General features: G+C 47.9%; 64 protein-coding genes and 2 tRNA genes (2 of these 66 running past the window's edge). 11 read left to right on the forward strand and 55 right to left on the reverse strand.

Annotated features, from left to right (window positions below; translation table 11 throughout):
* The 11 genes from J4760_RS04170 to J4760_RS04220 all read right to left on the reverse strand — a co-directional run.
* Positions 1 to 534, reverse strand: the 5' portion of a protein-coding gene (locus J4760_RS04170) for an NUMOD4 domain-containing protein (protein ID WP_237604879.1). It extends 60 nt beyond the left edge of the window; the window shows 534 of its 594 coding nt (coding positions 1-534); it begins with the start codon at positions 532 to 534; its stop codon lies off the left edge, out of view.
* Positions 535 to 573: 39 nt separating this feature from the next.
* Positions 574 to 1,086 carry a single-stranded DNA-binding protein gene (gene ssb / locus J4760_RS04175; protein WP_237604880.1) on the reverse strand — a complete coding sequence of 171 codons (513 nt, stop codon included), beginning with the start codon at positions 1,084 to 1,086 and terminating at the stop codon, positions 574 to 576.
* Complete coding sequence (locus J4760_RS04180; RefSeq protein ID WP_237604881.1) at positions 1,079 to 1,519, reverse strand: hypothetical protein; 441 nt, start codon at positions 1,517 to 1,519, stop codon at positions 1,079 to 1,081. Before J4760_RS04180 ends, ssb begins: the two co-directional genes overlap by 8 nt.
* A 28-nt stretch (positions 1,520 to 1,547) precedes the next feature.
* Positions 1,548 to 2,372 (reverse strand): recombination protein RecT, encoded by an 825-nt coding sequence (gene recT, locus J4760_RS04185; protein WP_237604882.1) that lies wholly within the window; start codon positions 2,370 to 2,372, stop codon positions 1,548 to 1,550.
* Positions 2,373 to 2,374: 2 nt separating this feature from the next.
* On the reverse strand, positions 2,375 to 3,322 hold the full coding sequence (locus J4760_RS04190; RefSeq protein WP_237604883.1) for a YqaJ viral recombinase family nuclease: 948 nt from the start codon (positions 3,320 to 3,322) through the stop codon (positions 2,375 to 2,377).
* 70 nt (positions 3,323 to 3,392) lie between these two features.
* On the reverse strand, positions 3,393 to 3,536 hold the full coding sequence (locus tag J4760_RS04195; protein WP_237604884.1) for a hypothetical protein: 144 nt from the start codon (positions 3,534 to 3,536) through the stop codon (positions 3,393 to 3,395).
* Between the two features lie 15 nt (positions 3,537 to 3,551).
* Positions 3,552 to 3,752, reverse strand: coding sequence for a hypothetical protein (locus J4760_RS04200; protein ID WP_237604885.1), 201 nt, complete (start codon positions 3,750 to 3,752; stop codon positions 3,552 to 3,554).
* Between the two features lie 121 nt (positions 3,753 to 3,873).
* Positions 3,874 to 4,041, reverse strand: a complete 168-nt coding sequence (locus J4760_RS04205; RefSeq protein ID WP_237604886.1) for a hypothetical protein — start codon at positions 4,039 to 4,041, stop codon at positions 3,874 to 3,876.
* A 4-nt stretch (positions 4,042 to 4,045) separates the two neighbouring features.
* A complete protein-coding gene (locus J4760_RS04210) occupies positions 4,046 to 4,324 on the reverse strand; it encodes a hypothetical protein (RefSeq protein WP_237604887.1) in 279 nt (92 codons plus the stop codon).
* A gap of 1 nt (position 4,325) precedes the next feature.
* Positions 4,326 to 4,832, reverse strand: a complete 507-nt coding sequence (locus tag J4760_RS04215) for a hypothetical protein (RefSeq protein ID WP_237604888.1) — start codon at positions 4,830 to 4,832, stop codon at positions 4,326 to 4,328.
* 159 nt (positions 4,833 to 4,991) lie between these two features.
* Positions 4,992 to 5,726 (reverse strand): BRO family protein, encoded by a 735-nt coding sequence (locus J4760_RS04220; protein WP_237604889.1) that lies wholly within the window; start codon positions 5,724 to 5,726, stop codon positions 4,992 to 4,994.
* 50 nt (positions 5,727 to 5,776) lie between these two features.
* Here J4760_RS04220 and J4760_RS04225 point away from each other — a divergent pair, with 50 nt between their 5' ends.
* Entirely contained in the window at positions 5,777 to 5,995 is a 219-nt protein-coding gene (locus J4760_RS04225; RefSeq protein ID WP_237604890.1) for a hypothetical protein, read from the forward strand.
* Positions 5,996 to 6,134: 139 nt separating this feature from the next.
* On the opposite strand, the gene J4760_RS13245 is transcribed toward J4760_RS04225, so the two are convergent.
* Together J4760_RS13245 and J4760_RS04230 are read right to left on the reverse strand one after the other, a co-directional pair.
* Positions 6,135 to 6,263, reverse strand: coding sequence for a hypothetical protein (locus J4760_RS13245; RefSeq protein WP_255695259.1), 129 nt, complete (start codon positions 6,261 to 6,263; stop codon positions 6,135 to 6,137).
* A gap of 15 nt (positions 6,264 to 6,278) precedes the next feature.
* The gene (locus tag J4760_RS04230; RefSeq protein WP_237604891.1) at positions 6,279 to 6,506 is read right to left on the reverse strand and encodes a helix-turn-helix transcriptional regulator; all 228 of its coding nucleotides are present in this window, start codon (positions 6,504 to 6,506) and stop codon (positions 6,279 to 6,281) included.
* A 145-nt stretch (positions 6,507 to 6,651) separates the two neighbouring features.
* Here J4760_RS04230 and J4760_RS04235 point away from each other — a divergent pair, with 145 nt between their 5' ends.
* From J4760_RS04235 to J4760_RS04260, 6 genes are all read left to right on the forward strand, one after another.
* Positions 6,652 to 6,996: a helix-turn-helix domain-containing protein gene (locus tag J4760_RS04235; protein ID WP_237604892.1), complete on the forward strand. Its 345-nt coding sequence runs from the start codon at positions 6,652 to 6,654 to the stop codon at positions 6,994 to 6,996.
* Between the two features lie 64 nt (positions 6,997 to 7,060).
* Positions 7,061 to 7,726, forward strand: a complete 666-nt coding sequence (locus tag J4760_RS04240) for a hypothetical protein (protein ID WP_237604893.1) — start codon at positions 7,061 to 7,063, stop codon at positions 7,724 to 7,726.
* A 129-nt stretch (positions 7,727 to 7,855) separates the two neighbouring features.
* Positions 7,856 to 8,230 carry a hypothetical protein gene (locus tag J4760_RS04245; RefSeq protein WP_237604894.1) on the forward strand — a complete coding sequence of 125 codons (375 nt, stop codon included), beginning with the start codon at positions 7,856 to 7,858 and terminating at the stop codon, positions 8,228 to 8,230.
* Positions 8,231 to 8,378: 148 nt separating this feature from the next.
* The gene (locus J4760_RS04250) at positions 8,379 to 9,338 is read left to right on the forward strand and encodes an Abi family protein (protein ID WP_237604895.1); all 960 of its coding nucleotides are present in this window, start codon (positions 8,379 to 8,381) and stop codon (positions 9,336 to 9,338) included.
* A 75-nt stretch (positions 9,339 to 9,413) separates the two neighbouring features.
* Entirely contained in the window at positions 9,414 to 9,860 is a 447-nt protein-coding gene (locus J4760_RS04255; protein ID WP_237604896.1) for an ImmA/IrrE family metallo-endopeptidase, read from the forward strand.
* Between the two features lie 12 nt (positions 9,861 to 9,872).
* Complete coding sequence (locus J4760_RS04260; protein WP_237604897.1) at positions 9,873 to 10,889, forward strand: tyrosine-type recombinase/integrase; 1,017 nt, start codon at positions 9,873 to 9,875, stop codon at positions 10,887 to 10,889.
* A gap of 124 nt (positions 10,890 to 11,013) precedes the next feature.
* Here J4760_RS04260 and J4760_RS04265 read toward each other — a convergent pair.
* From J4760_RS04265 to J4760_RS04280, 4 genes are all read right to left on the reverse strand, one after another.
* Positions 11,014 to 11,087 (reverse strand) — tRNA-Arg (locus J4760_RS04265).
* 49 nt (positions 11,088 to 11,136) lie between these two features.
* Positions 11,137 to 11,210 (reverse strand) — tRNA-Arg (locus J4760_RS04270).
* A gap of 106 nt (positions 11,211 to 11,316) precedes the next feature.
* Positions 11,317 to 11,859: a GNAT family N-acetyltransferase gene (locus J4760_RS04275; protein ID WP_145286654.1), complete on the reverse strand. Its 543-nt coding sequence runs from the start codon at positions 11,857 to 11,859 to the stop codon at positions 11,317 to 11,319.
* Positions 11,860 to 11,899: 40 nt separating this feature from the next.
* A complete protein-coding gene (locus J4760_RS04280) occupies positions 11,900 to 12,271 on the reverse strand; it encodes a thiol-disulfide oxidoreductase DCC family protein (protein WP_145286656.1) in 372 nt (123 codons plus the stop codon).
* A gap of 47 nt (positions 12,272 to 12,318) precedes the next feature.
* Between J4760_RS04280 and J4760_RS04285 the strand changes: the two genes are divergently transcribed.
* Positions 12,319 to 12,552: a hypothetical protein gene (locus J4760_RS04285; protein WP_145286659.1), complete on the forward strand. Its 234-nt coding sequence runs from the start codon at positions 12,319 to 12,321 to the stop codon at positions 12,550 to 12,552.
* 17 nt (positions 12,553 to 12,569) lie between these two features.
* Here the strand turns inward: J4760_RS04285 and J4760_RS04290 are convergent, their stop codons facing one another.
* The 13 genes from J4760_RS04290 to zapA all read right to left on the reverse strand — a co-directional run bounded on the left by J4760_RS04290 (position 12,570) and on the right by zapA (position 25,467).
* The gene (locus J4760_RS04290) at positions 12,570 to 13,058 is read right to left on the reverse strand and encodes a YfcE family phosphodiesterase (RefSeq protein WP_145286662.1); all 489 of its coding nucleotides are present in this window, start codon (positions 13,056 to 13,058) and stop codon (positions 12,570 to 12,572) included.
* A gap of 5 nt (positions 13,059 to 13,063) precedes the next feature.
* Positions 13,064 to 13,666, reverse strand: a complete 603-nt coding sequence (gene rdgB, locus J4760_RS04295) for an RdgB/HAM1 family non-canonical purine NTP pyrophosphatase (protein ID WP_237604898.1) — start codon at positions 13,664 to 13,666, stop codon at positions 13,064 to 13,066.
* Positions 13,638 to 14,474, reverse strand: coding sequence for a glutamate racemase (gene racE, locus J4760_RS04300; protein ID WP_237605044.1), 837 nt, complete (start codon positions 14,472 to 14,474; stop codon positions 13,638 to 13,640). The genes rdgB and racE overlap by 29 nt, the downstream gene beginning before the upstream one ends.
* Positions 14,467 to 14,910 carry a MarR family winged helix-turn-helix transcriptional regulator gene (locus tag J4760_RS04305; RefSeq protein WP_145286667.1) on the reverse strand — a complete coding sequence of 148 codons (444 nt, stop codon included), beginning with the start codon at positions 14,908 to 14,910 and terminating at the stop codon, positions 14,467 to 14,469. The genes racE and J4760_RS04305 overlap by 8 nt, the downstream gene beginning before the upstream one ends.
* 87 nt (positions 14,911 to 14,997) lie before the next feature.
* Positions 14,998 to 15,762, reverse strand: coding sequence for a succinate dehydrogenase iron-sulfur subunit (gene sdhB, locus J4760_RS04310; protein WP_237604899.1), 765 nt, complete (start codon positions 15,760 to 15,762; stop codon positions 14,998 to 15,000).
* Complete coding sequence (gene sdhA, locus J4760_RS04315; RefSeq protein ID WP_237604900.1) at positions 15,763 to 17,532, reverse strand: succinate dehydrogenase flavoprotein subunit; 1,770 nt, start codon at positions 17,530 to 17,532, stop codon at positions 15,763 to 15,765.
* Between the two features lie 15 nt (positions 17,533 to 17,547).
* A complete protein-coding gene (locus J4760_RS04320) occupies positions 17,548 to 18,159 on the reverse strand; it encodes a succinate dehydrogenase cytochrome b558 subunit (RefSeq protein WP_145286676.1) in 612 nt (203 codons plus the stop codon).
* A gap of 129 nt (positions 18,160 to 18,288) precedes the next feature.
* Entirely contained in the window at positions 18,289 to 20,058 is a 1,770-nt protein-coding gene (uvrC, locus tag J4760_RS04325) for an excinuclease ABC subunit UvrC (RefSeq protein ID WP_145286679.1), read from the reverse strand.
* Positions 20,059 to 20,115: 57 nt separating this feature from the next.
* Positions 20,116 to 20,430, reverse strand: a complete 315-nt coding sequence (gene trxA / locus J4760_RS04330; protein ID WP_145286681.1) for a thioredoxin — start codon at positions 20,428 to 20,430, stop codon at positions 20,116 to 20,118.
* Between the two features lie 180 nt (positions 20,431 to 20,610).
* Positions 20,611 to 22,938: an endonuclease MutS2 gene (locus J4760_RS04335; RefSeq protein ID WP_237604901.1), complete on the reverse strand. Its 2,328-nt coding sequence runs from the start codon at positions 22,936 to 22,938 to the stop codon at positions 20,611 to 20,613.
* Between the two features lie 10 nt (positions 22,939 to 22,948).
* A complete protein-coding gene (gene polX, locus J4760_RS04340; RefSeq protein ID WP_237604902.1) occupies positions 22,949 to 24,643 on the reverse strand; it encodes a DNA polymerase/3'-5' exonuclease PolX in 1,695 nt (564 codons plus the stop codon).
* Between the two features lie 28 nt (positions 24,644 to 24,671).
* Positions 24,672 to 25,205: a CvpA family protein gene (locus J4760_RS04345; RefSeq protein WP_145286689.1), complete on the reverse strand. Its 534-nt coding sequence runs from the start codon at positions 25,203 to 25,205 to the stop codon at positions 24,672 to 24,674.
* A gap of 4 nt (positions 25,206 to 25,209) precedes the next feature.
* Positions 25,210 to 25,467, reverse strand: coding sequence for a cell division protein ZapA (gene zapA, locus J4760_RS04350; protein WP_145286692.1), 258 nt, complete (start codon positions 25,465 to 25,467; stop codon positions 25,210 to 25,212).
* Here zapA and rnhC point away from each other — a divergent pair.
* A complete protein-coding gene (gene rnhC, locus J4760_RS04355; protein ID WP_145286695.1) occupies positions 25,387 to 26,277 on the forward strand; it encodes a ribonuclease HIII in 891 nt (296 codons plus the stop codon). The two genes, zapA and rnhC, sit on opposite strands and share 81 nt — an antisense overlap.
* Positions 26,278 to 26,347: 70 nt before the next feature.
* Positions 26,348 to 26,812, forward strand: a complete 465-nt coding sequence (locus J4760_RS04360) for an S-ribosylhomocysteine lyase (RefSeq protein ID WP_145286698.1) — start codon at positions 26,348 to 26,350, stop codon at positions 26,810 to 26,812.
* A 644-nt stretch (positions 26,813 to 27,456) separates the two neighbouring features.
* Here J4760_RS04360 and pheT read toward each other — a convergent pair.
* The 4 genes from pheT to J4760_RS04380 all read right to left on the reverse strand — a co-directional run bounded on the left by pheT (position 27,457) and on the right by J4760_RS04380 (position 33,004).
* On the reverse strand, positions 27,457 to 29,853 hold the full coding sequence (gene pheT, locus J4760_RS04365; protein WP_237604903.1) for a phenylalanine--tRNA ligase subunit beta: 2,397 nt from the start codon (positions 29,851 to 29,853) through the stop codon (positions 27,457 to 27,459).
* Positions 29,840 to 30,889 carry a phenylalanine--tRNA ligase subunit alpha gene (pheS, locus tag J4760_RS04370; RefSeq protein ID WP_237605045.1) on the reverse strand — a complete coding sequence of 350 codons (1,050 nt, stop codon included), beginning with the start codon at positions 30,887 to 30,889 and terminating at the stop codon, positions 29,840 to 29,842. The genes pheT and pheS overlap by 14 nt, the downstream gene beginning before the upstream one ends.
* Positions 30,890 to 31,193: 304 nt before the next feature.
* The gene (locus J4760_RS04375) at positions 31,194 to 31,937 is read right to left on the reverse strand and encodes a TrmH family RNA methyltransferase (RefSeq protein WP_237604904.1); all 744 of its coding nucleotides are present in this window, start codon (positions 31,935 to 31,937) and stop codon (positions 31,194 to 31,196) included.
* Positions 31,931 to 33,004 (reverse strand): M42 family metallopeptidase, encoded by a 1,074-nt coding sequence (locus tag J4760_RS04380; protein ID WP_237604905.1) that lies wholly within the window; start codon positions 33,002 to 33,004, stop codon positions 31,931 to 31,933. Before J4760_RS04380 ends, J4760_RS04375 begins: the two co-directional genes overlap by 7 nt.
* A 153-nt stretch (positions 33,005 to 33,157) precedes the next feature.
* Here J4760_RS04380 and J4760_RS04385 point away from each other — a divergent pair, with 153 nt between their 5' ends.
* Positions 33,158 to 33,433, forward strand: coding sequence for a hypothetical protein (locus J4760_RS04385; protein WP_237604906.1), 276 nt, complete (start codon positions 33,158 to 33,160; stop codon positions 33,431 to 33,433).
* 49 nt (positions 33,434 to 33,482) lie between these two features.
* Here J4760_RS04385 and rplT read toward each other — a convergent pair whose 3' ends face one another.
* From rplT to J4760_RS04490, 21 genes are all read right to left on the reverse strand, one after another.
* A complete protein-coding gene (gene rplT, locus J4760_RS04390) occupies positions 33,483 to 33,842 on the reverse strand; it encodes a 50S ribosomal protein L20 (protein WP_145286714.1) in 360 nt (119 codons plus the stop codon).
* A 24-nt stretch (positions 33,843 to 33,866) separates the two neighbouring features.
* The gene (gene rpmI / locus J4760_RS04395; RefSeq protein ID WP_145286717.1) at positions 33,867 to 34,067 is read right to left on the reverse strand and encodes a 50S ribosomal protein L35; all 201 of its coding nucleotides are present in this window, start codon (positions 34,065 to 34,067) and stop codon (positions 33,867 to 33,869) included.
* 21 nt (positions 34,068 to 34,088) lie between these two features.
* The gene (infC, locus tag J4760_RS04400; RefSeq protein WP_186365466.1) at positions 34,089 to 34,619 is read right to left on the reverse strand and encodes a translation initiation factor IF-3; all 531 of its coding nucleotides are present in this window, start codon (positions 34,617 to 34,619) and stop codon (positions 34,089 to 34,091) included.
* 221 nt (positions 34,620 to 34,840) lie between these two features.
* Positions 34,841 to 36,769: a threonine--tRNA ligase gene (thrS, locus tag J4760_RS04405; RefSeq protein WP_237604907.1), complete on the reverse strand. Its 1,929-nt coding sequence runs from the start codon at positions 36,767 to 36,769 to the stop codon at positions 34,841 to 34,843.
* 314 nt (positions 36,770 to 37,083) lie between these two features.
* Positions 37,084 to 38,013 carry a primosomal protein DnaI gene (dnaI, locus tag J4760_RS04410; RefSeq protein WP_237604908.1) on the reverse strand — a complete coding sequence of 310 codons (930 nt, stop codon included), beginning with the start codon at positions 38,011 to 38,013 and terminating at the stop codon, positions 37,084 to 37,086.
* Between the two features lie 5 nt (positions 38,014 to 38,018).
* Positions 38,019 to 39,356, reverse strand: coding sequence for a replication initiation and membrane attachment family protein (locus J4760_RS04415; RefSeq protein ID WP_237604909.1), 1,338 nt, complete (start codon positions 39,354 to 39,356; stop codon positions 38,019 to 38,021).
* Complete coding sequence (gene nrdR / locus J4760_RS04420) at positions 39,343 to 39,816, reverse strand: transcriptional regulator NrdR (protein ID WP_237604910.1); 474 nt, start codon at positions 39,814 to 39,816, stop codon at positions 39,343 to 39,345. The genes J4760_RS04415 and nrdR overlap by 14 nt, the downstream gene beginning before the upstream one ends.
* Positions 39,817 to 39,908: 92 nt before the next feature.
* The gene (locus J4760_RS04425; RefSeq protein WP_186365467.1) at positions 39,909 to 40,913 is read right to left on the reverse strand and encodes a glyceraldehyde-3-phosphate dehydrogenase; all 1,005 of its coding nucleotides are present in this window, start codon (positions 40,911 to 40,913) and stop codon (positions 39,909 to 39,911) included.
* A gap of 84 nt (positions 40,914 to 40,997) precedes the next feature.
* Positions 40,998 to 41,588 carry a dephospho-CoA kinase gene (gene coaE, locus J4760_RS04430; protein WP_145286733.1) on the reverse strand — a complete coding sequence of 197 codons (591 nt, stop codon included), beginning with the start codon at positions 41,586 to 41,588 and terminating at the stop codon, positions 40,998 to 41,000.
* Positions 41,589 to 41,592: 4 nt separating this feature from the next.
* Positions 41,593 to 42,462 carry a bifunctional DNA-formamidopyrimidine glycosylase/DNA-(apurinic or apyrimidinic site) lyase gene (mutM, locus tag J4760_RS04435; protein WP_237604911.1) on the reverse strand — a complete coding sequence of 290 codons (870 nt, stop codon included), beginning with the start codon at positions 42,460 to 42,462 and terminating at the stop codon, positions 41,593 to 41,595.
* A gap of 8 nt (positions 42,463 to 42,470) precedes the next feature.
* Positions 42,471 to 45,071: a DNA polymerase I gene (gene polA, locus J4760_RS04440; RefSeq protein WP_237604912.1), complete on the reverse strand. Its 2,601-nt coding sequence runs from the start codon at positions 45,069 to 45,071 to the stop codon at positions 42,471 to 42,473.
* 126 nt (positions 45,072 to 45,197) lie between these two features.
* Entirely contained in the window at positions 45,198 to 46,775 is a 1,578-nt protein-coding gene (locus tag J4760_RS04445; RefSeq protein WP_237604913.1) for an AbgT family transporter, read from the reverse strand.
* A gap of 104 nt (positions 46,776 to 46,879) precedes the next feature.
* A complete protein-coding gene (gene mdh / locus J4760_RS04450; RefSeq protein ID WP_237604914.1) occupies positions 46,880 to 47,812 on the reverse strand; it encodes a malate dehydrogenase in 933 nt (310 codons plus the stop codon).
* A 30-nt stretch (positions 47,813 to 47,842) separates the two neighbouring features.
* Entirely contained in the window at positions 47,843 to 49,108 is a 1,266-nt protein-coding gene (gene icd, locus J4760_RS04455; RefSeq protein WP_145286750.1) for an NADP-dependent isocitrate dehydrogenase, read from the reverse strand.
* Between the two features lie 34 nt (positions 49,109 to 49,142).
* A complete protein-coding gene (locus J4760_RS04460) occupies positions 49,143 to 50,258 on the reverse strand; it encodes a citrate synthase (protein ID WP_237604915.1) in 1,116 nt (371 codons plus the stop codon).
* A gap of 229 nt (positions 50,259 to 50,487) precedes the next feature.
* A complete protein-coding gene (locus tag J4760_RS04465) occupies positions 50,488 to 52,035 on the reverse strand; it encodes a solute symporter family protein (protein ID WP_145286757.1) in 1,548 nt (515 codons plus the stop codon).
* Positions 52,032 to 52,343 carry a DUF485 domain-containing protein gene (locus J4760_RS04470; protein ID WP_145286779.1) on the reverse strand — a complete coding sequence of 104 codons (312 nt, stop codon included), beginning with the start codon at positions 52,341 to 52,343 and terminating at the stop codon, positions 52,032 to 52,034. Before J4760_RS04470 ends, J4760_RS04465 begins: the two co-directional genes overlap by 4 nt.
* A 145-nt stretch (positions 52,344 to 52,488) precedes the next feature.
* A complete protein-coding gene (locus J4760_RS04475; RefSeq protein ID WP_145286782.1) occupies positions 52,489 to 53,241 on the reverse strand; it encodes a hypothetical protein in 753 nt (250 codons plus the stop codon).
* An 88-nt stretch (positions 53,242 to 53,329) separates the two neighbouring features.
* The gene (pyk, locus tag J4760_RS04480; protein ID WP_145286785.1) at positions 53,330 to 55,090 is read right to left on the reverse strand and encodes a pyruvate kinase; all 1,761 of its coding nucleotides are present in this window, start codon (positions 55,088 to 55,090) and stop codon (positions 53,330 to 53,332) included.
* Positions 55,091 to 55,103: 13 nt separating this feature from the next.
* Entirely contained in the window at positions 55,104 to 56,063 is a 960-nt protein-coding gene (pfkA, locus tag J4760_RS04485; protein ID WP_145286788.1) for a 6-phosphofructokinase, read from the reverse strand.
* 112 nt (positions 56,064 to 56,175) lie between these two features.
* Positions 56,176 to 56,540, reverse strand: partial view of an acetyl-CoA carboxylase carboxyltransferase subunit alpha gene (locus J4760_RS04490; RefSeq protein WP_237604916.1) — the end only. It continues 589 nt past the right edge of the window; the window shows 365 of its 954 coding nt (coding positions 590-954); its start codon lies off the right edge, out of view — the gene reads right to left on this strand; it ends in the stop codon at positions 56,176 to 56,178.

The raw sequence follows: 56,540 nt of genomic DNA on the forward strand, positions 1-56,540 counted from the left end.
TATTACAGCAAAAAGTATCCGATAATCATCCACTTCTTTTTCGCCTCGTTTTAAAAGGGCGCTGATGTATCCAGCATTCTTTCCTAAAAACTTTCCAGCCCTTGCCATGGATCTAAAATACTTTGCTTCTCCCGTCTCTTTATGGACCAGAAATATTTCTCTTCCTGTCTTTATCAAGCCAGTATCAAAAGCATGATTATTATTGTGTTTATAGTCACACCATTCGAGATTACTTACATGATTATTCCTAGGGTTACCGTCAATGTGATTGATGCTATCTTTTCCGCGCGTTCTCGGGATGAATGCGTCTGCAACCAATCTATGAACCAAATGAGATTTCTCCACCTTATCCTTCCAAAGAGAAACGCGTACATCTCTACCTTTTGGATCTTTTTCTTTCAAAACTCTTTGTCTCCACTTTCTGACTCCATGTCTATTTGAATGAGTAGTTTTATTTATATGAGTTCTGACCCTTCCATGAGTGCTGACTTCGTAAATACCTTCATATCCCACAACGTCCTTCCAGATTTCCATACTTATCACCTCTACGAAGATCAATTTTCTAGGGGCGCTCTACGCCCCTAGTTCAAAAGGGAGATCGTCATCACTGATATCCACTGGCCCATCACCTTGGAACGGATTCGGTTCTCGTTGTTGGCTTTTTCCGCTGTTTGATTGATTCTGACCTCTCGTCTCGTTGCCATAGCTGCTGCCTGAAGCACTTCTTTGATTCTGTGGAGCTGATTGTCTGCTCGAGTCATTCGAGCCTTTAGGCTCCAGGAATTGAACGCTGTCAGCGACCACTTCGGTAACATAGACGCGCTGCCCTTCCTTGTTCTCATAGGAGCGACTCTGCAGACGACCATCGACCCCAGCCAGGCTCCCCTTCTTCAGGTACTGGTTCACGTTTTCAGCCTGCTTGCGGAAAGTGACGATATTGATAAAGTCGGCACCACGCTCCCCATTAGAGTCTGTAAATGGACGATTGACTGCCAGTGTGAAGTTAACGACAGATATATTGGATTGACTGACTTTAAGCTCCGGATCTTTAGTGAGGCGGCCGACAAGTACGACACGGTTAAGCATTGGAATCGACCTCCAGCACGCCTTCTGTTGGGATGCCATATTCGGCTGACCAGAGTAGCGTCAAGATCCCTTTTTCGTTTACGTGGTATATAGTCAAATCCTTATCTACATGGTCTCCGGCAGGTAAATCAAGAACACCTCTTATGCTTTTGCGGGTGTAGCTATCATAAATTTTCCCGCCTTTGCCTTCTTTTTGCTGTATAACATCCAGCAACTCTTCCAAGACCGTGTCCTCCGTCACTTCTTCCTCGACTTCGACGGTGAATAGAGAATTATGACTAATAAAACTGTCATCAGTCATGAACTTTCCCGAACAATTAAAAACTACTTCACCATTGAAATTGTTTACGAACCGGTTTGGATAGTCCTCTTTCTCCCACACATACTTAATCAACTCATCCAACCTCATCTGCTTCGCTGTTTTAATCTTCATGACTTCTCCTCCTAATTGGAGAGGGAGATTACTCCCCCTCGGTTTCCTCTGATTCAGTTGGCGCTTCAAGTAGCTCAGGCATATCAACGAAATTCTCTTCATCTGGCGTTATATCTTTGATGTTTCTACCTGTACCTTCATCTGCAGATACTTGCTGTTGAATTTCTACAGAGATCGGCAGGTACTTCCACATATGACGGATGACTGTCTTCTTAGCCATTTCCTCGTAATCTGTAGCCCATGGAGAGTAAGGATTGTTGCCGGACTTACTACGCGCTTTCCGTTTGTCGATTTCAGACTTCGGCATATACTCAAATTGATAGCCACCATCCTTGAAGTGAGCGACAGTATAAGCGCCTTTGAATTCACCGCGATTATCCTCTGTTGGTTTGTGTTTTAGGTCTGCATGCAATCCCAACTCATACTCAAAGTCATCGTTTTCATACACTGCATGGGCATAGATGGTTGAAATGTGACCGGAACGTCTGGCAAGATCAATCATCCCCTTATAGCCAATGATAAATTGAACCTCTGTGATGCCTTTTTTATTATTTTTGAATGGTAGTAGATAGCACTGTCCAAGGGGTCCTGGTTCTAAACCAAGTTGTGCAGACTGCATCACGGCACCGAGCAGACTTGCGACATCTGCATTCTTTAGCTGCGGCGTCGTTCTGATGGTTGTAAGTGCCATGCGTGTCAGACGATCAATGTCCATATGTTTCGGAAGCGCCTGCGCCATGGCTGGTGCCATCTGGTCGATATAGTCATTGATGGTCATTGGCTTCTTGCCGTCCGCCACCTCGTTCTTCTGCTTCGTTGCCACCTGGTTTCTCAGACTCTCATTCGTTGCCATAATTATTCTTCCTCCTTGATTTCTTTAATGGTCAGCTTGCGATACGTCGTTTCCTTGTGAAATGGATCGATGACGTCCTTGCCATACTTCTCCTCGAGTGCTTTCTTATCAATAGAACGTCTGGTCTGAGGCTTCCAGGTGACAAGGAAGTTTGATGTCTTCCCTGCTACGTTGTGACCGAGCTGGTCCTTCAGCTGATTCTCATACTTAGACTGAAGATCCTTCGTCTCTTTGATGTCACGCTTGCAGGCTTCGATGGCCTTCAGCAGCGTATCAGCATCTTCACTGAGTGCCACTTCTTCATTGTCAATGTCTTTGTACATATTATTGATAAAGTCGCTTGTCGCTTGGCTGCCATCAATCTCAGGAATGACACCGGCCTGCACATTGTTCTCCCAGAAGTCTTTTTCAGCCTGGATGATGATGTCGATCAGCTCTTCGTCACGCTTGATTTCTTTCCAGATAAACGTGTTACCGCCGAGAAGTACGGCAATGTATGCTTTCTCGTAGCCTGTAACCGCCATGTAGTGCTGCACCTGGCAAAGATACTGTGCCGGTATTTCGTCGCCTTCCCACTGGTCCTTATTGAACTGAGAAGTCGTCTTGCACTCGAGCAGTGCCTTCTCTCCGACGACTACACGGTCCAGGTTGGCAAGCATGAAATCGTGCTCCGGATGTCTCAGCATCCTGTTGTCTCTTCTGACGCGCTTTCCTGTACGTCTTGCGAACTCTTCAGCAACAATGTTTTCCAAGGTGTTGCCCCAGTAGATATACTCGTTGTCGATTTCCTGTATCATTTCCGGATCCACTTTCTCAAAGAACAGCTGTGTTTTGGACTTCCACTTGTTGACGCCAAGGATGGTGCCAGCGTCACTGCCTCCAAGTCCCTTCTGACGTTCCTTGAGCCATTCTTGACGTGTTAGTTGTTTGATATTGATGGGTTGTACCATGATAGACCTCCTCGTGTTATAATTAGATTGGTTATTTTTCTGACGCACACTTTGCAGAGTGTGTGTTTTTTTATTGCTCTTCATAAAATTCTTTGCAATCTTCGCAAGTTCTTGGATAACCTGGTTCTTCTTCACCTGCAACAATGTCATCAAATACTACGCCGCACCCTTCGCACAATGTACCATCGAGCATCATGTCTGCTATTTCACCCATTTATCTCACCTCCCCTCAATAGTCCTCAAGCTTCAAATCTACAAGCTCGGTTGTTTCGTAATTCGCTTTGGCAACAGCATCCTCGACCTGACGTCTGACATAATCTTCATTGACAGTGTCTTCGTAATCATCAAAATACCTGACGTCTACTGTGGCGTTGATTGTGACTTCGATTGACTTTAGCTGCGGTACTGGCAGTATTGGGTTTGCATGCATATAATCACTTCCTACCTGTATATTTGATGATCTTTTTATCCACTTCATCGATAACAACAAGGACTGCGAGTGATCCGAGTATCCATGTGACGACAAAACAGCAGATAATCAGTTGCGCCATCTAACTGGTCCTCCTCTTCTTTGCGATCCATTCAGCGATGACTGGTGAGACGATGGTCAATACGACGATTAAGATAAACGACAGCATCAGGATCTGCTCTGTACTGATGATCTGTAGTACCGACAAGCTGCAGATGATACCGAACAGGAATACTCCAATCCACTTCATTCGCTCACCTCCGATAGTCGTCCATGATTTTCTCGAGCGCCCTCCGCCCTTCATGTCGCTTAATGTAGATCTTGCGGTCAATCTGAGATACATACTGTTTAAATCGATCGTCGTATAGGATATGCGTGCGAAGAAACGTCTCACTGATGCCGGTATCTTTGGCGAAGTCTTTGACCGACAGATACATACGCTCGTCCTTCTCTTCTTTTGGTTGCAGTTGCATCGCTACCTTTCTGAATACTTCCAGCAGCTGCTCTTCGTTCTCAGCTACGAACATTGGCATTTTAGATTCTCCTTTCCATTTTCAGTCGGACATCCCGATTCTTTCTGACAGTCTGCGGTGTGATGAAGTCATAGTCTTTGACCAGCTTCATCAGGAAACCGGTGGCTTCAAAAATGACGTCCTGGACCTCTGCAACAATGTGATGGATTTCTTCCTTATCTTCTTGAGTCAGGAATTCTGGATGCTTGTCTAAATTGTGTTCGGCCATGACCGATTTCAGATCCTTCATTTCTCGAACTACCCGCATACTGAAAGCTAGTCGGTGATCGTCGTACACTCGGTTCGACGGTGAGGGTGATGTGTATCCTTGTGTTAGTTCGTAAGCCAGGTCATTCAGCAGATGACTGTCGGGCGCATTGGCGAAGCCTGCTTCAAGCATTGAGACAGTGACATTGCGTCTCCCCTTCTCGATATTGCAGATGTTGGACTTGTCGGTGAAGAAGATGTCTGCAATGTCCTGCTGTGTGATTCCGCTGCGTTTGCGATAGTTGACAATTGACTGTTGCATGATGTTGTCCTCCTGTATATTTTTCTCTATTGATAGTTGTCATACCTTGCGGTTACTATTGAGTTAGAGTTAATCAGTCGCATAATTGATAACTCATTTGAGATAGTTGGTCGCTATCTCATCGATGCCAGTGAGTTGGTCGCTCATTGGCATCATCTTCTATACATTTGCTTGGCCGTCCACTTGGTCATCAGCAAATTCCAATGACAGCTGCTGCACCTTTAAACGTGTTGCGGTTGAGGGTACCCACTCATTAATAAAATCGATAACCAGGTTGAAGTGTTTCTGTCTGAGCTGTGTGCGTGTCTTAACGCCAGCGACTTCATTGATGCCTCGATTAATATCTTTAAATAAAGCCGCTTTAACACTTTTCGTATTTGCATAAGCAAATGCTCTGATGGTTTCCATCACTGTTTTGGCAACATGACGATTGATATAGCCATATTCACCGGCTTCAAGCTTTACTTCATCTTTGAGGTACGTGACGTCTTTCTCAATAGTTGCAACTTTCTTATTCGTCTGGTCCATTGCCTCGAATTGAAGCCTCATAATCTCCATTGGATCCTTTGGCGCTTCGTACTTCCCTGTTTGCCGTATTTGGGGAAGAACTTCTGATGTGACCCACTTCCGAAACTTTCTTGCTTCTTCTTTTCGACTGGAAAATATTAATGCATACAAACCACTCTCATTTATTACATGCATCAACTTGTCTCCGTAATGTGTCGGTACTACCGACGTAGCTTTTTCATCGTCTTCTAATCTACTAACTGCATCTCGTGAATTCTTGATTTCCAGAACAGCACATACATCGGATGCCACAAAATAAGGCTGATCGTTAATAACAGTTGTTCGTACGTCATTATCTTCAAAACTGAATATTTGCAATTCTTCCATGTTATTCCTTCTTTCTTTGGTATACTCTCCCTAGGAGGGAGGTGATAAATATGGCCCGAATAAATGCCGAAAAATTTGCTCAAGCATATATCCAGACGCTTCCACACACTAAAAGTCCTAGTGAGTTCGAAAATGATGATGAGTATGATGCGTACATGGACACACGTTTTCGTGATTATCTAAGTGAATACGTCCACGTAATCGAGCGAATTGAGGAAATGGGTACGCCTGTTAGTCAGTTAAATGACCTACCAGATGAAGAGGTATAACCTTTTATCTTTCGGCTGTCTATCGTGACCATTGAACGGTCTTCAGTTATTCCGCTCGCAGTCCTCTGATAACAGCTGCAACTGCGATTGAGAGGGCTGCTCCTAATAATAGTTTCTTCATGTGATACAGCTCCTTGTTTTAAAAATTGATTTTGTAATCCGTAATGGCTTTAATTAGATTCGCAGTTGCTTCAACCAATTGCGGATCTTTACCTTCTTTAATCTCTTCCAGTAGTGCTTTAAGTGCTGCGTCCATTAGTTTTTCCATGTTATCCCTCCTTAATTACCTTTGTGGTAACTTATCATCTAAAAAAATTTCTTCTAGCTCTAAATCGAGTATTTGAGAAATTTTTAATACATCGGTTGTACTAAACCTTCGTTGGCCTTCTTCTTTTCTGTAATAAGCAACGTAGCTGTGATATCCCAATGCTTCAGAAACCTGTAATACTGACATCCCCTTGTCTAATCGTGCTTGTTTAATTCTTTTGATATCAATTTTTTCTCCTGCCATTTTTAATCACCTCACTTTCCGATTTGGTAACTTCATAATATCATTACCAAAAAGGTAAGTCAAAAAATAAAGTTACCGAAAAGGAAATTAATTTAGCATTACCGATATGGTAAAGTTTAGATATAGCATAATAGGAGGTAAGAGAATGAGTAATATAGGTAATCGCATCAAACATTACCGGACATTGCGTGGTTACTCTCAAAAAGAACTGGCAGAAAAAATCGGCGTTTCTAACGTAGTGTTATCCAGGTATGAAAGTTCTCATAGAACACCTGATAACGATACACAGATTAAAATTGCAGATATTCTAGAAATTTCTTTGGATGATTTGAACGGTAGGAAAGTCAAAAAGCAGAACGAGGAACCCGATGCTCTCATGTTTCGAGATAAAGCAGGCTTTGATGAGCTATCTCCAGAAGAACAACAAGAGATCATGGACTTGGTTAACGACCAGCTGGACTTTCTGATTGAGAGAAAGAAGAAGAAATAACTAGGGCTATGCCCTTTTATTGATACATTATCATACACAAATGGTATTGAACGGGGGCTACAAAATGAAAAAGTATATAATAAGCAGTGGGCTTGTATCAATTTTATTACTGACGGGTTGTGTGAGGTATTCTGACGGTGAACCAGTGGGAGAAGCCGCCGAAGAAATTGATGAAAAGAGCATTGAAGAAGCTGAACAAGCACAAGCCGAAGAAACCAAAGCCCGCAGACAAGCAGAATATGATGAGAAGCAAAAGAAAGAAGCTGAGAAAAAAGCCGAAGAGGAAGTCGTTTACGCTGAGCAAACTGCGGCACTGAACGACACCATTACGGGCGATATCGAGCGTTTCGATATGATTTGGGATGATGGATGGCGCTCGACGATGGAAAATGCCGATACTATCGATCCTTATACCGCTTATGAAAACCTAGACACACTCCGAAATCAGTATGGCTCTTTGAAAGTTAGCATGATAGATTATGATCTTCAATTTCTCAACGATGAAGACAAAGATGCTATCAATGAGTTTATAAGTGATATGCGTTTGGCGATGGATTACAGACAAGAGGCAGCTAAGAAAGGGATGGAAATGTTTGATACAGGAAATGCTCCCCCTTCTCTAATTAGCGAGATAGAAAGCGAAATAGAAGGCGGAGATGGTTACCTAATGGATGCTCTTGCTAATCTTGCGGAATTCCAAGTGCGAAACGATTTGGAAACAAGTGAGTAGTTATCACCGACTGACCATCGGTTTTCTGGTGACCAGTATATACAATTAATAAAGTTACAAAGGTGATCGTTCTTCTTATCCTGCACTAAATGATTTTGAGATTATCAGTAAAGATAGGAGTTGTTAAAAGTGAGCGAGAAAAAGTTTGGTGTTGCAGCTATAGTTGATGAGCAAACCATCATAATAAATTATGGTAAAAGAGATGGAGCTGAAGTTGGCCAAGGAATCAAAATATTATCCAACCACAGTCTACCGATAAAAGACCCTTTTACTGAAGAAAATTTGGGGAAAATTTATCACATTAAAGCAGAACTTACATTAAGTAAAATAGATAATAAGTTTTCTTACTGCACTTCAAAAAAGCAAATGAACTTCGGTATCGGACTGGGCTCAGGTTCTTTTTATCAAAGTCAAGCCCTTAGGATAGATTCAAAATTTCTTACTAGAGAAGTGACTGATGAACCTATCCAGGTAGGAGATCCTATCGAAATCAGCTACTCTTGAATATTAAACAAAATATGTTATAATTAATGTAAAGGAAGAGCCCTCACTCATAGTTGGCTAGAGAATTAGTGAGCTACTACGTAGCCGCCCCTCGTTTACATTAATGTAAACGGGGGGTTTTCTCTTTGATGGGAAGGGATGAAGAAAAATGATTTTTTATACTTATGAGCAGTTAAAAGATAAGCTAAATGATGATAATAAAATTAAAATTATCAACGATGATTTTGCTATACACTCTTTCAAAATATATGGCTATTTTGATTTAGTAAATAACTACAAAAGCGATGTAAAGCAAGTTCAAGAAAACCAAGAACTTACTATCGATGATTTGTTAGCCATCCGTGAAATAGACAACGATTTGCAAAGTTTAATCTTTAAATATCTTATTCAGATCGAAAATACTTTTAAATCCCACCTCTCTTACTTAATGGGTCAAGAATTCGGTGTCAACAAAGCTGACTATACCAATCCCGACAACTATGAAACTAAGATTTCTTCAGAGCGAGTGTTTAGTAAAATAGAAGAAAAAGATCATATTGATTTTACTAGAGACCCTGCAAAGCATTATCTTGATAAATACAGTGATATCCCCCCATGGGTATTTCTGAAACACATACCTTTGGGAGATACTAAAAATATATATAAAGAATTAAAGAACGATCATAAAAATTACATTGTTAATGAGATGGTACCTTTTTTAAAAAGTGTATCTGAAAATGATAAATTGCAGTGTTTTAAAGAGCATATGGACTTTATACATGAATTCAGGAATACAATTGCACATGGTGGTAGATTGTTAAACTACAAAACCGTAACAAAAGTACAACCAAAGAATTATACAAATTTATTTTCAAAAACTGTGATACCTATAAATAAGATATATAAATATGAAAGAAGAATTTACCAACTTCTACTATCAATCATTCTACTTATAAATGATTCTTATTTAAGAGGAAAGTTTATAGCAGAAGTTGAGTCACTATATAAATTCTTCACACAATCCAGGGGAAACCACTTTTCTGATATTTTTTTAGAAGTAAGTGGCTTGCCGAATGATTTTATCTACAAACTTAAACAATCTGTAAGAGACTTAAGTACAACCAGCTGACCACTGGCACTTTTGGTGGTCAGTACTTTTTTAAACTTAAAACCGAACACACGTTCTAATTCAAGGGGGATTTTGATGAGAATCGAAGAGAAAGTCAACGAGATTGTGGACATATGTGTGGTAGATCGCCTGGATCTATCCATCGAGCACCTGGCTTATATGTTTGATGTCCACATAATGTATAACCATAAACGAGATTTCTATGTACACAAGAAAGGCATAGACATCATTGGTTTACGGTTCGACAAAAGATTCGAGATGTACAAATCATTCTGCCATGAGTTGGGACACATGTTGCTGCACTGTACAGACCAGAGAATAATGCCAGATGATTTTAACGCAATGCAGGAAGCTGAAGCCGAGAAGTTCGCCCTACTCCTCATGATGCCTGAGAAGCTCATTATGAAGCATGAACTGTATGATGCCCAACAGGTTGCCAATTACTTCGGCATGCCGTTTGAGATGGCGTTGCAGCGTATAGAAATGCTGATTGAGCAAACACGCATAACAACGTTTAATTAGGAGTGATCATTAATGAAAGCTATAAAAATCAATGGGAAGTATGGATATGATTTCAGATACAACGGAAAACGGTATAGGAGACAAGGATTCAGTAGGAAAGTCGATGCCGAAGCACAAATCAGGCGGATCGTTAATGAAGCCTCCAGAGGCGTTGATGCAACCTCAAATGTGCTGCTGGTTGATTATTATGAACGGTGGATGATTGCCAAGAAGGAAGGCCGAGTGGTCCAGAAAACGTGGAATAACTATAAGAATGTTCTAAACCTCATGGAAGATCATTTCGGACCTACAAAGCGCCTGAAAGATCTCAATGGAATAGAATATCAGGAATTCATCAATAAGTATGCTCAGAGACATACGAGAGAGACTGTAAGGAAAGTCCATAATGCCGTAAACAAATGCTTGGAGCATGCAGTCAAAGACGGCCTAATTTATCAAAACCCGACCTGGGATGCAGATATCTACGGGAAGGTCCCTCCACGCCCAGAAGATGAAAAGTACATGGAGGTAGACGAATATAAAGCACTGAAACACCATATTAAAAATTACTCCAGTAAAAGTGCTCTTTTCATTTTCATACTCATCTGCACTGGTGCAAGGTTCGGGGAGGTCAACCAGTTAAAGTACAAAGATCTCAATAAGAACCAAATTCATTTACCAGGCACTAAGACAGAGACATCCGATCGCAATGTAGATATTGCTGAAAAGGATATGGCTCACATTAAGCTGGTGCTTTCACAACACACCATCAATCTACATGATTATATATTTAATCTTTCTCACAGAGCCGTTGAGAAGACATTTAAGCACGCTCTGAGACACTTAAACATTTCTGAGGATAAAACCCTTCATTCGCTCAGACATACACACTGCAGTTACCTCCTGGCCAATGATGTGTCCATATATTATATCAGCCAGCGACTCGGCCATAAGAATATTAGTATCACTACGAAGGTCTACAGCCATTTATTAAAGGATCATTATGTTGAAGATAATCATAAAACACTTATACTCCTAGGGGGTATGTGATATATCGTCCAAATATTGACCAAACTAATTACCTTTAATCCCCCTTATACAACGAAGAAAAAAATAAAAACCCTGTAACCATGCGGTTTACAGAGTTTTATAAAGAATTACTTTTGAAATAGTACGTCCCAGGAGGGAGTCGAACCCCCGACCTACAGCTTAGGAGGCTGTCGCTCTATCCTGCTGAGCTACTGGGACATGATATGATGATAAAAAAATGAACCCCGTATATGGGGTTCTTTATAAACGTCCTGGGAGGGATTCGAACCCCCGACCGATAGCTTAGAAGGCTATTGCTCTATCCGGCTGAGCTACCAGGACCAATCGAACAAATACAATTATAATCAATTTTGAGGGTAAAAGTCAAACGTCTATTGAAAATTAATGATGTTTTATTACACCTGGGAGGTATAAGATTTTAAAACCTTCATCCTTTATATTCCCTTTTGAGCTGACGATACATGATGCAGTCGTGGAAATGGTCATACAGGAACTCGTAATCGGCGAGTATGCCTTCTTCCACGAACCCCAATTTCTCGGGCAGTGCACGGCTTCTATAGTTGTATACGCCGCATATGATTTCAATGCGATTGAGTTTCAGGGTATCGAAACCATAGGACACGAGATGGCTGATTGAACGACTGGCAATGCCCTTCCCCTGGGCACTCTTGGTGAGCCAGTATCCGATCTGACCCCGGCTGCTCAGTGAAACAATTTCATTGTAACCGCACATGCCGACGAATTCGCCTTTATGGAATATGCCGAGCTGCAGGCCTGTCCCATTATCGATGATCTCCTGCCAAGCCTTGATGATTTCAATGTAATCCTCAGCGCTTTTCATGTAGTCGACCCATGGCAGCCATTTTCTGAGATGACTGCGGTTCTGATCCACTGCATCATAGACGATTTCATAATCTTTCTGCTGTATTGCTTTCAGTTCAATTTCTGCATCGACTTTAATGATCACCATAACACTTTCCTTTTATATGATTGTTGTTGAACTCGAATACTCATGATGGGCTGTTGGAACTGATGATTTTCTTTCTGACTTCATTGTCGATGGTGCACGACATCTTTTCGTTCAGGCGATATCGATTTCTGGCAACGAAACGGTACAGTGCGTTGCGCCAGCATACCGGAATGACCTTCAGCCCCCGAATGGCTCTGACTCTTGTGGTATCTGCCAGAACTTCGATGATGGCATCGGAATGCAGATACATATCATCCGAGTAGTAGACGACAGAATCGATATGCGCAGGGATGATGCCGTCGAGTGATTTTATGGATGCGAAACGCAGTATGCCCTTACGGTCGAGCCGGGTGATGATTTTTGCGAATCGGTTGCAGATGATGCAATCGTCATCGAAATAAAGTATATTCATAATTGATCCTCCTGGATTATGGCCTGCACGAAAGGAGCAGCATACATATGAAAAGCCCTGTCAAAGTTTATTTGGCGACCTATTTCACCATTCTCTCCATACTCTACCTGAGCATCCGGTACACGACATTCGAAATGCGGCCTGCCATATTCATCGTTGCATCCATCCTGCTGATCGGCTCGACTGCGGCTGTCATGCGATCCCGGGATGGGCGCGGCATGATGGCGTGGACCATCCTGTGCCTTACAGCCGTCATGCTGCTGACTTTTCTAATAAAATAGACCAGGTGCACCCTGGTCTACAGTGTATCCAAATCGACTTCCCGCAGTACTTTATGATCCCGACCGAGGAAAGTGACAACATTGCTTGAAGTGTCGAGCACTGCATAGGACTCCACCAGTTCACCTTTGGAGTTGGAGATGCTGCCTGGGTTGATGCAGTAGATGTCCCCGACCTTCTCGGCCTTGGCCACATGGGAATGGCCATAGAATGCATACTTGGCATTGTACTCGCGGGCACGGTCGGCAAGTACTTCACGGTTGTTCTTGATGTCATAGTAATGGCCATGTGTATAGAAAGCCTGTGCTTCCTCACTATAGCCTTCAACCGGATAGCGGCTGTCATTGTCGACGTTGCCTGTCACACGTTCGAAATGTGCCATTTCAGTGTCGTCATAGCTGAGCTCACTATCACCGAGGTGGATGTTCAGATCCCCGGCATTCCTGCCGAACGCTTCATAGCCTATGCCATGTTCGCCGTGGTTGTCGCTCACAATCAGTATCTTCATTTCTGTCACCCCTCATTATATCGTATGAGTACGTTAAAGACTTCCTTATCCTCCATCAGACGATCGAGTGCATTTCTTCTATGACTTATTTCCCCTTTTTCTTCGGTACTAATCATGCCGAGCAGCTTGCCATCTTCTGTTCTGAATAGAGGATCGTAGCCAAAACCATGTTCGCCCTCGGGTGACTCGAGTACTTCGCCATGCAGTTCACCGATATATGTTCTTGTCTCCATACCCGGGATGGCGAGTGCGATGGCACTTGTAAAATGGGCACGGCGGTCACTCACTCCCTCAAGTGCAGAGAGCAGTTTTCTGTTATTATCTTCATCTGTCGCATCCGCTCCTGCATATCGGGCAGAGTAGACGCCGGGCGCACCATCCAGTGCATCGACGGATAGACCGGAATCATCGCTCACAACCGGCATATCGAGTGCTTCGGCAGCGGCTTCGGCTTTCAGCCTCGCATTGCCGGCAAACATGTCTTCCGTCTCTTCGACTGAAAAGTCAGGCAGAATCTCCTTGATGCCGATAATATCATGATTCGGGAAGATTGCTTTGAAATCATTGATCTTTCCTCTATTACCGCTGGCGACTACGATTTTCACCATACTGTTCCTCCTTCAGTTCAACTTGCTCCAGACTGTATTCGATGAAAGGCATCCAGTCTTTCAGTATATATTCGAACCGGCTGGTTTCTCCATTCACTATCATCAGATGCTCTGGTTTCGACTGGGGAGATGCATGCTGCCTGAGCATTGTCAGCATCGCACTGACCTCACGTGCAGTCTCATATCCGGAGTCGATCACTTTTTTCCTGCCATAGAAATAGTCTCTGATCTCATCAGCCAGCAGCGGATAGTGAGTACATCCGAGGATGACTGTATCGGCCTTCGTATCTGCAAGATGCTTCAGCGTCTGGTGCAGTACAACACGTACCACCACCTTGTCCTTGTATCTCAGCTCTTCTACAAGCGGAACGAACTTGGGACATGCGGTACTCTGTATTTTGAACCGGTGGTTGATCTGATGGATCGCTTTCGGATAGGCATTGGAAGCGACCGTACCTTCAGTAGCCAGCACGATGACATCCTGGTTCGAACTGCTCTGTATGGCACTACGTGCGCCAGGATTGATGACACCGATGACGGGTATATCATATCTCTTCTCAAGAATATGCAGTGCGGCTGCTGTTGCCGTATTGCAGGCGACCACCAGCATCTTGATGCCCCGGCTGACAAGATGGTCGGCAACCTGCAGCGTAAAGCGTGTGACTTCCTCCATGGAGCGGCTGCCGTAGGGACACCGGTCGAGATCTCCGAAATAGACGATCGATTCATCCGGCAACTGCCGCATGATCTCCTTGGCAACCGTCAGTCCACCGACGCCTGAATCCATGACACCGATCGGCCTATTCATCGCTTCTTTTTTCACTTTCATGCAGTATCGATTCCAGAATGCCGGGCAGCATGTCACGCTCTTTTGGGGACAGATGGTCCGTTATTTCAGATATGTATGAAACACGCTTTGCGATGACTTCCTTGATGATCTGAAGCCCCTTGTCCTTCATCAGTACAAGCACGATACGCTTGTCCTTCTCGTACTTCTGTCTTTCTACAAAACCGCCGTTCTCCAGCTTATCGACAATATCCGTCGTCGTGGAGTGCGCCAGATCGAGCCTGTTCGACAGCTCGCCGATTGTAATGCCGACCTTGTCATCCACCCACTGCAGGGCCACGAACTGCAAAGGGGACAGTTCGTATTTCTTAAGGATCTCCCGGCCATGACTTTTTACATGTGCCGATATGTACCGTATTGATTTTTCTATGGATATGATGGATTCTCTATCGCTCATTGACCCCAGTCCTTCTCGATTATTTCCTCTATTATAACTTAATTGAAAACAAAAAAATAGGAAGAGCAGCGCTCTTCCCATTACAGTCTATTCCACTTCGTGGTCGCTTCCGAAGAAGGACTTGAACATATGGAAACTTGTTTCCCTCTGCATTGCAGCAATGGAAGTTGTCAAAGGGATGCCTTTCGGGCACGCTTTGACACAGTTCTGAGCCATACCGCATTCGGCGACACCACCTTCGCCCATCAATGCATCCAGTCTTTCATTCTTGTTCATGCTGCCTGTCGGATGCAGGTTGAACAGTCTGACCTGACTGATCGGTGCTGCACCCATGAACTTGGAACTGTCGTTGACGTTCGGACACACTTCAAGGCATACACCGCACGTCATGCATTTTGACAGTTCGTATGCTGTCTGGCGCTTCTTCTCAGGCATGCGCGGTCCAGGACCCAGGTCATACGTACCATCGATCGGCACCCATGCCTTCACACGCTTCAGGCTGTCGAACATGAATGAACGGTCGACCTGAAGGTCTTTCACAATCGGGAAAGTGGACATCGGTTCGAGCTTCACCGGCTGGTCAAGCTGGTCGATCAGTGCAGTACACGACTGGCGTGCACTGCCGTTGATGACCATGGAACAGGCACCACAGACCTCCTCGAGACAGTTCATGTCCCAGGTTACAGGTGTCGTCTTCTCACCTTTTGTGTTGACAGGGTTCCTCTGGATCTCCATCAATGCACTGATGACATTCATATTCTCACGGTAAGGGACTTCGAATTCTTCCCAGTACGGCTTTGCATCTGTATTTTCCTGACGCTTTATGTTGAACTTTATCATTTTCTCACTCATCTATTTCTTAGCACTCCCTTCAGCCTTTTTCGAGTAATCTCTTTTACGAGGCGGGATGAGGCTTATATCGACATCTTCGTATTCGAAACGCGGTGCTTCGAGTGGACCTTCAAAATATGCTTTTGTCGTCTTGAGCCATTCTTCATCATTCCGTTCAGGAAAGTCTGGCTTGAAGTGTGCACCACGCGATTCGTTCCTGTTGTAGGCACCGATCGTGATGACGCGCGCAAGCACAAGCATGTTCCATAGCTGGCGTGTAAAGAATGCAGCCTGGTTGCTCCACTTTTTAGTATCATTGATGTTTATCCGCTTGTAGCGGTCCATGAGTTCGACAATGCGCTTGTCTGTTTCGAGCAGCTTGTCATTGTGGCGGACTACTGTAACATTGTCCGTCATCAGTTCACCAAGCTCCTTGTGGATGACGTAAGCGTTCTCATCTCCATCCATGTTCATTATACCATCAAACTTCTCCTGCTCGGCCTTTACATGCCTGTCGTAGACGGAATCGTCCAGATCCTCATAAGTGGAATCAAGACCTTTGACATACTGGATTGCATTCGGTCCAGCGACCATGCCGCCGTATATTGCAGACAGCAGGGAATTCGCTCCGAGCCTGTTGCCGCCGTGCTGGGAATAGTCGCACTCCCCTGCAGCAAACAACCCGGGAATATTCGTCATCTGATCATAATCCACATACAGGCCACCCATTGAATAGTGGACTGCCGGGAAAATCTTCATCGGCACTTTGCGTGGATCGTCACCAGTGAACTTCTCATAGATTTCGATGATGCCGCCGAGTTTAACGTCAAGCTCATGCGGATCCTTATGGGAAAGGTCGAGGTACACCATGTTCTCTCCATTGATACCGAGCTTCTGGTTGACGCACACGTCGAAGATTTCACGTGTGGCGATATCACGTGGTACGAGGTTTCCGTAGTCCGGATATTTCTCTTCGAGGAAGTACCATGGCTTGCCGTCTTTATATGTCCAGATACGTCCGCCTTCTCCACGCGCCGATTCACTCATCAGTCTGAGCTTGTCGTCCCCCGGTATCGCTGTCGGGTGGATCTGGATGAACTCTCCATTTGCGTAGATTGCGCCCTGCTGGTATACAACAGATGCTGCAGATCCTGTATTGATCATGGAATTGGTGGATTTCCCGAAGATGATGCCAGGACCGCCTGTTGCCATGATGACTGCATCCGATTTGAACGTCTGGATGTCGGCACTTGTAATCTCCTGAGCTGTAATTCCGCGTGCACGGCCCTCGTCATCGAGTACTGCACCGAGGAATTCCCATCCTTCGAACTTTCTTACTAGACCATCCACTTCATAGCTTCTGACCTGCTCATCCAATGCATACAGAAGCTGCTGTCCTGTCGTTGCACCGGCGAATGCCGTTCTATGGTGCAGCGTGCCACCGAAGCGTCTGAAGTCGAGTAGACCTTCAGCTGTCCGGTTGAACATGACGCCCATGCGGTCGAGCAGGTGGATGATCTGTGGTGCCGCTTCGGTCATTGCCTTGACCGGCGGCTGGTTGGCCAGAAAGTCCCCACCGTATACCGTGTCATCAAAGTGGATTGCTGGAGAATCGCCCTCACCTTTAGTGTTGACTGCTCCATTTATTCCACCTTGCGCACATACGGAGTGGGACCGTTTTACCGGCACAATCGAGAACAGGTCCACCTCAGCACCTGCCTCAGCTGCTTTTATCGTTGCCATCAGTCCGGCGAGTCCGCCACCGACAACGATGATTTTATCATTAGCCATTCTGTCCACTCCTTATTAGATAAATGCCAAAATTGCCTGTATACCGATGAAGCTCACTACGACGAAGATGACGCCGGATACATAGCTCATTATGCGCTGTGATCTGTCGGACTGAGTAAAGCCCCATGTCACCATGAATGACCATAGGCCATTCGCGAAGTGGTATACCGTCGCGATGATGCCGATGATGTAGAATACCAGCCATGCCGGGTTTGAAACAATCTGATGGACCATGTCAAAATCCACTTCTGTTCCAAAGAACACCTGTACCCGCGTCTGGTAGACGTGGATGGCGATGAATATGAAAGCAATTACACCGCTGACTCTCTGCAAAAGAAACATCCAGTTTCTGAATGTACTGTATGTACCCACATTATATCTCGCAGTGAAAGCAATATAGATGCCGTATATACCATGAAATAGAATCGGGATATAGATTACAAATATCTCCAGAAATAGTACAAAAGGCAGGCTGCCCATGATTCCGGCGGCAAAGTTGAACGCCTCTTCACTGCGGGTTGCAGTGTGGTTGACCAGCAGGTGCTGAATAAGAAAAACCCCTAGTGGTATGACTCCAAGTAAAGAATGAAGACGTCTGATTGCAAAGCTTGAATCTTTTTTCGACACTCGAATTCCCCCCTAACTCTCCAATGAAATAAGTTTACACAAGAACCATTTTACTCCCAAGGTATACATAAATCAAGGCGACCCGGTAGGTTATGCTAAAAAATATTGAGAAAATTCAAGCGCGTGATATCAGGCGTTAAGCGCTTCCAGTATCCGTTTCGCGATTGGAGCCGGGATGCCGATTTCCGTAAAGTCCTCAACCTGCTTTTCGCTCATTCTTTTTATCGATCCGAAATGGGTCAGCAGCTTCTGTTTGCGCTTTGGCCCCACTCCTTCGATATTATCCAACCTCGATGTGACGGATGTCTTGCGGCGGGTGTTCCTATGGAAGCTGATGGCAAACCTGTGGACTTCATCCTGTATCCGCTGGAGCAGATAGAATTCCTGGGAATTCTTCTTCAAAGGGACGATCGCTGCCTGGTCCCCGTACAGCAGTTCAGCAGTCTTGTGCTTGTCGTTCTTCGCAAGTCCTGCAACGGGTATATCCAGTGACAGTTCGTCCAGCAGGACGGACTTGACCGTATTCATATGGCCGACTCCACCATCCACAATGATCATATCGGGCAGAGGCAGCCCCTCTTTCCGCACACGTGTATATCTGCGTCTGACCGCTTCCGCCATCGAAGCATAGTCATCCGGCTGGGTGACCGTCCGGATCTTGTACTTGCGGTAGTCCTTCTTGCTCGGCTTCCCGTCGACGAAAGATACCATGACGCTGACCGGGTCGACCCCCTGGATGTTCGAGTTGTCGAATGCCTCTATGCGGACCGGTGTCTCGATGTTGAGTGCTTCACCGAGGCGCTCGATGGCACCGACGGTGCGCGCCTCATCCTTTTCGATCATTTCAAATTTGTTCTCAAGGGCGATTTCGGCATTTTTAGTTGCCAGATCGACCATCTCCCGCTTCTGCCCCCTTTTCGGCTGGAGCACATTGACCGGCAGGTACTCGTCGATGATTTCCTGATTGAGACCATTGGCGATATGCACTTCTTTTGGCAACAGGTTGGATTTCAGATCGTAGAACTGGGCGATATATCTGAAGAATTCCTCCTGCACATCGTCGTTGATCGGAAACATGTCCGCCTTCTTTTCGATCAGGTTGCCGTTCCTGATCAGCAATACGGATACAGCCATCCACCCTTTCGACACACTGAAACCGAAGCAGTCCCTTGCGGTGACATCCTTCGTCATCATCTTCTGCTTGTTCATCGTCGCCTCGATATGCCCGAGAAGATCCCTGTATTCCTTGGCCTTTTCAAACTCCAGGTTTTCAGATGCCACGGCCATCTTGTCCTTGAGCTCATCGACGATCTGCTTCGTTTCGCCATTCAGGAAACGGGTGATGCCATCGATCATCTCCCTGTACTGTTCGGCCTCGACGTCATAGACACAGGGGCCAAGACACTGGCCGATATGATAGTACAGACACAGTTTATCCGGCATCGTATTGCATTTGCGGAGCGGATAGATGCGGTCGAGCAGCTTCTTCGTCTCATGCGCACTGTACGCATTCGGATACGGTCCGAAATATGTACCTGTTGATGGTTTGACAGTCCTTGTGACGATCAGTTTCGGGTGCCTTTCCTTTGTGATCTTTATGAAAGGATAGCTCTTATCGTCCTTGAGCAGGATGTTGTATCTCGGATAGTGCTTCTTGATCAGATTCAGCTCGAGGAGCAGCGACTCGACTTCGGAATTGGTCACTATGAAGTCGAAATCGACAATTTCCTTGACCAGCCGCATCGTCTTCTCATCGTGCGCACCGGTAAAATAGGATCTGACCCGATTCCTCAGGTTTTTGGCCTTGCCGACATAGATGACGATACCATGCCGGTCCTTCATCAGATAGCATCCGGGTTCAGTCGGCAGTACCGACAGTTTAAGTTTAAGTTCTTCCATAGCGATCCCTCTACATTTATATTATAAAAAAGCCGCCCGAAGGCGGCTGTCTTTTAATTATGCGTGCTTTTCAATAAGTGAAACAAGCTGTTCCTTCGGCTGGAAGCCGACAACTTTATCAACAGGCTCGCCGTCTTTGAAGAGGATGAGTGTTGGAATGCTCATTACTTCGTATTCGCTGGCAGTTGCCTGGTTATCATCAACATTCAGTTTGGCGATGTCCGCTTTACCGTCCATATCCTGTGCAACTTCCTCAAGTACAGGAGCAATCATTTTACAAGGTCCGCACCATGGTGCCCAGAAGTCCACCAGTTTAAGTCCGCTTCCAACTTCTTGTTTGAAATTCTGATCATTCACTTCTATTATTGCCATTTGAAATTACCTCCATTGTGTTGATTATGCATCAATTATATCATGCAAGCGTATAAATCCTCAATCTTACTGCCTATGCAAAAAACATCAGGTAGATGATGCCGCCGAGAAACATGGCGGTACCCACCGCAATCAGTACTTTCGCAAGCTTGTACATATCAAAATTATCCATCAGACCACCTACTTCATTTCGACTACGGTGACACCGAAGCCGCCTTCGCTCGGCATGCCGCCTCTGAATGATTTCACTTTAGGGTGTGTCCTCAGGAACTGCTGCACACCCTTCTGCAGCGCGCCCGTCCCCTTGCCATGGATGATCTCCACTTCGTTGTAGTTCGAGAGCATCACCTGGTCGAGGTACTGGTCGAGCTTGCGGAGCGCCTCTTCATAGCGTTCTCCCCTGAGATCGAGCTCCCTTTTGACGGATGTCTTGTTGATCCTTCTCGATACGGTACGTTTCGGCTGCTCCTTCTTGCGCTTCTTCACTTCGTCCATGCCGACCTTCATTTTTATGATACCCATCTGGACGGTGACTGAATCATCCTTCACTTCGAGCACTTCACCCTTCTGTCCATATGACAGGACGTCCACTTCATCTCCCGCAGAGATCTTCTCTTTCTTGGTGGCGCGCTCCTTCTTCCGGATGTCTTCCTGGTAGTAGCTGTCGGTCAGTGCCTTCTTCTGATTGATGAGCTCATGTTCCTGGATGTCGGCACCGAGTTTCTTCATATCCTCAAGTGTGCGGATGACTTCATCGGCACGCGTTTCCGCTTCCTTGATGATGCGGTTGGCATCTACACGCGCTTCCTTGCGGAGCTTTTCTTTGTATGCTTCGTAGTCTGCCACCTGAGTATCGAGACTCGAATGAAGTTTCTCAGCATCCTTCAGAAGCCTTTGTGTTTCTTGTTCATTGTCCTGCGCTTTTCTTGTATGCCGCTCGAGTGCAGTGATCATTTCATTGACATCTTCATTATCTCTGCCGGAGAGGTTGCGTGCGCGTTCGATGACATCTCCATTCAGTCCAAGCTTATTGGAGATCTCAAACGCATTCGACTTGCCGGGTATGCCCATGAGCAGACGGTATGTCGGAGACAGGGTCTCCACATCGAATTCGACACTCGCATTCAAAGTATCTTCTCTCGTATAGCTGAATGACTTCAACTGTGGGTAGTGCGTCGTCGCAACGATTGTTGAACGCTTCGCAAGCAAGTATTCAAGAATACTGATGGCAAGTGCAGCACCCTCTTCCGGGTCTGTCCCGGCACCGAGCTCATCAAGCAGCACAAGGCTGTTTTCATCCGCTTCGTCGAGAATGCCTGTAATGTTTGTCATATGGCTTGAGAAGGTGGACAGCGACTGTTCGATCGACTGCTCGTCCCCAATATCGCTGTAGACCTTCTCGAAAAGACGGAGCCGGCTGCCGTCACGTGCCGGAACCGGAATGCCCGACTGGGCCATCAGTACACTGAGGCCGATCGTCTTGATGGTGACCGTCTTACCGCCTGTATTCGGTCCGGTGATGATGACAGCTCTCGTCTCCGCATCCATCATGATATCGTTTTTCACCACTTCATCCTCTGGGATAAGCGGGTGGAAAGCAGCCGGGAGGTGGATGCCGCCCGTCCTTGCCACTTCTGGTTTTGAGCCTCTGATTCTAGCACCGTACTTCGCCTTCGAGAAGACCATATCCATATGATGCAGTGCATCATCCGTCATCGACAGCTCGGAGCCGACTTCCGCCACCTCAGCCGAAAGCTGGTAGAGGATGCGCTCCACTTCAGTCTGCTCCTCATCGCGCAGTCTCTGGATCTGGTTGGTCATCTGGACGACTGCCATCGGTTCCATGTAGACGGTCTGTCCACTCGATGATATATCATGGACAATGCCGCTGAATTCACCCTGATGCTCCACTTTGACAGGGACGACATACCGGTTGTTGCGCATCGTGATGATGCTGTCGGACAGCTTCTTCTGATTGGATCCGCGAATGATGTCATTCAGCCGATCCCGTATTTTCCCTTCTTCCGAACGGATCTTTCTTCTGATTCTGAGCAGATCTTCCGATGCATGGTCGAGCACCTGGCTATCGTCCACCGTTTCCGTAATTCTTCTGTACAGAAAATGAATGTCCGGCAGGCCGTTGATGTAGATCGGCAGATAGTCAAGTGCGACCTCATCGTCCTCAAAGTCATTGAAGACACCACCGAGCATGTGCTTGCGGTTCAGCATGGATCTGATTTCATTCAGTTCCTGTACTCCGAGCATGCTGCCGATTTCTGCACGTCTGACATGCTGCTTGATATCGGTGATTCCGCCGAGCTCGACCGCCTTGTATCTGAGCATGGTGGACGCATCATCCACTTCGTTGATCATCTGCAGTATTTCATCCAGATCCGTCGACACGATGTCGTGGTCGATCATCTTTCTCGTCTTTCCGCTTTCAGCAAAAGCTGACAGCTGGGCGAGTATCTTATCGAACTCCAATGTATTGATTGTTCTCTGATTCATTTTCAACCCTCTATTTCCCTTTATTGACCCACTCTCTGAAATCTTCCCTTGAGAATGTATTGATCACTTGATTCTTCTCGATCAGACCCTTCTGCAATGTTGCTGTACCATACTCCATGAATTCAAGATGCCGTGTATGGTGGGCGTCCGTATTGACTGTCAGCATCAGCCCTGAATTCCTGATGACGGATGAAGACAGGTCGAGACGCCTTGGATTGGCGTTCACTTCCATGACTGTATTCGTGTCTTTTGCCATCTGGATCAGCTTTTCGAAGTCTACCGCATAACCCGCTCTACCACCAATCAATCTGCCTGTCGGATGGGCGATGTGGCGGACATATGGGTTGTTGCATGCCGATTCGAGGCGGTGCATGATCTCATCCTCCGTCTGCTGGAAACTCGAATGGATGGCAGCGATGACGTAGTCCAGTTCCTTCAGCATATCATCGGAAAAGTCCAGTGTGCCATCCTTCAGAATATCCATTTCCGTCCCTGAATATATGTCTATTTCAGGATATTCCGGTCTCAGTTTCCTGATCTCTTCAATCTGCTGCCAGAGGCGGTCCTCATCAAGACCATTGGCTACACGCAGACTTTTCGAGTGGTCTGTAATGACCATGTATTCATACCCTTTGGCAACGCAGGCTTCGATCATTTCGCGCACTGAATACGCACCATCACTGTATACCGTGTGCATGTGCAGATCGCCCCTTATGTCATCCAGTGTGATGATATCGGAAACATCGATATCCGTCTCTTCCCCGGTCTCCCGCATGGCAGGTGCAATATAGGGCAGGTCGAAGTGGGAGAAGAAGTCCGCTTCCGACTCGAATGTCAGCAGATCATCCCCTTTTTTCACACCATACTCACTGATCTTTTCACCTCTTGATTTGGCAATCTGGCGCATCTTTACGTTATGTTCCTTCGAACCGGTGAAGTGATGCAGTGTCGTGTGATACGCTTCAGGTGTGACAAAGCGCATGTCGACACCGATCTGATCCAGATCATGTTCGACGACGACGGACAGCTTGCGCTCACCCTTCGCCATGACATCCTGGACAAACGGCAGATTGATGAAGGTTTCTGCCACGTCGGCTGCATCATCGGTCTGTACGATGAAGTCGAGATCCTTGCTCATCTCCTTGTAGCGCCTTGCGCTGCCGGCGATATTGTATCTGTCGACGCTACTGATCTCGTCCAGTGCCGCTTCGATGATGCTTCTGAAGCTTTGGATCTTCTCGATCGGGTACTTTTCTGGACGGGTGAGAAGCTCATCGATCGCCTTGGCGATATTTTCCTCGGTCTTCTTGCCGAATCCGCTCAGTTCGCTCACCCTTCCGGCCTCACATTCCGCCTTCAGTCCCTCCAGCGTGACGACACCGAGTTCCTTATGCAGCTTCGCAATCTTTTTCGGGCCGAGTGTCGGCAGCTTGAGCATCTGGATGAGCGATACAGGTACAGATTCCTTCAGTTCGTCGAGCACCGATGATCGGCCGTTCTCCACATACTCGCTGATCACATCATTGACGCCCTTGCCGATTCCCTTGATTTCCGAGAAATCGTCGATTTCAGACAGCGATCTCGGGTCGCGTTCGATGGCGCCGGCGGCCTTGCGGTAGGCAGATACCTTGAATGGATTTTCAAGCGAAAGCTCCATATATGTTGCGATTGTCTCGAGCAGATTGATGATATCTTTTTTTGTCATATTGACCTCCAAAAAAAGAGCCATATCTCTATGACCCCGTTTTTAACCATTCTATGAATTTATCGGAAATGATGAAAGTATTGTCCATCAGGAAGCGTGCAAGTCCTGAATTTTCGAGAGTTGTCTGCACGTTCTCGAGCGGCAGTACGGTTGCCATGAAGAGAATGACGACCAGTATATAGATCATCTCTATCAGACCAAGTGCCGTTCCAAGTATGTCGCCTGTACGTCCGAATGCATCGACTTGCTGAAGATAGTCGAAAGCACTGACAATCAGCTGGATGACAATCTTGGCAACAACGAAGATCATGAAGAATGCCACCATCTTGTAGAAGCCGAGTTCCGCGTTGTCTATTTCCGGCAGGAGCGGATTTGAAACCGTCTGCGCCGTCGATGGGTAAGGCATGATCATATCGAAACGGGAGGCAAGTCTTTCGTAGTTCAAGGCAGAGATGATGATGGCCGAAATCGTACCGATCAGATGAAGGAGCTGCAGTATGATGCCCCGACGGTATCCGATGACCATTCCTATGATGAGCAGGATCAATATCAGCAGTGTCATGATATCAGTTTCCCTGCTGGTCCATTTCTTCCAGCAGCGCTTCGTGCTTCTCAGCCAGCTTTACGTATTCATCCATGACGTTCACTGCTGTAAGCACTGCTTTCCTTGTGGTATCAAGCCCTGCATTCTTCATACCTATTTCCCTGATCTTATTATCTACAAGTCCTGCAACATACCGTATATGCTCAGGGTTGTCTTCTCCAACCAGCGTGTACTGCTGGTCATTTATTACGACAGCAATGCGGTTTTTATATTGTGCCATCTGACATTGCCTCCCTATCCAAAGTTTCAGCTCTTATATGTTATCATTAATTTATTATACTTATCCACTACTGGTTACACAAGTATATGCATACGAAAAAACACAAAGGAACGAGTAATTATGAATTATGATATGTTGAATACAATCGGCAGCGACGAAGCCGGCGTCGGCGACTATTTCGGCCCGATGACAGTATGCGCTGCCCACGTACCGAAAGACAAAGTGGCCCTGCTGCGTGAACTCGGCGTAAAGGATTCGAAGAACCTCTCGAACGGCACCGTCGATCGTCTGGCTCGGGACATCATCCATATTGTGCCCTACTCCCTCGTCGTACTGGACAATCCTTCCTACAATAGGAAGATCGATGAAGGCTGGAACATCGTCAAGCTCAAGGCGGTGCTGCATGACCACTGCATCAGAAATGTCTATGAAAAGCTTGAGGCCGATGACCAGAAAGCTGTCGAAGCCATTGTCATCGACCAGTTCACAACAGAGAACGCCTACCAGAAATATGTACCGGAACCCTTTCGGCTGGATCTGATCCACCAGGAAACGAAGGCGGAGTCGAAATCCATCGCTGTCGCCTGTGCCAGCATTCTGGCCCGGAGCAAGTACCTTGAGCAGATGGACAATCTCAATCAGCACCTGAAGACCGAAGTACCGAGAGGTGCCAGCAAAAAGACGGACCAGTTTGCGGCACGCCTTGCCGACAGGCATGGCATGGACTACGTTGATAACCTGACGAAAAAACATTTCAAATCCAGACAGAAAGTCATGGACCTGGTTGATCAAAAAAAGAACAACAGATAGAATTACTATTGAGATAGTAGGAATTATCCTTTAGTATTACATTAACCACAAAGCAAAAGGAGAATACGCAATGCCAAAGATGAATGTTGAAAGCTTCAACCTGGACCACACGAAAGTCGATGCGCCCTATATCCGCCTCGCCGGAAAGAGTAAAGGCGAGCATGGGGATGTCATCTATAAATACGACATCCGCTTCTGCCAGCCGAACAAGGAGCATATGGAAATGCCGGGTCTGCACTCCCTCGAGCATCTGATGGCCGAAAATATCAGAAACCACCACGATAAGGTCGTCGACCTCAGCCCGATGGGCTGCCAGACGGGATTCTATCTGTCTGTGCTGAACGATGATGACTACGACCATATCAGCAGTGTCGTCGAAAGCACGCTGAACGATGTGCTCGAAGCTCGGGAAGTGCCTGCCTGCAACGAAGTGCAGTGCGGCTGGGCGGCGAGCCATAGTCTCGAAGGCGCCAAGGAGATTGCTCGGAAAATGCTGTCCGGAAAGGACAGCTGGGATATCGTATTTGCCGAATAGCCAAAAGAAAAGGCGATCACAATTTGATCGCCTCAGACTGTAGACATAGTCATTGTAGAATGACATGTCTGCAGTCTTTTTTTAGGGTGGGATCGGGTGTGGTGTGGTGCGGTGATGGGGTGTGGTGATGTCGCCAACTCACCATCGCGGGTGCTGCCATGGCAAGTTGGAGCCCCAATTCACCATCGTGGGCGGCGCCATGGCAAGTTAGAGCGCCAACTCACCATCGTGGGCGCTGCCATGGCAAGTTAGAGCGTCAATTCACCATCGCGGACGCCGCCATGGCAAGTTGGAGCGCCAATTCACCATCGTCGGACGTCCAGATGGAGAGCTGAAAATAAACTCCCACAAAACCAGCACAAAAAGCCGCCCCTCCACACACACTGGAACAAATCCAGTCTGCCAGGGGCGGCTTCGTCTCCATTCATAGCTTTTTCAACGGCGTCCAGCATAGGCCGAAACCCTAAACTCCGACCTCGAAACGCCATTGACGATCAGAGAAATAAACCGTCGATGATTTTATAAAGTTTGTGGTCGACTACTGTTTTTTCAAACATCTCATGCCATTCAATTCCACGATATTTCCGATTTTCGCAACTTCTATTTCTACTACCTCAGGCAATCACATTGTGATCGCCTTTTTTCTATCTGATCTGTGCTCCGTTTGCTACTAGTGCTTCCAGTACTGGTGTGTGCTGCTTCTCGATCTCCTCATCCGTCAAGGTGTGCTCCTTATTCAGATAAGTGAGTCTGAGTGCCACGGATTTCTTGCCCGCTTCCATGTTATCCCCTTCATAGACGTCAAAGACGAATACGTCCACAAGATGCTTCCCAGCTGCTGTTTCGACAGTACGCACGAGTGTGTCGGCAGCAACCGTCCGATCCACAACAAGCGCAATATCCCGTGTGATGGATGGATATCTGGAAAGCTGGTCATAGAAGATGTTGCCCTGCTTCACCGACAGCAGGCGATCGAGATCAATCTCGAATACCGCTGTCCGATCGAGATCATTCTGCTGGGCATATTTCGGGTGCAGTTCCCCGATGGTTCCGATGCGCTCATTATCAAGCAGCACATCTGCTGTTCTGCCAGGATGCATCGTATCGAATCTTGATGACTGCTCATATCGGATGCTGTCCCCAAGACCAAGCTTGGCGAACACACTTTCAACAATGCCTTTGGCTGCAAAGAAATCTGCCGGCACTTTTGTGCCGAGCCAGTCGGTGCGGTTCATTTCACCCGTGATGACACCTGCAAGCATTTCCCGTTCTTCAGGGAGGACACCAGTCCCATTCGACTGGAATATACGGCCGATCTCATAGAACTGGACATCCTTCTGCTGGCGATTTCTATTGTAGACCACATTATCGACAAGATGCGGAATCATGCTTTTTCTGAGCACCGCATGGTCTTCACTCATCGGCATCAGCAGTTCGACTGTACCTTCCAGTTCATTGAACTGCTCCGCTTTCTCGCGGCTTGTCAGCGCATAGTTGATGGCCTGGGAAAGGCCGAGCGACTCGAGCTGATGGCGGATGGTGCGTGTCTTCTTCTGTTCATCCGTCAGTTTGCCTGATGTGGTGCTGGTATCGGGCATGGATGAAGGCAGTGCATCATAACCGTAGATTCGTGCCACTTCCTCGGTGATATCCTGCTTGATTTTAAGGTCATCCCGACGTGACGGCACCGAGACTTCCAATGCATCGCCATCGACTGCCGTACTCAGACCGAGCTTCGATAGTGTCTCCTGGATTTCTGCAGTTTCAAGCTCCATGCCGAGATGCGAATTGATGAATGCCTTCGTTATATTGATTGTCGTATCTTCGACGTCAAGCTCTCCGGATGATAGGACGGATGATGCTACTGTGCCACCGGCATACTGCGTGAGCAGCAGTGCGGCACGGTCGAGCGCTTTCAGTACAAATTCGTGGGAGACGCCTTTTTCAAATCTTGCTGATGCTTCGCTTCTCAAGTTCAATCGGCCGCTCGTTTTGCGGATCGATACCGGATTGAAGACTGCGGATTCGATGACGACACTGGTCGTCTGATCCGTCACTTCGGAGAATTCGCCACCCATCACACCTGCAAGTGCAATCGGTTCGCTGCCATTGGTAATGACAATGTCTCCACTTTCAAGCTTTCTTTCCCTGCCATCAAGCGTCGTCATCTTTTCATTTTCATGTGCGTAGCGTGTCACAATTTCATCCGATCCGATCTGGTCACGGTCGAACATATGGAGCGGCTGGCCGAATTCGAGCAGTACATAGTTGGAGATGTCGACGACATTATTGATTGGACGGATACCCGCCTTGATCAGCCGCATCTGCATCCACGTCGGTGAAGGTGCGATTGTGACGCCTGTGACGATACGGGCACCGTAGAATGGTACCGCTTCGGCATCCGCGTTTCTGATTTCAAGCGCGGATGACCCAGTTCCATCCTCCACTTCATGAGCCGGCAGTGCGACTTCCCCGCCGAACAGTGCACGTGTCTCGTATGCCGCGCCAGCCATGCTTAGGGCATCCTTGCGGTTCGGTGTCAGGTCGAACTCCATCACCTGGTCATCAAGCAGCAGTGCTGCCAGTGCATCCTCCCCAGCCATCTTCTCCTCCTGGAACATGAAGATGCCGTTCTGGTATTCGGCAGGGACCTGGTCCTCGTTGATACCAAGCTCTTCAAGCGAGCAGATCATGCCCTCCGATACTTCACCGCGCAGTTTGGCACGCTTGATCTTTATGCCTCCCGGCAGCCTGCCGCCGACTTTGCATACGACAACATAAGAGTCGGCTTTGACATTCGGCGCCCCACAGATGATCTGATGTGTTTCCTCACCTGTATCCACCTGGCAGATTCTCAGGCGATCCGCTTCCGGATGCTGCTCCACCGTCTTTACATATCCGACGACGAGGTTTTTCACTTCGGCGGTGTAGTCGATGATTTCATCCACTTCTATGCCGCCACGCGTAATCTTTTCGGCCAGTTCACTGACCGGTACTTCGTTCGGGATCCATTCATTGAGCCATTCTCTAGATACTTTCATTAGTCGCACCACCATCTTCTGTTGCTTTGAACTGATTGATGAATCTTAAGTCATTCGTGTAGAAATGCCTGATGTCCTCAATACCGTATTTCAGCATTGCGATCCTGTCCGGCCCCATGCCGAAAGCGAATCCCGAGTAGACTTCAGGGTCGAAGCCGGCCATCTCGAGCACGTTCGGATGCACCATGCCGGCACCGAGAATCTCTATCCAGCCGGTGCCCTTGCATACGTTGCATCCTGCACCTTTGCATTTGAAGCAGGAGATGTCCACTTCGACACTCGGCTCAGTGAATGGGAAATAGCTTGGACGCAGGCGGATTTCACGTTCTGCACCAAAGATTTCCCTGGCGAACAGTTCGAGTGTGCCTTTCAGATCACTCATATGGATATCCCGATCGACGACAAGCCCCTCGATCTGTGTGAACTGGTGGCTGTGTGTCGCGTCATCGCTGTCCCGCCGGTATACTTTACCCGGGCAGATTATTTTTACAGGAGCCTCGCCTTCCCGCTGCTCCATCGTACGTGCCTGCACCGGAGACGTATGGGTTCTCATCAGCGTCTCCTCTGAAATATAGAACGTGTCCTGCATGTCACGTGCCGGGTGGGATTTCGGCAGATTGAGCGCCTCGAAATTGTAGTAGTCCGTTTCGACTTCATAGCCTTCCGCAATCTCATATCCAAGACCGAGGAAGAAATCCTCGATATCCTCAACCGTACGGCTCAATGGGTGCGGGCTGCCGAGGTCGAAAGTTCTGCCCGGCAGTGTCACATCGATCGTATCCTCGCGTAGTCTGGCTTCAAGCGCCGCCTCTTCGAGAACCGCACTTCTGCTGTCGATCGATTCCGTAATATGCGTACGGACTTCATTGACTTTCGCACCATATTCAGGCCTTTCCTCTTTCGAAAGATCCTTCATGCCCTTCATCAGATCCGTAACCTTACCCTTTTTGCCTAGATAGGCCACTTTCAGCTGCTGCAGCGCATCCAGGCTGCCGACGTTCGCTATATCATCATCGAATGACTTCCGAACATCCATAATTCCTGCTGTATCCATCGTCTCACTCCTCCAATTAAATAAAAAAACTCCGTCCTTATATATCCAAGGACGGAGTTTCCGCGGTACCACCTGATTTTCTGCATAACAAATACAGACACTTCTAGAAAGATAAGGGATCATCCCACTGCTCCATCTGCCAGGTGAACCCTGATCCCATCCGTACGCAGCATTCCAGTCCATGTGCTGCGCTCCCTGTATACGGATTCCTGGACCATTTATGTCCGGCTTCTCTTGAAGCTTGATATTCATCTATAGGATTATTATAAATCAAAGTTCGTAAAAATCAAGCTTTGAAATGATGCATGATGATGCCGCCTGCAATTGCCACATTGAGACTTTCACTCGCCCCCGGCATTTCTATCTTTATCTTTCTATCCACCTGGGCGAGCACTGTGTCGGATACGCCCCTGCCCTCATTGCCGAGAATGACCATCAGTGGATCTCCCGCCGGTGCTTCTTCAAGGGGAACGGCACCTTCAGGGTCGGTCGCAAGAACAGTACCATCAAAATCCTGTACCGCTTCCGCTGCATCCATCGATTTGATATCGATATGGAACGTGCTGCCCTGGGCGCTCCGGAGCACCTTGTCACTGAAGGCATCGACTGTATCCAGGGAAAGGATGACGCGGCCGAATCCGAAGGCATCCGCTGTGCGGAGCAGTGTGCCGAGATTGCCCGGATCCTGGATGCCATCGAGCAGCAGTACACGGCGACCGTCTGTTTCGGGTGCAGCATAGGAGACCACCGCCATGATGCCGGGAGGCGTCTCAAGCGACGACAGCGTCTTCATCACATTGTCGTTCACTATGAAGGTTTCAATCTCCTGGTCATCATACTTCGCATGATCATAGCCATCGAGGAAAACGAGTGCATGGATCTTCTGACCATGCGTCATCGCCTCCTCGACAAGATGTGCCCCTTCAATCAGAAACTGGTCCAACTTCCTGCGGTACTTCTTCGACTGCAGCTTCTTCATTTCCTTGATACGCGGATTATCTTTCGACGTAATATATTTCGGTTCTACCAAATGATCTCTTCCACCTTACTGTCATCGAGTGATCTGACGATCTCCGTTACAAGACGGACTGCATTGTTGTAGTCTTCCCTGTTCAGAATGGATACGTTCGAGTGCATGTATCTGAGTGGCACCCCGATGGAGATTGAAGGTACCCCTTCATTGGATACATGGAAGGCACCGGAATCTGTACCGCCGCCAGTAATGACAGACCACTGTACCGGAATATCCTTCTCCGCCGCCAGCTTCTCGACGTGTCTTCTGAAACCGACGTGACCGATGTTGGAACCGTCGAGCAGCAGTACAAGTGGACCGTCACCCATCTTGCCGGTACCATCCTTCTCGCTCATGCCCGGTGTATCCCAGGAGATGCCGACATCGACCGCGATTGCGAGGTCCGGCTTCACTTTGTTCGCTGCAACCTTGGCACCGCGCAGGCCGACCTCTTCCTGTACAGTCGCACCGCTGACGACATTGACATTGATATCCTCGTCTTTGACAGACTCGAGCACTTCAATCGCCAGTGCACAGCCGAATCTGTTATCCCAGGCTTTCGCAAGCAGATAGTCCTTGTTGGCCATCTCGGTGAAGTCGCAATGCGGGGTGATCATGTCGCCCACTTTGACACCTGCGTTCTCCGCTTCTTCTTTTGAAGCCACGCCGATATCGATGAACATGTCCTTTATGTCTACCGGCTTCTTGCGTGCTTCAGGGGACAGTACGTGCGGCGGCTTTGAGCCGATGACACCCGTCAGAATGCCTGAATCCGTCACGACGTTCATGCGCTGCGACAGCATGACCTGGTTCCACCATCCGCCGATCGGCGTGAAACGGATGAATCCATTGTCATCTATTCTTGTGATCATGAAGCCGATCTCATCGAGGTGGCCACCGATGAGCAGCGTACGTGATCCATTTTTCGCGTTGCGTCTGCCGAATATACCACCGAGGTTGTCCTGCACCAGCTCATCGCTGACCGGCTCAAGGTAGCTCTTCATCACTTTCTTCACATCGTATTCGAAGCCTGAAATGCCATGTGCATCCGTGAGGCTTTTCATCATTTCCAGCTGTCTATCCATAATCAGTCTCCTTGCTTCCATTAAGATACTTCCATTCTATCATAAATTATTTCAGTTTTCGTAATATGGACCATATTGATACACATATCGGAAAGAAGTTGATATCATCATTGTAGATGGGGATATAGAAATACTCTAGGAGGCGTTACGTTGATGAACATAAAGATATCGAAAGTGGAAGAATCCGGCCAGGAAGTACTTGTAAAAAGCAATACTTATGAAGAAGACGACAAAGCGGTTGCATTATATAACAGGCTGACTGATGAATATGCCGACCAGACACTGCCATTCTTCGACGAAGGTGAGAAGCTGATCCGCCTCGACATTGTGTCCGAGGACGATGCAGCGGATGAAAACAAGGAGCAGAAGGAATGCTACTTCGAGTACTCGGACGCACTGCTTGATGAGCTCACCGCCCACATCCAGTAAAAATAAAAACCACTTATTCCATCGGAATAAGTGGTTTTTTCATGTGATATTATTTGTTCAGTGCATTTTTAGCCTGAGCAACGATTTCAGCGAATGCTTTTTCGTCTGAAATTGCGATTTCAGAAAGCATTTTTCTGTTGATGTCGATACCAGCAGTTTTCAGTCCGTTCATCAGACGGCTGTAGCTGATGCCGTTCTGGCGAGCGCCTGCATTGATACGCGCGATCCAGAGCTTGCGGAATTCGCGTTTCGTCTGACGACGGTCGCGGTATGCATACTGACCGGATTTGATGACTTGCTGTTTCGCTGTTCTATAGAGTGTGCGTTTTGCACCAAAATATCCTTTTGCCTGCTTCAATACTCTTTTACGTCTTTTACGGGACGTCAAACCATTCTTAACACGTGCCATTTTTGCTCCTCCTTAATCAATCGATTATTTTACATATGATAGTAGTTTTTGGATACGTTTGTGGTCGCCTTTGGAAACCAGTCTTGATTTTCTCAGGTGACGCTTCTGTTTTGTGGATTTGTTTGCGAACAGGTGGGAAGTGAACGCACTGTTGCGTTTGAATTTACCTGTTCCAGTACGCTTGACGCGTTTAGCATAACCTTTGTGAGTTTTCATTTTTGGCATGGGATCCTAACCTCCGGATTATTAGTTTTTGTCGACGATTGGTGCAACCACGAGGAACATTGAGCGACCTTCCATCTTCGGTCTCTGTTCAACAGTGGCGACTTCAGAAAGCTCGCTGGCAAAACGTTCCAATACCTTGCGGCCGATATCCTTGTGCGTGATTGCACGGCCACGGAATCGGATGGAAACTTTCACCTTGTCTTCCTTCGCCAGGAATTTCTTTGCATTTTTCAACTTGGTGTTGAAATCGTGATCTTCGATTGTCGGGGAAAGTCTGATTTCCTTGACATTGATCACTTTCTGCTTCTTGCGCGCTTCTTTCTCTTTACGCTGCTGCTCGTACTTGTACTTGCCATAGTCCATGATGCGGGCAACCGGCGGCTTCGCGTTCGGAGCCACAAGTACAAGATCCAGTTCTACACGATCTGCCATTTCCTGTGCTTCACGTTTAGGCTTGATGCCGAGTTGGGAACCGTCCTGACCGATCAGGCGTACTTCTTTGGCGCGGATTCTGTCATTGATTAATGTTTGGTCCTTAGCTATCTTTGACACCTCCATAAAGTTTGAAGACGAACAAAAAGGGCGGGCACAATATGCGCCCGCCAACCAGCATCAAGATGTATGAAGCAGAGCATGGCTCTGCCTCATATCATTCTTACTGTACTAACCCGGTCGCTACCAGTATGGTGCTTGCGGGTGAGAAGCGGGAGCTTCTTCTTGTCCGTTCTTATCAACTCCTAATATACTACACGCTTTCGGTAAGAATGTCAAGACTATTTCTTAAGTCTGATCTCATCCACGAGCTGCCAGATGAATTCCTCACGGTCGAAGGTGTTCTGATCCTTTTCGCCATACTTTCTGACATTGACCTGGGATTCTTCGATCTCACGATCGCCGATGACGACCTGGTAAGGGACTTTCCGCATCTGTGCTTCACGGATCTTGTACCCCATCTTCTCGTTCCTGTCGTCGATGTTCACACGTATGCCGTGGCTCTTCATCTCATCCTTGAGTGCTCTTGCGTAGTCGTAGTGCAGATCGAGATTGACCGGTATGATCTCCACCTGCTGCGGCGCGAGCCATAGTGGGAAGGCACCTTTGTATTCCTCTGTCAGGAATGCAACAAAGCGCTCCATCGTGGAGACGACACCGCGGTGGATGACGACCGGACGGTGCAGTTCACCGTCACTGCCTGTATACGTCAGGTCGAATCTTTCAGGCAGCAGGAAGTCGAGCTGCACTGTCGACAGCGTCTCCTCCTTGCCGAGTGCCGTCTGTACCTGGACATCCAGCTTCGGACCATAGAATGCCGCTTCGCCTTCCGCTTCTGTATAGTCGAGCGCCATCTCATCGACGGCTTCCTTCAGCATGGATTCCGCCTTGTTCCACATTTCGTCATCATCGAAGTACTTTTCAGTATCCGCTGGATCACGGTAGCTCAGACGGAAGGAGTAGTTCTCGAAACCGAAGTCCGCGTATACATCGATGATCAGCTGGACGACACGCTTGAACTCCTCCTTGATCTGGTCGGGTCTGACGAAGACGTGGGCATCATTCAGGGTCATGCCGCGCACACGCTGCAGGCCGCTCACCGCCCCACTCGCCTCATACCGGTGCATCGTGCCGAGTTCGGCGATACGGATCGGCAGCTCCCGGTAGGAGTGCTTGCTTGATTTGTAGATCATCATATGGTGCGGGCAGTTCATCGGACGGAGCACAAGCTCCTCACCATTCATGTCCATTGTCGGGAACATGTCATCCTGATAGTGCTCCCAGTGGCCGCTTGTCTTGTACAGATCGACGTTCGCCATGACAGGTGTATAAACGTGGTCGTAGCCGAGCGCAATCTCCTTGTCGACGATATAGCGTTCGATTTCGCGTCTGATCGTCGCACCATTCGGCAGCCATAGCGGCAGGCCGGCACCGATCAGCTGGTTGTTCTGGAACAGTTCCATATCCTTGCCGATCTTCCTGTGGTCGCGTTCCTTTCTTTCCTCAAGGAGGTTCAAGTACGACTTCAGCTCCTTCTTGTCGAAGAAGGCTGTACCGTATATGCGCTGCAGCATCTTGTTGTCACTGTCACCGCGCCAGTAGGCACCTGCTGTCGACAGCAGTTTGAATGTCTTGATCTTCGAAGTGGACGGCACATGCACGCCGCGGCACAGGTCGGTGAATTCTCCCTGAGAATAGACCGTCACCGACTCGTCTTCAGGAATCGCATCGATCAGCTCAAGCTTGTATGGATCGTTGCTGAAAAGTGCCTTTGCTTCGTCACGTGAGAGCACTTTGCGTTCCACTTCCACGTTCTCTTCTACGATCTGCTTCATTTCCTTCTCTATCTTCTCGAAATCATCGGAAGAAATCTTCTCATCCATATCGAAGTCATAGTAGAACCCTTCCTCGATGACCGGGCCGACACCGAAATTGACGTCGCCGTACAGACGCTTCAGCGCCTGAGCCATAAGGTGGGCAGTGGAATGTCGCAGTACTTCAAGCCCCTCCTCGTCCTTATTTGTAATCAAGGCGATTTCTGCATCAGCTTCGATCGGTCTTCTGAGGTCGTACATCTCCCCGTCAACCTTGGCGGCAAGCGCCGCCTTCCTGAGTCCCGGACTGATGGACTGCGCAATCTCCTCTGCTGTCACTCCGGAATCGAAATTCTTGATATTTCCATCCGGAAAAGTAATCTTCACTTCACTCATATTCTCCACCCTTTCAATCGTATCGATTGTATTTTCAAAATAAAAAACGCCCCTCTATTAGATAGAGGGACGATCTTCACCGTGGTACCACCCTGATTTGCAGGACAGAGTCCTACCTTCAGTCGGAAATAACGGTCCGTCCCGGCTGGGGATTAGCCAGCATATATCAAGGGAGTCGCTCAGACGGTCCATTGCACATGTTTCAGCAGTTCATGCACTCTCTTTGAATGAACACAGTAGAAGCGTTGTCCTTGGAATTTGAAATATTGAAATTATACATTGATTATACTCAAGCCGTCTTCATTAATCAAGCATCAGTTGTTGCGGTAGTTGCTGCCTTCAAGCTGGACTTCGTCACAAAGTGACCTCAGGCGCTCCATCATCCGGCGTGCCTTTGTTTCCTCTACGCCGTTCTCCTTCGTCCTGGCATAGCGGTATTCGAGATCCGCCATCGAATAGTTGGAGCTGACGAATGTCGGCAGGCCTTCGACCATGCGGTAGTGCAGTATGCCGGTCATGACTTCATCCCGCACCCATGGCGTGACGTCCTCGGCACCAAGATCATCGAGCATGAGCACCTGGGCATTCTTGATCGTATTGAACTTGCTGTCCGTCGTGCCGTCCTTGAATCCCGCCTTCAGATCCCGGATGATTTCCGGTACATAGACGATGATTGAAGATACCGACTGCTCCTTCAGTTCATTGGCAATACAGCCGAGCAGGTAGGATTTGCCGATGCCGAAGCTGCCGTGGATGTAAAGGCCCTTCGTTCCTGTACCATCGATGATCTTCTTGCTGGCCGCGATGGCTTTCATGATGATCTGCTGGCGGTTCGAATCGGGATCCAGGAAGACCGTCTCGAATGTCGCATCTTTGACGTCTTTCGGCACATGATAGGATTCGATCATCTTCTCCTTCTCACGGAAGGCATCATCCTTTTTCTTGTTTGGACATGGTGTATGGATGATATGGATTCTGCCCCCTCTGACATCTATCGAAGGGACATACCCCTGTGGATGATTGATGCACTGCCCGAGGGATGGGCAGTTCTCGCACGCCAATGACTGCTCTGTATAGCGTTTAAGCTGCAGCAGATCATTTCTGATCATGGAGCGTGTGATTTCAAAATCGCTGTTTTCAATCAGCTCCACAATTCTCGGGTGCTGAATTAGAGATTCGTACAGTCTGTCATTGTTATCCTGTATTTTTTTATTGTTCTTTAAGAACTGGTTTATAGGTTCCATCTGAATCACCTGGATTTTCTAAAGTTATCTATCATTTTCTGGAGTTCCGGGTCGTCTTTTGCTGTCTTCTGGACTGCCCCTTTTTCAGGCACAGGCTTCTTGTCCACATCCGTCTTCGGTGCCGCCTGCTTCTTGTCATCCATCCATGCAGGCCTGCGTTCGCCCTGACGTTCCCGACTGTTGCGCTTCGTATTCCGCTGCTTTCTGAATTCCATGATGGACTGGTATGCCTCCCTGGCCGAGCGGATGCCCTTCTCCTCCCAGTCCCTTGCAATCTTCATCGTATATGGATAGTTCAGATTGCCTTCCTTCTGCTGGTAGACGTACTCGAGTAGGAGGTTGATGACGCCGTTCGGCAGACTCGTCTTGGCGATGATGTCCGTCACGAGCTTCAGATCACTGTCACTCGGCTGATGGTTCCGGATATCATTCAGCCGATCGAGCGGACTGATCGATTCAAGGCGCTCGATATAGGAATCACTGGAGTGCTTTGCTTCCTTCTGCTCGGGTTGGGCATCGGAGGATCTGATTGCAGGCAGTTTGCCCTTATGCTCTTTCTGGTAGTACTTTCTGGCCTCATATCTCAACTGCTCCTTATCAATGCCGGCATATTGTGTGGTTACAGGCAGCAGAATCTGCTTCATATCATATGCATTGAGGTTGAACAGCACGCTCAGTTTGACAATCAGCATCCGGACTTCCTTCGTGAAGAATGCACGGTCGATCCTTGTGCCTTTCAGGTGTGTAAAGAGGACATCAAAATCGAAATCATCAAGATCGATATTGGGGCCTGTTGAAACGTTGTCCTTTCTGAAGGAATCTTCGGGAATACTGTATCCTTCCCCGTTCCCTGCCTGGAACACTTCCGTGAACTTCCGTGTCACTTCGGTGAAATGCTCAGGCTTCCGAGGATAGCACAGACGGTCCTTCTTTCTTTTGTAGGCATCCGGACCGAGGTGGTTATGGAGATACAGGCTCAGCATCGGATCCTTGAAGAAGGCTTCCGGCGTCAAAGGCTGCAGCAGTTCATATATGAAAAGATCATCATGTGCTTCATCAGATACAAAGGATCTCACCAGACCGATGCCTTCCAGCTTCTCGAGTATTCTGGAGAAGCTGGATAATGGCATGTTCAGTTCATCCATTATTTCCCTATGGAATCTGATTTCGAGTGCCTCATAATATGCCGAAGATTCCTGAAGATATATATAGGCCATTGCTGCGTCCTGATGGATGAGCGGAAGATACAGCTCGTTCAGGACATTGAGATGGGACTTTTCAAAAGCAGCAGGGTTATAGACCATGAATTCGGTATTCGGCTTCAGCCGCTCATTGAAGTTCATCGTCATCCCTGCCTTTGGCCAGATGATTCAATGTATCCATCAGCTGATCGATATCCTTGAATTCCTTATATACGGAGGCGAACCGGACGTAGGCCACCTGATCCAGTGTAATCAGCTCCTGCATGACAAATTCACCGATTTCATTGCTTGTGATTTCTGCTTTATTCAGATTTCTGAGCGCAGACTCTATGCGCGCAATCGTTTTTTCAAGTGCTTCATATGGTATTGGACGTTTCTCGCATGCTCTCAGCAGTCCATCCATGAGCTTCTCGCGGCTGAAGACTTCCCTGTTTCCATCCTTCTTGACAACGACGAGGGGGGACAGTTCCATCCGTTCGAAAGTAGTGAACCGGAATCCGCAGTTCTCGCATTCCCTCCGCCTGCGTATGGCGGACACCTCATCCGTATGTCTGGAATCGATGACCCTGGAACTTGTCTGATGGCAGTTTGGACATTTCATATGACCACCTCACTTCTCAAGGATTAGTATACCATTATAATATATTACGCATAAAAAAAGAAGAAACATCAGTTTCTTCTTTTCAGATACCATTATAGACTGTTGGCAATTTTCCCTGCCAGTTCCACAACCCGTGTGGAATATCCCCATTCGTTATCGTACCATGCCAGCACCTTCACTTTATTGTCATCCATGACCATGGTCAGCGAGGCATCAACGATGGAGCTCCTGCTGTCGGTATTGAAGTCGCTCGATACGAGCGGCGCGTCGGTGATGCCGAGTATGCCGGAAAGTTCACCCTCCGACTGCTTCTCGAATGCTTCGTTCAGCTGTGCCTTCGTCACCGGTGTATCAAGATCCACAACAAGGTCGACAAGCGACACATTCGATACGGGCACACGCAGTGCCAGGCCATGCAGCTTGCCATTCAGCTGGGGCAGTACGACACCGAGCGCCTTTGCAGCACCGGTGGATGTCGGAATGATGTTGTCCCCGCATGAACGTGCCCTGCGCAGATCCTTATGCGGGTTGTCGATGTTCTTCTGATCATTCGTATAGGCGTGCACCGTCGTCATCAGACCATTTTTGATGCCGAAGGCGTCATCCAGCACTTTTGCGACTGGTGCCAGACAGTTCGTCGTACAGGAAGCATTGGAAAATACATCATATGTATCAAGGTCCAGCGCTTCGTCATTTACGCCGAGCACAATCGTCTGGACATCTCCGCCTTTCGATGGTGCGGTAAGGAGTACTTTCTTTGCGCCTGCCCTTACGTGTGCACTTGCCTTGTCACCATGGTTGAATGCTCCGGTTGCCTCTATCACAAGATCAACACCAAGCGACCCCCATGGAAGATTCTCAGGATTTCTTTCACTTGTGAGCTGGATCTTCTTGCCGTCGATGACAAGTCCGTCCTCTTTTGCTTCAACCTTCTTATCCCACTTGCCGTGTGTCGTATCGTAGTTGAGAAGATGTGCAATTGTTTCTGCAGGATAGCTTGCATTCACTGCGACGAGTTCGACATCATCAGAGGCAGCGGCAATGCGGAACACCATTCTGCCGATTCTTCCAAGACCGTTAATCGCTACTTTTTTCATGACCATTGCCCCTTTATGTTATACTTTTCAATAATTAGTATAACATAATGACCTGCAATTTAAAGCAGTATTTCATATAAAATATCACTTTTCCAGATTGGACAGGAAGTCATCTATCTGGCTGAAAAGATCCGCTTTCGAGCCATTGTTATCAAGCACTTCAGTACTTCTCTCCCTTTTTTCCGACAGCGGCATCTGGCTGTTGATCCGGGCGAGCGCTTCGGACCGGTCGAAGTCATTCCGCGCCATCAGCCGCTCGATCTGCGTCTCCTGATCAACGTATACTGTCAATGTGATGTCACATTGACGATCGAGACCGTTTTCGAAAAGGAGCGGGATATCCAGAAAGACGTGGCTCACAGAAAGCGCCTTTTCCTTATCCCTGTCCATCATCCTGCGGACTTCCGGATGTACGAGACGATTCAGCACTTCCCTTTCCCTGCTGTCGTTGAAGACGATGGCACCGAGCTTTTTGCGGTCGATTTCACCATCTTCCCCGATGATGCTGCTGCCGAAATGCTCGACGATGCCCGGATATGCGGGGCCATCCTTCTGTGTCGACTGCCTTGCATAGACATCCGCATCAAGGATGGGATACCCTTTTTCTCTGATATAGTCGGCGGCGGTCGACTTGCCGCTTGCAATGCCGCCTGTAAGTCCAATTACCTGGTTCATTGTTTCACCTCTGACATCTAGTGCAATAGAATGTATTTCTTGTCGCTATCGTCTTCGTCCTGATTGGACCGCCGCATGCCCGGCACGTCTTTTTCTGGTAGATGTTGAAACGGTCCTGCATGCTGCCTTTTTCACCGGATACGCCTCTATAGTCGGAGATGGTCGAACCGCCGCTTTCTATGGAAAGGTTGAAGACGTCGGTAATGGCCCGATGGAGATCCACCAGCCTTGCGACGGACACATTGCCTGCTTTTCGTGTCGGCAGTATGCCCGCTGTGAACAGTGCTTCCGATGCATAGATGTTCCCGACACCGGGTATGACCGAGCTGTCCATAATCACCGCTTTGATCGCCTTATTGCTGTTCGCCGGTGCTTTCGCCCTGTCCAGGAACTCAGGCAGGCTATCTGGATCCGTATACTCCACCGCCATGCGCGTAAATGGTGGGAAATCCCCCATTCTGCCTACCGTGGCCATTTCCCCGAACCGCCTGATATCACAGTAGATCAGCGCACGTCCATCTGCAAGCCTGAAGACGACCTGCCAGTGCTTGCGGTAGTTCGCATCCGTGATCGACTCGACCGAGTCTCGGACAAAGTAGGCGCCCGACATTCCAAGATGCGAAATCATATGGAACACTTCACCTGATTTCTCCATTATGAAATACAAGTACTTGCCACGCCGGCCGATCTTTCTGATTGCCGCACCATGGACACGGGGACCGAATGCCCCAAGGTCTTCCTTGACGATGGTTCTCCGCCCAATCTGATGTCCATTTACTACAAAATCGGAAAACGCCACTGCTTCGATAGTAGCGCCTTCCACTTCTTGGGCCAGGGCACGCCTGACCAGTTCCACTTCCGGTAGTTCCGGCATATTTCCACCTACTTCACTTCATACCAATCGCTGCCATATCCATAGTCCACTTTGAGTGGCACCGAGAGTGCCATTGCATTCTCCATAATATCCTTGATGACCGGGATGAATGCTTCCACTTCTTCCTCCGGAACATCAAAAATCAGCTCATCGTGGATCTGCAGCAGCAATTCGGCATTGAATTTCTGTGCTTCTTCCGATTGTTCGTATTTTACCATGGCGAGTTTGATTATATCTGCTGCACTTCCCTGGATCGGCGAGTTCATGGCTGTCCGTTCAGCAAAGCTCTTTGCGTTGAAATTGCGGCTCTGGATATCCGGGATATACCTTCTGCGGTTGAGCAGCGTCTTCACATAGCCATCGCGTCTGGCATCCTGGATGATGGATTTCATGAACATCTTGACTTCGGGGAAGGAATCCAGATAGTTGTCGATGAACGTCTTGGCTTCTTTTCTTGTAATGCCAAGGTTCTGGCTCAGTCCATAGTCGCTGATGCCATAGACGATACCGAAGTTGACCGCCTTTGCGTTCCTTCTCATATCACTGGTGACATCTTCCCGTTCCACACCGAAGACTTCCATGGCAGTCTTTGTATGAATATCGGTATCACTTGTAAAGGCGCTGGTCATGGTCTCATCACCGGTGATGTGTGCAAGCACCCTGAGCTCGATCTGCGAATAGTCGAGCGCCAGCAGTACGTGGTCGTCACTTTTCGGTACGAATGCCTTTCTGATCCGTCGGCCTTCATCGATGCGTATCGGTATGTTCTGAAGGTTTGGCTCGACTGAAGACAGCCGGCCCGTCTGTGCCAGAGTCTGGTTGAAGCGTGTATGGATTCTGGAATCCTCCTTGATCTCGCCCTGCAGTCCGATGACATATGTCGACTGGAGTTTGGACAGTGAACGGTAGTCCAGAAGATAGCTGACAATCTCATGCCTGCTCTGCAGCTCTTCCAGTACATCGACGGCAGTGGAATAGCCTGTCTTGGTCTTCTTGATGACGGGCAGATCCAGCTTCTCGAAAAGAACGATGCCAAGCTGTTTGGGAGAATTGATGTTGAATTCCTCTCCTGCGAGTTCATATATTTTTCCTTCAATTTCAACAAGGCGTTCCTTTATTTCACTTTCCATATCCCGAAGACGTCCAGCATCCACTGTGATGCCGCGGTATTCCATGCCGGACAGCACTTTTGCCAGTGGAATCTCAAGGTCCTTCCAAAGGTCATACATGTCATCTTCCTTGAGCGATTCCGCCATCAGTGGTCCGACATGATGTACTGCCATGACTTTATCCATCAGGAACTTTTCATGCACTTCCCCTGTCGGCTGCTTGGCATTACGTCCCTTGCCGTAATGGAAGTCGTCACTGTCTATATTGACATTGAACTGGCCGACAGTCTCTGCTGCATCGATGATTTTCTTTGATGGATCGAGCAGGAAGCTGCCAAGCATGATATCCGTATCAAAGTCTTCGAAATGAATGCCCAGGTGCTTTAGAAGACCCATCTGGCGCTTTATATCGTAGACATTGATGGTATCTCTCGACTTGAGGAACTGCTGCAGTTTGGTCTGATCCACATCTTCGACCTTGCTGATGAAGGTTCTTACTCCGTCTGTGACGGCGATATCCTCGGGTCCATTTACCAGATAATTATCTGCACGGACTTCAAGATGGAAGGAGACGTCTGCATCGAGCTGATCCAGTGCATCGACACGTTCCGATTCAAATTCCTTCTTATCCTCCGCCTCGGAAGCCTCCATATTCTTCAGCAGAGACTCGAATTCGAGCTCTTTGAAGATTGCATATTTCTCTTCTTCATTTTCATTGGTGAACAGAAGGGAATCCATATCGAAATCAAGCGGCACTTCCCGGTAGATGGTTGCGAGCGACTTGCTCATCAATGCATCCTCTCTATGTTCCGTCAGGTTCTCCTTCAGCTTCTTCCCTTTGACGCCTTCCAGATTTTCAAGCACTGCTTCGACAGACCCATGTTCACCGAGCAGTTTAAGTGCCGTCTTCTCCCCTACACCCGGCACACCTGGAATATTATCGGACTTATCGCCCATCAGCCCTTTCAAATCTATGATCTGCTCGGGCGCGAGTCCGTATATTTCCTGGATGTGTTCCGGTGTATACCGGTCTATGTCGGATATGCCTTTTTTCGTGTAGTGGATGACTGTATTTTCACTGGCCAGCTGGGTCAAGTCCTTATCACCTGTGATGATGATGGTCTGGAACCCTTCTTCATCCGCTTTTCTGCTGAGCGTACCGATAATGTCATCGGCTTCATACTCCTCCGCTTCATACCGTTTGATGCCGTATGCATCAATCAGACGCCGTATCGGTGCGAACTGCTCACCCAGTTCAGGCGGCGTCTTCTGTCTGCCCCCTTTATACTCGTCATACTGCTTGTGTCTGAAAGTCGATTTGCCTGCATCAAAGGCGACAAGAAAGTGCGTCGGCGCCTCTTCCTCTATCAGCTTCTCAAGAAGCCTGGCATAACCGAAGATGGCGTTCGTGTGGAGCCCGCTCTGATTGCTCAGCAGCGGCAGCCCGTAGAATGCACGAAACGCCATGCTGTTGCCGTCTATCAGTATCAGTTTCTTCATTTCCCTATCTCCTCTCTATCGAAATGATCCGACCGTCCGTTACCAGTCTCTCCATAATCAGATTATACATTTCCATACCGGTTTAATCCATAAATAAAGGCACAGCGATTGCTGTGCCCTTCATAATTATCCAGCGTATTCGATTGGTGCATTCGGTCCGAGTGGAATGCCGAACAGCATCCACACAATCAGCATGATCGCCCAGGAGACGAAGAAGAAGATGGAGTATGGCAGCATGACGGAAATCAGCGTACCAATCCCGATATTTCTATCGTACTGCTGCGCGAATGCAATGATGATTGCAAAGTAGGTCATGAGCGGTGTAATGATGTTGGTTGAAGAATCCGCCACACGATATGCCATTGTCGTGAGCTCCGGAGAATAGCCGAGCTGCATCAGTATCGGCACGAATATCGGTGCCATCATCGCCCATTTCGCACTCGCACTACCAATGAACAGGTTGACGATTGCAGTGACAAGCATGAAGCCGATGATCAGCGGAATACCAGTCAGATTCAGTGTTTCAAGCAGTTCGGCGCCGTATACACCGATTACCAGTCCGATATTGGATTCAGCAAAGTATGCAACGAATTGACCGGCCGTGAATGCCAGCACGATGAACATGCCCATTGCTGCCATCGTTTTCGTCATCTGGTCTGCAACATCCTTGTCATTTCTGATGGATTTTGTAATCAGCCCATAGACAAGACCCGGAATGAAGAAAAGAATCGCTATGATCGGTACCAGTCCGTCACTCATGAATGGTGACTGGATGATCTGATCCATATATCCGCCCACTGCCTCTTCCCCTCGCATTGGCGAGTTCGGCAGTACGACAAGCAGTGATGCAAGCAGTGCACCGACTACCATTGAGATGATTGCCCAGATCAGCCCTTTCTTTTCAACCGGTTCAAGTGGATTCATTTCATCCGTATTGTCGACTGCTTCCTGATCGGCATTTTTTGTATCGAACTTGCCGAGTCTCGGCTCGACAATCTTATCGGATACAAACCAGCCGACGAGTGTAAGCAGGAATACACTGACGAAAATGAAGTAGTAGTTCATTGCAACATTCATGCCTTCAGCATACTGCGGATCAAGAACTGCAGCTGCAGCAATCGTCAGTTCGGACAGCAGGGCGTCCGTTCCGCTCAGCAGCAGGTTGGCTGAAAACCCTGCAGAGACCCCGGCAAATGCTGCGGCCAGACCGGCAAGCGGGTGCCTGCCAAGTGCCAGATAGAGTACAGCACCGAGCGGTGGCAGTACAACGTAGCCTGCATCGGATGCAAGTGAAGACATGATACCGGCAAACACAAGACCGGCAGTGATCAGCTGGTTCGGTATTGCCAGGACAAACCCGCGCAGCGCTGCACTGATCAGTCCTGAACGTTCAGCGACACCAATTCCAAGCATGGTCATGAGTACAACACCAAGCGGTGCAAAGTTGATGAAATTCTCTGTCATGCTGGAGAATATGTAGCTGATGCCTTCTCCGTTCAGCAGATTATTGACTGAAACAGCACCTTGATCCTCCGCCGGGTGCTCGACTGTGATTTCAAGCATAGACAGGATTGCCGAAGCGATGAGTGTAAGCCCTGCAAGCAGTGCAAAAAGTGTCACCGGATGCGGCAGCTTGTTACCCAGCCATTCGACAAAATCAAGGAATTTTTGAAAGATACCATTTTTCTTTCTACCATTTTCCATTCCTAAAATTTCCTCCCATTTATTTATAGATTTTTGAAAATTGAAAAAGGCCACCATGAAGGCAGCCTTTCCAGTATAATACCCGTACTTGAATTTTACAAATATTATTTCAGCATGTTCATGACATGAGTGACAGAATCCCTGGATTTATCCAATTGGGCTTTTTCCTCATCAGAAAGCTCCAGTTCCATGATTTTCTCTATACCTTCTGCACCCAGTACTGTAGGTACACCAAGATAGAGATTATCATAGCCATATTCACCTTCGAGATATGCAATTGCAGGAAGTACACGCTTCTGGTCGAACAGGATTGCTTCAGCCATTTCGACAAGCGCCGCCGCAGGGGCATAGTATGCCGATCCATTCCCCAGCAGGTTGACAATTTCAGCGCCGCCCTTTCTTGTGCGTTCTATGATGGCATCGATGCGTTCCTGATTAAGCAGACTTGAAAGCGGCACGCCACCCACATTTGAATAGCGGATGAGCGGTACCATGTCATCACCATGTCCCCCGAGAACGAACCCCTGGACATCCTTGACGGAGAGTTTCAGCTCTTCGGCAACGAAAGTTCGGAATCTCGCCGTATCGAGAACGCCTGACTGACCGATTACTCTGTTCTTCGGGAAACCGGACTCTTTGAATACAGTATAGGTCATTGCGTCCACTGGATTGGTCAGAACAATGATCGAGCAGTCCGGTGAATACTTCACGATTTCACGCGTGACAGCAGACATCACCTTCTGGTTGGTTTTCACCAGATCGTCCCGGCTCATGCCGGGTTTTCTTGCAATTCCTGCTGTAATGATGACAAGATCCGAGTCCTTTGTATCTTCATAACTGCTTGTTCCTTTGACGTTCACGTCCGTACCAAGAACCGGTGTCGCCTCCATCATATCAAGTGCCTTGCCGCGGGTCGGGTCCTCGGACTGTGGAATATCTACAAGCACAATATCACCAAGCGCTTTTGATGCTGCGATGAACGCTGTCGTCGCACCTGTAAAACCCGCACCGATAACTGAAATCTTCTTTCTGTTCATACTATCCACGCTCCTAGTCAGCAAACATGCCTACATGTTTTTGATGAGTTCATCTCCAAATTCGGAACACTTCACTTCTGTCGCGCCATCCATCAGACGCGCGAAATCGTACGTAACAACTTTGGACGCAATTGTTTTTTCCATTGCTTTCGTGACCAGGTCAGCAGCTTCCTGCCAGCCAAGGTGCTCGAGCATGAGTACACCTGAAAGTATGACTGAAGAAGGGTTCACTTTATCAAGACCCGCATACTTCGGTGCAGTACCATGAGTAGCTTCGAAAATTGCATGTCCTGTTTCGTAGTTGATGTTGGCTCCTGGCGCAATGCCGATACCGCCCACCTGCGCTGCAAGCGCGTCGGAGATGTAGTCTCCGTTCAGGTTCATGGTCGCAACAACACCGAAATCTTTCGGTCGTGTCAGAATCTGCTGCAGGAAGATGTCTGCAATGGCATCCTTGATGATGATTTTGCCAGCTGCTTCAGCTTCTGACTGTGCTTTGTCCGCAGCTTCACGGCCTTCATCCTCAACGATCTTATCGTAGACTTTCCATGTGAAGACCTTATCTCCGAATTCACGTTCTGCAAGGTCGTAGCCCCACGCTTTGAACGCTCCCTCAGTGAATTTCATGATGTTGCCTTTATGGACAAGTGTTACAGATGGACGATTGTTTTCAATCGCGTAGTTGATTGCTGAACGTACAAGTCTTTCCGTACCTTCCTTTGAAACCGGCTTGATGCCGATACCGGAAGTTTCAGGGAAACGGATGTTTTTGGCGCCCATTTCATTTTGCAGGAAGTCGATGACTTTCTTGACATCATCCGTACCTTCCTGGAATTCTATACCTGCATAGATATCTTCGGTATTTTCGCGGAAAATGACCATGTCTGTATCTTCAGGACGCTTCAACGGAGAAGGCACGCCTTCAAAATATCTGACGGGACGCAGGCAGGTGAAAAGATCCAGTTCCTGTCTCAATGCAACGTTCAGGGAACGGATGCCGCCGCCGATCGGTGTTGTCAATGGGCCTTTGATGGCCAGCAGATATTCATCAATCGTATCCAGTGTTTCCTGTGGCAGCCATTCGCCTGTCTTATCATAGGCCTTCTGTCCGGCAAGCACTTCTTTCCATTCGATTTTCTTCTTGCCATCATAGGCTTTCTCTACGGCGCCATCCAGTACTTTGCTTGCTGCACTCCAGATGTCCGGGCCGATGCCGTCCCCTTCGATGTAGGGAATGACAGGCTGATCCGGTACATTAAGTACGCCATTATTTGTAGTTATCTTTTGACTAGACATAGATTATATTCCTCCAGTTTTTGATCTCGATCCGTTATCTGTTTTCAATCGGTTCATACTTCTTGCCTGTCTGACCGATATACTCCGCTCTCGGTCTGATCAGACGGTTATCCTGATACTGTTCAAGGATGTGTGCGAGCCAGCCGGAAACACGACTGACCGCAAAGATCGGTGTGAACAGGTCATGATCGATGCCGAGTGAGTGATATACAGTGGCACTGAAGAAGTCGACATTCGGAAGCAGACCTTTCTCCCTTTCCACAACCTCGGCGATCTTAACGGATTTCTCATAGAATTCAGGCTCTCCTGCCTCATCTGTCAGCTTCTTCGACATATCCTTCAGATACTTGGCACGTGGATCTCCTTCTTTGTATACACGGTGGCCCATGCCCATGATCTTTTCCTTGTTCGCAAACTTCTCTTCGAGATAGCCTTCCACTGCATCGACAGATTCGATTTCTGACAGCATCTGCATTACGCGCTCATTGGCACCACCATGCAGTGGACCTTTCAGTGCGCCAGCTGCTGCACTCACGCCGGAGTAGACATCAGATAGCGTTGCCACACAGACACGGGCTGTGAATGTAGATGCATTCAGTTCATGGTCAGCATGCAGAACAAGCGCCTTGTTCATTGCCTCCACCTGTGTATCGTTCGGCTCTTCGCCATACAGCATGTAGAGGAAGTTCGCAGCATAAGTCAGACCCTGCTTCGGCTTAATGACTTCCTGGCCGTTTCTGATTCTGGAAAATGCTGCGACTACCGACGCAATCTTTGCCTGGATGCGAATCGCTTTTTCCTGATTGGCTTCATCGCTCATATCCTCGGCATTCGGATCGAAGTGGGCAAGATAGGACAGTGCGGTCCGCACAGCTGTCATCGGATGCACCTTATCTGCAGCGTATTCTTCGAAATGACCATAAATCCGTGGATTGAGTGTCATGTAATCAAACATTTTACCCTGGAATGCTTCCAATTCGCTCTGATTCGGCAGCCTATCATTCCAAAGCAGAAAAACGACTTCTTCAAACAGTGCATTTTCAGCGAGGTCATCGATTTCATAACCACAGTAAGTAAGTTGTGAACCAATGATGGAACTGATGCGGGACTCAGCCGCTACAACGCCTTCTAAACCTTTTTTGTCAGACATATCGATTCTCCTTCTCGTAAATCATTAAATAGCCATCTGGCTTTAAGTCCATTATATCAAATTCAAAAGGTTTGTGAACAATTCAAGAATCTTCTACAGATTGTGAAAATTATATCGTTAACCGCCTCGAAAGCCCTTACAAAAGGGAAAAGACGATAATTTCATAGAATTATCGTCTAATTAAGAAATGATTAATTAACTTATCGATTCTCATAAGTTAATCTTATATTTAGTGGCTGACATCGGATGTTGATATTCCAGTGACGGATTTTACTTTGACTTCCCTGTACTTTTCATGGGATTCCGGTTTTCCGAGGAATGTTCCAAGGAATGCGCCGATGAAACCGGCAGGCACTGAAATCAGAGCAGGATTATTCAATGGGAATATCGGTTCCACTGCAATGAATCCGGCTCCGGAAGGGTCCATGACGTTCGGGCTGAGTATGACCAGAACGAGGGAAACGACAAGTCCGGTTATGATGCCGGCAATCGCACCCTGTGTATTGAAACGCTTCCAGAAAATCGTATAGACGATGACCGGCAAGTTGGCACTTGCAGCGACACAGAAAGCAAGAGATACAAGGAATGCAACGTTCTGATCCTGCGCAAAAATGGCGAGAATAATGGAAAGTACACTGACACTGAATGCTGCAATTTTGGCAGCAAGCATCTGCTGGCTTTCGGAAACCTGTCCTTTCTTGATGACCTGGGCGTATATATCATGTGCGAATGCACTGGCGCCGGAAAGTACCAGCCCGGCAACGACAGCCAGAATGGTTGCAAATGCCACAGCTGCAACGAATGACATGAGCAGATCTCCACCCAGCCTTTCAGCAAGCAGCGGTGCCGCCATGTTGCCGGCTGGATTGGCTGCAATGATCTCTTCCCTCGTCAGAAGCGCTGCGGCCCCGAAGCCGAGGAATATGGTGAGTATATAGAATATGCCGATGATCCATGTGGCCCACATTACGGAGCTTCTCGCCGTCTTTGCATCTCTTACGGTAAAGAATCTCATGAGGATGTGTGGCAGACCGGCTGTACCGAACAGCAGGGCGATCATCAGTGAAATGTTATTGAGCGGTGACTCGCCCTGAGCCCCGGGATTCAGAAACGACCCTTCAAGCTCGGGCGCGGTGATATTCTTCATTTCGCCGAACATCGTGAATATATTGAAATTGAACTGGAGCAGTACGAGGAATGAAATCAGTATCGTACCGATCATCAGCAGTATCGCTTTGACCATCTGTACCCAGCTCGTGGCCGTCATGCCCCCGAAAAGGACGTAGATGGTCATCATGATGCCGACGATGATGACTGAAACGCTGTATGGAATATCAAAAAGCAGCTGGATGAGCGCCCCTGCCCCGACGAGCTGGGCAAGCATGTAGAAGATGACGATTGTAATCGAGGACAGTGCTGCAAACGCTCTGACCTTCTTCATTTCAAAACGTGCTGCAATCATGTCGGCAACTGTATACTTCCCGAGGTTTCTGAGCGGCTCGGCAACGATGTACAGGACAACAAGATATGCTGTCAGATAACCGACGCTATAGAAAAAACCATCAAATCCCCATAGTGCAATGGCACCGGCAATTCCAAGGAATGAAGCTGCCGACAGATAGTCACCGGAAATGGCCAGTCCGTTCTGCCAGCCTGTCAGACCTCCGCCCGCTGTATAGAAATCTTTTGTGGAATTTGTCCGTTTGGAAGCAAAATATGTAATGACCAAAGTTGCTCCTACGAATACCAGAAACATGATGATGACTGTCAGATTCATTTGTATTCCCCTTCCCTGTACTTCCTGATGATTTCATCCGCTTCCTTGTCGAACGCCTTCGCCCGCTTCATGTAAACGGTTACAAGAGTCCACACCATAATGAAGAGCAGAAGCGCGTAGATCCATGCCCACGAAATATTTCCGAATGCTTCATTATTGAGGATGTCGGTATAGCCGGTAAGTACTGGAAACAGCAGCGTGGCAATAATGAAAAATATGCTGATTGGCAGAATGAACTTGTTGCGCTTTTTCAGAAGTGACTCGAATTCGGGCTGCGATGCAATTTTCCTGTAATCAATCTCTGACATTTCAATTCCCCCTTGTACCCTATATTCTATTTAGCTTGTATAATAATGTCAATTTTTTGAATAATTAAAATCATGTATAATTACACTGGCGTGTACATATGAGAAGTAAAAAAAATCGTCCGTTTGCTGTAAACGGACGATGCTTCTACATTTCCTTCGGTTTTTCGATAAGGTCGATTTCCCCTATCCGATCCATGGTGATGTTGGATGTAATATTGAGTTCCTCCTGGCCGCTGCCGACTGTCAACGTCAGCTCCGCCCCGGTATACTGGTAGTCTTCATTGAATTGAACTGTAATCAGACCATTGAACATATCAACATCCTGGATGACGTTCTGGACCTCATCGTTGAAAAACGGTATCGCATCTTCACGGCTGTCTATTTCATATCTGATCTCATAGCCTGTATCCTGCTCTGAAACTGTACCTGCAGACAAGGGTTCCAGCTGGGACAGCAGATCTCCATATGCGCTGTTCTCCATCTCAAGTGACTGGTCCTGTGCTTCTATACTGCCATTCTGATAGATGAAATGCTCACCATCAACCACATAATGGGTCTGTATCTGTTCCCCATCATCCACTTCTATCTTGATTTCATTCTGTTCACTTCTGGTGGTGATCGTCCTTACGACATACTGGCCATCACCAGATGAAATGCTTGAGGTCTGTCTTGCTTCATAGCTTACAGTATCTCCCCATGCCGCGTTTGCTTCCTCTATGATTTCAGGTGCTTCTACCGCGCCCTCTTCTTCTGTTGTCTGTGTTTCTTCATCAGAACCGGAGTCTGATGATTCTTCGGTCGATTCCTGCGATTCCTCATTGGAAGCTTCATTGCCGCTCCCATTATTTCCACATGCTGCGAGCAATAGAATCATTGCCAGCAATAATAACTTTTTCATCTTTGCCACCTCATCACCATTATACCGGCCGACCTGCCGGTCCACAACAAAAAAGGGTACTTCCCAGTACCCTTTTCACGGAATTCTCCTATAGTACGTTGGCGTGTCCACTGAAGACGCTGTTCTGTTCGGCATCAACTGTGATGATCATGCCTTCCTGAAGAACATCCAGTGCATCCGCCGCCCCTACAATGGTAGGCAGATCGAGGTTGAGGCCTACAATTGCTCCATGGGATGTCAGACCGCCTTCCACCGTGACAAGACCTGCAGCCTTTTCAAGATAAGGTGTCATATCGGAGTCGACGGATTGTACGACCACTACTTTTCCAGCCAGATCCCGATCTGCCATCTCACTTGCAGATCTGATTACTGCAACTTCACCGACTGTGCTTTTTCGGCCGATGCCCTGCGCCATGATCAGCTTGTCGCCGACAATATGCAGTTTCATCAGGTTGGTTGTGCCCGCTTCCCCTGTCGGTACACCTGCAGTAATAATCAGCAGATCTCCCTGTCCGGCGAATCCTTTCTCCACTGCTGCGGATACTGAGACGTTGAGGAGTTCATCCGTGTCCCTCTTCCCTTTTTTGACTACAGGGTGGACACCCCAGACGAGCTGCAGCTGTCTTGCGACATGGCTGTGCGGTGTGACTGCAACGATATCCGCATGCGGACGGTATTTGGAAATCATTCTTGCAGTATGGCCCGATTCGGTAGCAGCGACAATGGCTTTACACTTCAGATTGAGTGCAGTATGCGCCACTGAAACACCGATGGCGGTCACGAGTGTCGTCTGCAGTGACTTCGTCCGCTCTGACAGCAGTTTCTTGTAGTCCTGCGCCGCTTCAGCCGATACGGCAATGCTTGCCATCGTCTGGACAGACTCGAGTGGATAGCTTCCTGCTGCCGTCTCACCACTGAGCATGATGGCATCCGTACCATCGTAGATGGCATTGGCAACATCACTTGCTTCAGCACGTGTACAGCGTGGGTTGTTCTGCATCGAATCAAGCATCTGCGTTGCTGTGATGACCGGCTTGCCGAGCAGGTTGCATTTCCTGATCAGATCCTTCTGCACCATCGGTACGGATTCAGGCGGGATTTCAACACCCATATCTCCACGGGCGACCATCAGTCCATCTGATACTTCCAGAATTTCCGTAATATTATCGATGCCTTCCTGGTTCTCGATCTTCGGAATGATATTGATCTGTGCAGCGGATTTCTCCTCCAGCAGCTCACGGATCTCGAGCACATCCTTGTTGGTGCGGATGAAGCTTGCAGCTATGAAGTCGACGCCTTCACCGATACCGAAGATGATGTCCTCCTTATCCTTTTCGGTGATTCCCGGAAGCTTCACGGAAACACCCGGCACGTTTACACCCTTTTTATTTTTCAGAAGACCGTTGTTCAATACTCGACAATGAATTTCCCCATTTTCATGATCTATCTTTTCGATTTCAAGTTCAATCAGTCCATCATCAAGCAGAATGACACCACCTGTCTCAACGTCATCGATCAGTCCCGGATAGGTCACAGAGAACTTTTCCGGTGTACCGACGACTTCCTCCATGGACACACTGACTGCCTGGCCTTTGGAAAGTTCGATGCCGCCATTTTCCATTGTATGCGTACGGATTTCAGGACCTTTCGTATCAAGCATGATCGCTACAGTACGGCCTGCCTTATCAGCAGCTTCCCTGATGTTCCTTATTCTTGCACGATGTTCCTCATGATCCCCGTGGGAGAAGTTCAGGCGGGCAATATTCATCCCTGCATCAATCAGCTTGCCCAGCATTTCAGGTGCTTCGGAAGCAGGTCCGATCGTACATACTATTTTAGTGTTACGCATTTATATATTCCTCCTATATGGATAACTCTTTTGAAAGTCTGAACAGTCCTTCATCGATTCTGTGGCTCTCTTCAAATACCCGATCAAAGCTCGTTCTAGTCAGGCGATTATCTTCTATACCCACTGCATGGCCATGAACATCGTTGAGCAGCAGCTCGACAGCATAGGCGCCGAGCCTTGAAGCGAGGACCCGGTCGCTGCCGGTCGGTTTACCGCCGCGCTGCATATGCCCGAGTACACTTTCGCGTGTGTCTATATTGATATATTTACGCAATTCCTCACCGCATTGTGCAGCAGTCATCACACCTTCCGCCACAATGATGATGGAGTGCTTCTTACCCCGTTTCATTCCTGTCTCGATTCTTTCTGCAACTTCCTTGATGTCCGAATGGGATTCTGGAATGAGGATGGTCTCGGCACCGCCGGCAACACCTGCCCATAGGGCGAGATCACCTGCGTCCCTCCCCATGACTTCGACGATGAACGTCCGTTCATGGCTTGTCGCCGTATCCCTAATCCTGTCGACAGCATCCACAATCGTGTTCAATGCGGTATCAAAGCCGATCGTGTAGTCGGTGCCGTTGATGTCGTTGTCTATCGTGCCGGGAACACCGACTGTTTTTATCCCTTCTTCATTCAGCCTTTGTGCACCTCTGTAGGAACCATCCCCGCCGATGACGACGAGAGAGTCGATGCCACGTTTCTGCAGATTCGCAATCGCTTTTTTTCTGACATCGGGTTCGATGAATTCCGGACAGCGGGCCGAATAGAGTTTCGTACCACCCCTTTGGATGATATCACCCACGTCACCGAGCTCAAGCTTCTTTATATTGTCGTTGACAAGCCCCTGGTAGCCCTGGTAGACACCATGGACCTCGACACCCTCGTAGATGCCTTTTCTTACGACGGCCCTTACCGCGGCATTCATGCCAGGGGAATCGCCACCGCTTGTCAGTACAGCTATTTTCTTCATGTGTTCCCTCCGTTGAAACGTTATCTTATCCTTAAAATATCATACCTGACTTTCCTTATCCATCATTTGAATGGCTGAAACCGCTTTTACTCCTAAAAAAGAACAGCCGCTATCAGGACTGTTCGGTAAAGACTCCAATATTCATATATTTATCATAGCGGTCGTCCATCAGACGCTGTCCATCCATTCCGGAAAGTTCATCCAGATGCTTTTGGACGGTCCGGTCAAGTGCACCAAACACCGCTTCGCGGTCGTTATGCGCACCGCCCTGCGGCTCTTCGACCACCTCGTCGGCAATGCCGAATTCCTTGAGGTCCGCTGCAGTGATCTTGAGGGATTCCGCTGCTATCTCCTTGAGGGAAGCGTCCTTGAACAGGATGCTTGCTGCACCTTCAGGCGAAATGACGGAATATGTGGCATTCTCGAGCATCAGCAGACGATTGCATACGCCAAGCGCCAATGCACCGCCGGACCCCC

It is taken from the genome of Salinicoccus sp. ID82-1, assembly GCF_021991715.1.
GTDB lineage: Bacteria > Bacillota > Bacilli > Staphylococcales > Salinicoccaceae > Salinicoccus > Salinicoccus cyprini.

Excerpts from the sequence above, each read along its gene's own strand:
- ssb (WP_237604880.1), bottom strand. The coding sequence starts at position 1,086 with ATGCTTAACCGTGTCGTACTTGTCGGCCGCCTCACTAAAGATCCGGAG.
- J4760_RS04180 (WP_237604881.1), bottom strand. The coding sequence starts at position 1,519 with ATGAAGATTAAAACAGCGAAGCAGATGAGGTTGGATGAGTTGATTAAG.
- recT (WP_237604882.1), bottom strand. The coding sequence starts at position 2,372 with ATGGCAACGAATGAGAGTCTGAGAAACCAGGTGGCAACGAAGCAGAAG.
- J4760_RS04190 (WP_237604883.1), bottom strand. The coding sequence starts at position 3,322 with ATGGTACAACCCATCAATATCAAACAACTAACACGTCAAGAATGGCTC.
- J4760_RS04195 (WP_237604884.1), bottom strand. The coding sequence starts at position 3,536 with ATGGGTGAAATAGCAGACATGATGCTCGATGGTACATTGTGCGAAGGG.
- J4760_RS04200 (WP_237604885.1), bottom strand. The coding sequence starts at position 3,752 with ATGCATGCAAACCCAATACTGCCAGTACCGCAGCTAAAGTCAATCGAA.
- J4760_RS04205 (WP_237604886.1), bottom strand. The coding sequence starts at position 4,041 with ATGAAGTGGATTGGAGTATTCCTGTTCGGTATCATCTGCAGCTTGTCG.
- J4760_RS04210 (WP_237604887.1), bottom strand. The coding sequence starts at position 4,324 with ATGCCAATGTTCGTAGCTGAGAACGAAGAGCAGCTGCTGGAAGTATTC.
- J4760_RS04215 (WP_237604888.1), bottom strand. The coding sequence starts at position 4,832 with ATGCAACAGTCAATTGTCAACTATCGCAAACGCAGCGGAATCACACAG.
- J4760_RS04220 (WP_237604889.1), bottom strand. The coding sequence starts at position 5,726 with ATGGAAGAATTGCAAATATTCAGTTTTGAAGATAATGACGTACGAACA.
- J4760_RS04225 (WP_237604890.1), top strand. The coding sequence starts at position 5,777 with ATGGCCCGAATAAATGCCGAAAAATTTGCTCAAGCATATATCCAGACG.
- J4760_RS13245 (WP_255695259.1), bottom strand. The coding sequence starts at position 6,263 with ATGGAAAAACTAATGGACGCAGCACTTAAAGCACTACTGGAAGAGATT.
- J4760_RS04230 (WP_237604891.1), bottom strand. The coding sequence starts at position 6,506 with ATGGCAGGAGAAAAAATTGATATCAAAAGAATTAAACAAGCACGATTA.
- J4760_RS04235 (WP_237604892.1), top strand. The coding sequence starts at position 6,652 with ATGAGTAATATAGGTAATCGCATCAAACATTACCGGACATTGCGTGGT.
- J4760_RS04240 (WP_237604893.1), top strand. The coding sequence starts at position 7,061 with ATGAAAAAGTATATAATAAGCAGTGGGCTTGTATCAATTTTATTACTG.
- J4760_RS04250 (WP_237604895.1), top strand. The coding sequence starts at position 8,379 with ATGATTTTTTATACTTATGAGCAGTTAAAAGATAAGCTAAATGATGAT.
- J4760_RS04255 (WP_237604896.1), top strand. The coding sequence starts at position 9,414 with ATGAGAATCGAAGAGAAAGTCAACGAGATTGTGGACATATGTGTGGTA.
- J4760_RS04260 (WP_237604897.1), top strand. The coding sequence starts at position 9,873 with ATGAAAGCTATAAAAATCAATGGGAAGTATGGATATGATTTCAGATAC.
- J4760_RS04275 (WP_145286654.1), bottom strand. The coding sequence starts at position 11,859 with ATGGTGATCATTAAAGTCGATGCAGAAATTGAACTGAAAGCAATACAG.
- J4760_RS04280 (WP_145286656.1), bottom strand. The coding sequence starts at position 12,271 with ATGAATATACTTTATTTCGATGACGATTGCATCATCTGCAACCGATTC.
- J4760_RS04285 (WP_145286659.1), top strand. The coding sequence starts at position 12,319 with ATGAAAAGCCCTGTCAAAGTTTATTTGGCGACCTATTTCACCATTCTC.
- J4760_RS04290 (WP_145286662.1), bottom strand. The coding sequence starts at position 13,058 with ATGAAGATACTGATTGTGAGCGACAACCACGGCGAACATGGCATAGGC.
- rdgB (WP_237604898.1), bottom strand. The coding sequence starts at position 13,666 with ATGGTGAAAATCGTAGTCGCCAGCGGTAATAGAGGAAAGATCAATGAT.
- racE (WP_237605044.1), bottom strand. The coding sequence starts at position 14,474 with ATGAATAGGCCGATCGGTGTCATGGATTCAGGCGTCGGTGGACTGACG.
- J4760_RS04305 (WP_145286667.1), bottom strand. The coding sequence starts at position 14,910 with ATGAGCGATAGAGAATCCATCATATCCATAGAAAAATCAATACGGTAC.
- sdhB (WP_237604899.1), bottom strand. The coding sequence starts at position 15,762 with ATGAGTGAGAAAATGATAAAGTTCAACATAAAGCGTCAGGAAAATACA.
- sdhA (WP_237604900.1), bottom strand. The coding sequence starts at position 17,532 with ATGGCTAATGATAAAATCATCGTTGTCGGTGGCGGACTCGCCGGACTG.
- uvrC (WP_145286679.1), bottom strand. The coding sequence starts at position 20,058 with ATGGAAGAACTTAAACTTAAACTGTCGGTACTGCCGACTGAACCCGGA.
- trxA (WP_145286681.1), bottom strand. The coding sequence starts at position 20,430 with ATGGCAATAATAGAAGTGAATGATCAGAATTTCAAACAAGAAGTTGGA.
- J4760_RS04335 (WP_237604901.1), bottom strand. The coding sequence starts at position 22,938 with ATGAATCAGAGAACAATCAATACATTGGAGTTCGATAAGATACTCGCC.
- polX (WP_237604902.1), bottom strand. The coding sequence starts at position 24,643 with ATGACAAAAAAAGATATCATCAATCTGCTCGAGACAATCGCAACATAT.
- J4760_RS04345 (WP_145286689.1), bottom strand. The coding sequence starts at position 25,205 with ATGACACTGCTGATATTGATCCTGCTCATCATAGGAATGGTCATCGGA.
- rnhC (WP_145286695.1), top strand. The coding sequence starts at position 25,387 with ATGCTCAGGGTTGTCTTCTCCAACCAGCGTGTACTGCTGGTCATTTAT.
- zapA (WP_145286692.1), bottom strand. The coding sequence starts at position 25,467 with ATGGCACAATATAAAAACCGCATTGCTGTCGTAATAAATGACCAGCAG.
- J4760_RS04360 (WP_145286698.1), top strand. The coding sequence starts at position 26,348 with ATGCCAAAGATGAATGTTGAAAGCTTCAACCTGGACCACACGAAAGTC.
- pheT (WP_237604903.1), bottom strand. The coding sequence starts at position 29,853 with ATGAAAGTATCTAGAGAATGGCTCAATGAATGGATCCCGAACGAAGTA.
- pheS (WP_237605045.1), bottom strand. The coding sequence starts at position 30,889 with ATGGATGTTCGGAAGTCATTCGATGATGATATAGCGAACGTCGGCAGC.
- J4760_RS04380 (WP_237604905.1), bottom strand. The coding sequence starts at position 33,004 with ATGGATAGACAGCTGGAAATGATGAAAAGCCTCACGGATGCACATGGC.
- J4760_RS04385 (WP_237604906.1), top strand. The coding sequence starts at position 33,158 with ATGAACATAAAGATATCGAAAGTGGAAGAATCCGGCCAGGAAGTACTT.
- rplT (WP_145286714.1), bottom strand. The coding sequence starts at position 33,842 with ATGGCACGTGTTAAGAATGGTTTGACGTCCCGTAAAAGACGTAAAAGA.
- rpmI (WP_145286717.1), bottom strand. The coding sequence starts at position 34,067 with ATGCCAAAAATGAAAACTCACAAAGGTTATGCTAAACGCGTCAAGCGT.
- thrS (WP_237604907.1), bottom strand. The coding sequence starts at position 36,769 with ATGAGTGAAGTGAAGATTACTTTTCCGGATGGAAATATCAAGAATTTC.
- dnaI (WP_237604908.1), bottom strand. The coding sequence starts at position 38,013 with ATGGAACCTATAAACCAGTTCTTAAAGAACAATAAAAAAATACAGGAT.
- J4760_RS04415 (WP_237604909.1), bottom strand. The coding sequence starts at position 39,356 with ATGAACTTCAATGAGCGGCTGAAGCCGAATACCGAATTCATGGTCTAT.
- nrdR (WP_237604910.1), bottom strand. The coding sequence starts at position 39,816 with ATGAAATGTCCAAACTGCCATCAGACAAGTTCCAGGGTCATCGATTCC.
- J4760_RS04425 (WP_186365467.1), bottom strand. The coding sequence starts at position 40,913 with ATGAAAAAAGTAGCGATTAACGGTCTTGGAAGAATCGGCAGAATGGTG.
- coaE (WP_145286733.1), bottom strand. The coding sequence starts at position 41,588 with ATGAACCAGGTAATTGGACTTACAGGCGGCATTGCAAGCGGCAAGTCG.
- mutM (WP_237604911.1), bottom strand. The coding sequence starts at position 42,462 with ATGCCGGAACTACCGGAAGTGGAACTGGTCAGGCGTGCCCTGGCCCAA.
- polA (WP_237604912.1), bottom strand. The coding sequence starts at position 45,071 with ATGAAGAAACTGATACTGATAGACGGCAACAGCATGGCGTTTCGTGCA.
- J4760_RS04445 (WP_237604913.1), bottom strand. The coding sequence starts at position 46,775 with ATGGAAAATGGTAGAAAGAAAAATGGTATCTTTCAAAAATTCCTTGAT.
- mdh (WP_237604914.1), bottom strand. The coding sequence starts at position 47,812 with ATGAACAGAAAGAAGATTTCAGTTATCGGTGCGGGTTTTACAGGTGCG.
- icd (WP_145286750.1), bottom strand. The coding sequence starts at position 49,108 with ATGTCTAGTCAAAAGATAACTACAAATAATGGCGTACTTAATGTACCG.
- J4760_RS04460 (WP_237604915.1), bottom strand. The coding sequence starts at position 50,258 with ATGTCTGACAAAAAAGGTTTAGAAGGCGTTGTAGCGGCTGAGTCCCGC.
- J4760_RS04465 (WP_145286757.1), bottom strand. The coding sequence starts at position 52,035 with ATGAATCTGACAGTCATCATCATGTTTCTGGTATTCGTAGGAGCAACT.
- J4760_RS04470 (WP_145286779.1), bottom strand. The coding sequence starts at position 52,343 with ATGTCAGAGATTGATTACAGGAAAATTGCATCGCAGCCCGAATTCGAG.
- J4760_RS04475 (WP_145286782.1), bottom strand. The coding sequence starts at position 53,241 with ATGAAAAAGTTATTATTGCTGGCAATGATTCTATTGCTCGCAGCATGT.
- pyk (WP_145286785.1), bottom strand. The coding sequence starts at position 55,090 with ATGCGTAACACTAAAATAGTATGTACGATCGGACCTGCTTCCGAAGCA.
- pfkA (WP_145286788.1), bottom strand. The coding sequence starts at position 56,063 with ATGAAGAAAATAGCTGTACTGACAAGCGGTGGCGATTCCCCTGGCATG.